The 43,367-nt window shown below is 72.6% G+C and carries 42 protein-coding genes; 12 read left to right on the top strand and 30 right to left on the bottom strand.

The window, feature by feature from the left end:
• Positions 1-112: 112 nt before the first annotated feature.
• The 11 genes from lgt to hisI form a co-directional block, all read right to left on the bottom strand.
• Positions 113-1,153: a prolipoprotein diacylglyceryl transferase gene (gene lgt, locus ACFWUQ_RS19750; protein ID WP_384539420.1), complete on the bottom strand. Its 1,041-nt coding sequence runs from the start codon at positions 1,151-1,153 to the stop codon at positions 113-115.
• 87 nt (positions 1,154-1,240) lie between these two features.
• Positions 1,241-2,251, bottom strand: coding sequence for a DsbA family protein (locus tag ACFWUQ_RS19745; RefSeq protein WP_384539418.1), 1,011 nt, complete (start codon positions 2,249-2,251; stop codon positions 1,241-1,243).
• 94 nt (positions 2,252-2,345) lie between these two features.
• Positions 2,346-3,179, bottom strand: a complete 834-nt coding sequence (gene trpA / locus ACFWUQ_RS19740; protein WP_384539415.1) for a tryptophan synthase subunit alpha — start codon at positions 3,177-3,179, stop codon at positions 2,346-2,348.
• On the bottom strand, positions 3,176-4,420 hold the full coding sequence (trpB, locus tag ACFWUQ_RS19735; protein ID WP_384539413.1) for a tryptophan synthase subunit beta: 1,245 nt from the start codon (positions 4,418-4,420) through the stop codon (positions 3,176-3,178). Before trpB ends, trpA begins: the two co-directional genes overlap by 4 nt.
• Before the next feature lie 189 nt (positions 4,421-4,609).
• Positions 4,610-4,771: a tryptophan biosynthesis modulator TrpM gene (gene trpM, locus ACFWUQ_RS19730; RefSeq protein WP_384539432.1), complete on the bottom strand. Its 162-nt coding sequence runs from the start codon at positions 4,769-4,771 to the stop codon at positions 4,610-4,612.
• A 58-nt stretch (positions 4,772-4,829) separates the two neighbouring features.
• The gene (trpC, locus tag ACFWUQ_RS19725; RefSeq protein ID WP_384539410.1) at positions 4,830-5,639 is read right to left on the bottom strand and encodes an indole-3-glycerol phosphate synthase TrpC; all 810 of its coding nucleotides are present in this window, start codon (positions 5,637-5,639) and stop codon (positions 4,830-4,832) included.
• 172 nt (positions 5,640-5,811) lie between these two features.
• Positions 5,812-6,351 carry a DUF2752 domain-containing protein gene (locus tag ACFWUQ_RS19720; RefSeq protein WP_384539408.1) on the bottom strand — a complete coding sequence of 180 codons (540 nt, stop codon included), beginning with the start codon at positions 6,349-6,351 and terminating at the stop codon, positions 5,812-5,814.
• A gap of 71 nt (positions 6,352-6,422) precedes the next feature.
• Positions 6,423-6,674 carry an HGxxPAAW family protein gene (locus ACFWUQ_RS19715; RefSeq protein WP_384539405.1) on the bottom strand — a complete coding sequence of 84 codons (252 nt, stop codon included), beginning with the start codon at positions 6,672-6,674 and terminating at the stop codon, positions 6,423-6,425.
• A gap of 157 nt (positions 6,675-6,831) precedes the next feature.
• Positions 6,832-7,503, bottom strand: a complete 672-nt coding sequence (locus ACFWUQ_RS19710; RefSeq protein WP_384539402.1) for a TIGR02234 family membrane protein — start codon at positions 7,501-7,503, stop codon at positions 6,832-6,834.
• A gap of 14 nt (positions 7,504-7,517) precedes the next feature.
• On the bottom strand, positions 7,518-9,008 hold the full coding sequence (locus ACFWUQ_RS19705) for an anthranilate synthase component I (RefSeq protein ID WP_384539400.1): 1,491 nt from the start codon (positions 9,006-9,008) through the stop codon (positions 7,518-7,520).
• 15 nt (positions 9,009-9,023) lie between these two features.
• Positions 9,024-9,404, bottom strand: a complete 381-nt coding sequence (hisI, locus tag ACFWUQ_RS19700; RefSeq protein WP_384539397.1) for a phosphoribosyl-AMP cyclohydrolase — start codon at positions 9,402-9,404, stop codon at positions 9,024-9,026.
• A 92-nt stretch (positions 9,405-9,496) separates the two neighbouring features.
• Here hisI and ACFWUQ_RS19695 point away from each other — a divergent pair, with 92 nt between their 5' ends.
• A complete protein-coding gene (locus ACFWUQ_RS19695; protein ID WP_384539394.1) occupies positions 9,497-10,129 on the top strand; it encodes a TIGR03085 family metal-binding protein in 633 nt (210 codons plus the stop codon).
• Positions 10,130-10,174: 45 nt separating this feature from the next.
• On the opposite strand, the gene hisF is transcribed toward ACFWUQ_RS19695, so the two are convergent.
• The 8 genes from hisF to hisD are packed head-to-tail and all read right to left on the bottom strand — an operon-like array spanning position 10,175 to position 15,900.
• Positions 10,175-10,930, bottom strand: a complete 756-nt coding sequence (hisF, locus tag ACFWUQ_RS19690; RefSeq protein WP_384539392.1) for an imidazole glycerol phosphate synthase subunit HisF — start codon at positions 10,928-10,930, stop codon at positions 10,175-10,177.
• Positions 10,927-11,322 carry a RidA family protein gene (locus tag ACFWUQ_RS19685; protein ID WP_384539390.1) on the bottom strand — a complete coding sequence of 132 codons (396 nt, stop codon included), beginning with the start codon at positions 11,320-11,322 and terminating at the stop codon, positions 10,927-10,929. The genes hisF and ACFWUQ_RS19685 overlap by 4 nt, the downstream gene beginning before the upstream one ends.
• On the bottom strand, positions 11,319-12,050 hold the full coding sequence (gene priA / locus ACFWUQ_RS19680; RefSeq protein WP_384539388.1) for a bifunctional 1-(5-phosphoribosyl)-5-((5-phosphoribosylamino)methylideneamino)imidazole-4-carboxamide isomerase/phosphoribosylanthranilate isomerase PriA: 732 nt from the start codon (positions 12,048-12,050) through the stop codon (positions 11,319-11,321). Before priA ends, ACFWUQ_RS19685 begins: the two co-directional genes overlap by 4 nt.
• On the bottom strand, positions 12,050-12,700 hold the full coding sequence (gene hisH, locus ACFWUQ_RS19675) for an imidazole glycerol phosphate synthase subunit HisH (protein ID WP_384539385.1): 651 nt from the start codon (positions 12,698-12,700) through the stop codon (positions 12,050-12,052). The genes priA and hisH overlap by 1 nt, the downstream gene beginning before the upstream one ends.
• Complete coding sequence (locus ACFWUQ_RS19670) at positions 12,697-12,864, bottom strand: hypothetical protein (RefSeq protein WP_384539382.1); 168 nt, start codon at positions 12,862-12,864, stop codon at positions 12,697-12,699. Before ACFWUQ_RS19670 ends, hisH begins: the two co-directional genes overlap by 4 nt.
• Positions 12,865-12,866: 2 nt before the next feature.
• The gene (hisB, locus tag ACFWUQ_RS19665; protein WP_384539379.1) at positions 12,867-13,460 is read right to left on the bottom strand and encodes an imidazoleglycerol-phosphate dehydratase HisB; all 594 of its coding nucleotides are present in this window, start codon (positions 13,458-13,460) and stop codon (positions 12,867-12,869) included.
• Entirely contained in the window at positions 13,457-14,572 is a 1,116-nt protein-coding gene (locus tag ACFWUQ_RS19660) for a histidinol-phosphate transaminase (RefSeq protein ID WP_384539376.1), read from the bottom strand. The genes hisB and ACFWUQ_RS19660 overlap by 4 nt, the downstream gene beginning before the upstream one ends.
• Complete coding sequence (gene hisD, locus ACFWUQ_RS19655; protein ID WP_384539374.1) at positions 14,569-15,900, bottom strand: histidinol dehydrogenase; 1,332 nt, start codon at positions 15,898-15,900, stop codon at positions 14,569-14,571. The genes ACFWUQ_RS19660 and hisD overlap by 4 nt, the downstream gene beginning before the upstream one ends.
• A 125-nt stretch (positions 15,901-16,025) precedes the next feature.
• Here hisD and ACFWUQ_RS19650 point away from each other — a divergent pair, with 125 nt between their 5' ends.
• From ACFWUQ_RS19650 to ybaK, 3 genes are read left to right on the top strand one after another with little or no spacing between them, the layout of a single operon-like run.
• Positions 16,026-17,621 carry an oxidoreductase gene (locus ACFWUQ_RS19650; RefSeq protein ID WP_384539373.1) on the top strand — a complete coding sequence of 532 codons (1,596 nt, stop codon included), beginning with the start codon at positions 16,026-16,028 and terminating at the stop codon, positions 17,619-17,621.
• A gap of 34 nt (positions 17,622-17,655) precedes the next feature.
• The gene (locus ACFWUQ_RS19645; RefSeq protein ID WP_384539370.1) at positions 17,656-18,393 is read left to right on the top strand and encodes an LON peptidase substrate-binding domain-containing protein; all 738 of its coding nucleotides are present in this window, start codon (positions 17,656-17,658) and stop codon (positions 18,391-18,393) included.
• 7 nt (positions 18,394-18,400) lie between these two features.
• Positions 18,401-18,895, top strand: a complete 495-nt coding sequence (gene ybaK, locus ACFWUQ_RS19640; RefSeq protein WP_384539368.1) for a Cys-tRNA(Pro) deacylase — start codon at positions 18,401-18,403, stop codon at positions 18,893-18,895.
• 18 nt (positions 18,896-18,913) lie between these two features.
• Here the strand turns inward: ybaK and ACFWUQ_RS19635 are convergent, their stop codons facing one another.
• The 4 genes from ACFWUQ_RS19635 to ACFWUQ_RS19620 all read right to left on the bottom strand — a co-directional run bounded on the left by ACFWUQ_RS19635 (position 18,914) and on the right by ACFWUQ_RS19620 (position 22,794).
• A complete protein-coding gene (locus tag ACFWUQ_RS19635; protein WP_384539366.1) occupies positions 18,914-19,561 on the bottom strand; it encodes a hypothetical protein in 648 nt (215 codons plus the stop codon).
• Between the two features lie 34 nt (positions 19,562-19,595).
• Complete coding sequence (locus ACFWUQ_RS19630) at positions 19,596-20,390, bottom strand: ABC transporter permease (RefSeq protein ID WP_384539429.1); 795 nt, start codon at positions 20,388-20,390, stop codon at positions 19,596-19,598.
• Positions 20,384-21,358 carry an ABC transporter ATP-binding protein gene (locus ACFWUQ_RS19625; RefSeq protein ID WP_384539428.1) on the bottom strand — a complete coding sequence of 325 codons (975 nt, stop codon included), beginning with the start codon at positions 21,356-21,358 and terminating at the stop codon, positions 20,384-20,386. The genes ACFWUQ_RS19630 and ACFWUQ_RS19625 overlap by 7 nt, the downstream gene beginning before the upstream one ends.
• Positions 21,359-21,462: 104 nt before the next feature.
• Positions 21,463-22,794: an NYN domain-containing protein gene (locus ACFWUQ_RS19620; RefSeq protein ID WP_384539363.1), complete on the bottom strand. Its 1,332-nt coding sequence runs from the start codon at positions 22,792-22,794 to the stop codon at positions 21,463-21,465.
• A gap of 210 nt (positions 22,795-23,004) precedes the next feature.
• On the opposite strand from ACFWUQ_RS19620, the gene ACFWUQ_RS19615 reads away from it, so the two are divergent.
• The gene (locus tag ACFWUQ_RS19615; RefSeq protein ID WP_384539361.1) at positions 23,005-23,169 is read left to right on the top strand and encodes a hypothetical protein; all 165 of its coding nucleotides are present in this window, start codon (positions 23,005-23,007) and stop codon (positions 23,167-23,169) included.
• An 80-nt stretch (positions 23,170-23,249) separates the two neighbouring features.
• Here ACFWUQ_RS19615 and dnaE read toward each other — a convergent pair whose 3' ends face one another.
• Positions 23,250-26,792 (bottom strand): DNA polymerase III subunit alpha, encoded by a 3,543-nt coding sequence (gene dnaE / locus ACFWUQ_RS19610; protein ID WP_384539359.1) that lies wholly within the window; start codon positions 26,790-26,792, stop codon positions 23,250-23,252.
• A 178-nt stretch (positions 26,793-26,970) separates the two neighbouring features.
• Between dnaE and ACFWUQ_RS19605 the strand changes: the two genes are divergently transcribed.
• The 5 genes from ACFWUQ_RS19605 to ACFWUQ_RS19585 all read left to right on the top strand — a co-directional run bounded on the left by ACFWUQ_RS19605 (position 26,971) and on the right by ACFWUQ_RS19585 (position 32,829).
• Entirely contained in the window at positions 26,971-28,296 is a 1,326-nt protein-coding gene (locus ACFWUQ_RS19605) for a DUF2252 domain-containing protein (RefSeq protein WP_384539356.1), read from the top strand.
• 36 nt (positions 28,297-28,332) lie between these two features.
• A complete protein-coding gene (locus tag ACFWUQ_RS19600) occupies positions 28,333-29,022 on the top strand; it encodes a hypothetical protein (RefSeq protein ID WP_384539354.1) in 690 nt (229 codons plus the stop codon).
• A gap of 45 nt (positions 29,023-29,067) precedes the next feature.
• On the top strand, positions 29,068-29,862 hold the full coding sequence (locus ACFWUQ_RS19595; RefSeq protein WP_384539351.1) for a DsbA family protein: 795 nt from the start codon (positions 29,068-29,070) through the stop codon (positions 29,860-29,862).
• A gap of 130 nt (positions 29,863-29,992) precedes the next feature.
• Positions 29,993-31,654, top strand: coding sequence for an alkaline phosphatase D family protein (locus ACFWUQ_RS19590; protein WP_384539350.1), 1,662 nt, complete (start codon positions 29,993-29,995; stop codon positions 31,652-31,654).
• A gap of 221 nt (positions 31,655-31,875) precedes the next feature.
• Positions 31,876-32,829 (top strand): zinc metalloprotease, encoded by a 954-nt coding sequence (locus ACFWUQ_RS19585; RefSeq protein WP_384539425.1) that lies wholly within the window; start codon positions 31,876-31,878, stop codon positions 32,827-32,829.
• A 140-nt stretch (positions 32,830-32,969) separates the two neighbouring features.
• Here ACFWUQ_RS19585 and ACFWUQ_RS19580 read toward each other — a convergent pair whose 3' ends face one another.
• Complete coding sequence (locus ACFWUQ_RS19580; protein WP_384539347.1) at positions 32,970-33,548, bottom strand: dienelactone hydrolase family protein; 579 nt, start codon at positions 33,546-33,548, stop codon at positions 32,970-32,972.
• A 48-nt stretch (positions 33,549-33,596) separates the two neighbouring features.
• Between ACFWUQ_RS19580 and ACFWUQ_RS19575 the strand changes: the two genes are divergently transcribed.
• Positions 33,597-34,757, top strand: coding sequence for a mechanosensitive ion channel family protein (locus tag ACFWUQ_RS19575; protein ID WP_384539422.1), 1,161 nt, complete (start codon positions 33,597-33,599; stop codon positions 34,755-34,757).
• A 68-nt stretch (positions 34,758-34,825) separates the two neighbouring features.
• Here ACFWUQ_RS19575 and ACFWUQ_RS19570 read toward each other — a convergent pair whose 3' ends face one another.
• The 5 genes from ACFWUQ_RS19570 to ACFWUQ_RS19550 form a co-directional block, all read right to left on the bottom strand.
• Positions 34,826-36,418: a Na+/H+ antiporter gene (locus tag ACFWUQ_RS19570; protein WP_384539344.1), complete on the bottom strand. Its 1,593-nt coding sequence runs from the start codon at positions 36,416-36,418 to the stop codon at positions 34,826-34,828.
• 87 nt (positions 36,419-36,505) lie between these two features.
• Positions 36,506-36,991 (bottom strand): GNAT family N-acetyltransferase, encoded by a 486-nt coding sequence (locus tag ACFWUQ_RS19565; RefSeq protein ID WP_384539341.1) that lies wholly within the window; start codon positions 36,989-36,991, stop codon positions 36,506-36,508.
• A complete protein-coding gene (locus ACFWUQ_RS19560) occupies positions 36,988-37,929 on the bottom strand; it encodes an RluA family pseudouridine synthase (protein ID WP_384539338.1) in 942 nt (313 codons plus the stop codon). Before ACFWUQ_RS19560 ends, ACFWUQ_RS19565 begins: the two co-directional genes overlap by 4 nt.
• An 88-nt stretch (positions 37,930-38,017) precedes the next feature.
• Positions 38,018-38,578, bottom strand: coding sequence for a signal peptidase II (gene lspA / locus ACFWUQ_RS19555; protein WP_384539336.1), 561 nt, complete (start codon positions 38,576-38,578; stop codon positions 38,018-38,020).
• Between the two features lie 204 nt (positions 38,579-38,782).
• Complete coding sequence (locus tag ACFWUQ_RS19550) at positions 38,783-39,559, bottom strand: TraR/DksA family transcriptional regulator (RefSeq protein WP_384539333.1); 777 nt, start codon at positions 39,557-39,559, stop codon at positions 38,783-38,785.
• 615 nt (positions 39,560-40,174) lie between these two features.
• On the opposite strand from ACFWUQ_RS19550, the gene ileS reads away from it, so the two are divergent.
• Complete coding sequence (ileS, locus tag ACFWUQ_RS19545; protein WP_384539330.1) at positions 40,175-43,330, top strand: isoleucine--tRNA ligase; 3,156 nt, start codon at positions 40,175-40,177, stop codon at positions 43,328-43,330.
• Positions 43,331-43,367: the final 37 nt, after the last annotated feature.

Below are 43,367 nucleotides of genomic sequence, written 5' to 3'. Positions count from 1 at the left end.
CCCGCGCACCCCCCCCGGGGCCTTCGCCCCGTCGTTGGGCGGGGGGGGGGGGGGCTTGGGGTGGGGGCCGCCGCCCTGGGGCGCGGCGCCCCCCTTCCGGACCGGTACGCGGTCAGGGCTTGTCGGCCTCCGGGGCCTCGGCCGGCTCCGCCTTGCGCAGGTCGGCCCTGGTGTCGGCCGCCGCCGTCCGCACGGCGCCGCCGGAGGACGCGGCCGCCGCGGGTGCGGCGTCCTTGCGCTCGGCCGCGCCGGCGGGCGGCTCGGTGTCGGAGTGCGCCGGGGCGTCGGCCTCGGCGTCGCCGGCCGCTGTGTCCGCGGCGGCTTCGCCCTTGGCGCCGGGGCGCTCCGGTTCGACGACGTCCTCGCGGCCCGGCCGCAGCTTCGCCGACAGCACGAAGTAGACGACGGCCAGGACGAAGACGACGATCGAGGTCCAGACGTTCAGGCGCAGGCCCAGGATGTGGTGCGCCTCGTCGACGCGCATGTACTCGATCCAGCCCCGGCCCGCGCAGTACCCGGCGACGTACAGGGCGAAGGCCCGCCCGTGGCCCAGGATGAAGCGGCGGTCGGCCCAGATGACCAGGAGGGCGACGCCCACGCACCACAGCGACTCGTACAGGAAGGTCGGGTGGTAGGTGCCCGCGTCCCGGTTCGGGCCCGCGGTGATCTCCACCGCCCACGGCAGATCGGTGGCGCGTCCGTAGAGCTCCTGGTTGAACCAGTTGCCCCAGCGGCCGCAGGCCTGGGCCAGCGCGATCCCGGGGGCCAGGGCGTCGGCCCAGGCCGGCAGCGGGATGCCGCGCAGGCGGCAGCCGATCCAGGCGCCCACCGCGCCGAACGCGATGGCGCCCCAGATGCCGAGGCCGCCCTCCCAGATCTTGAGGGCGTCGACCCAGTTGCGGCCCTCGCCGAAGTAGAGCTGGTAGTCGGTGATCACGTGGTACAGGCGACCACCGACCAGGCCGAAGGGCACCGCCCACACGGCGACGTCCGCGACCGTGCCCGGCTTGCCGCCGCGCGCGATCCAGCGCCGGTTGCCGAGCCAGACGGCGACGAAGACGCCGATGATGATGCAGAACGCGTAGCCGCGGAGCGGGATCGGTCCAAGATGGATCACGCCGGTCGACGGGCTTGGGATGTAAGCAATGTCCATGGCAGACCTGACGCTACCCTGCCGGGCGGTGCGGACCGCAACCCGCCCGGCAAGCGAAACCAAATCCACACATGGCGCGGGCGCCGCTCAGTCCCCGGCGGTCCCCCGGGCACCGGCCGAGGAGCCGCTCCCGGACGCGGCCGACGACGACCCGGCCGAGGACGACCCGGCCGAGGACCCTGCCGAGGACCCCGCCGAGGACCCCTTCGTGGACGACGCCTTCGCCGACGGCGTCGCAGACCCGGACACCGGGGCCGAGGCAGGCGCCGAGGCCGTCGGCGTGCCCTTCGCGCTCCCGCCGCCGGACCCCTTGGCCGCGGCCTCCACCCGCTCCTTGAGCTTCTGCGGGGTCAGCGGGTCGGCCTGGTCGGAGAAGATGTCCTTGCCGTCCAGCAGCACCGTCGGGGTGCCCCGGAACTTCCCGGCGCGGAACGCGTCCTGCGATTTGCCCACCCAGCTGTTGTGCGTGCCGCCCTCCACGCACGCGCGGAAGGCCGGGGTGTCCAGCCCGTCCACCGTGCCGGCCAGCTCCAGCAGCTTCTCGTTCTTGCCGTAGGCGTCGTCGATCTCCTCGGGCTGCTTGACGAAGAGGACGTCGTGGTACGGGGCGAACTTGCCGGCGTCCTGCGCGCAGGCGGCCGCGTTCGCCGCCTTCAGGGAGCCGCTGCCCCCCATGTTCCCGTCGATGAGGGTGACCAGGTGGTAGTCGACCTTGAGAAGCCCCTTGGCCTCCAGCTCGTGGACCACGGCCCGGTAGTTGTCCTCGAAGGCCTTGCAGGCGGGGCAGCGGAAGTCCTCCCACACCGTCAGGGTGGACTTCGCCTCCGCCCGGCCCGTCCGGATGGCGAGCGCGTCCTGCCCTGTCGCGCCGGAGGGGGCGACCACCGGGCCCGCCTTGTCGGCCCCGTCCTTGCCGGTGTTGGCCGCGATCAGGCCGACGACGGCGGCCAGGCCGAGCACCCCGACCACCGCCGCCGCCACGACGAGGGTCCGCCGGCGCTTGTCCCGGGTCTTCTGCCGCTCACGCTCCACGAGGAGTCGCTCGCGGGCCGATCGTTTCGTCGCATCGCGGTTCGCACCGTCGTTCTTCTCGCTCACGTTCCGCCAAACGAAGCAGGGAGGCACTCGCGTGCCTCCCTGCTCCCACTTCCACCCGATCGGGCTACAGAACCCGTCGTGGAACCGCTCCGCGTCAGCTCCTGCGTACGCCTTCCGCAAGCTCGCCCGCAAGCGCCCGCACGGCGGCCAGTCCGGCCGACAAGTCCGGGGCGTCCAGGAGCAGCTTCACGAAGGCCGATCCGACGATCACACCGTCGGCGAAGCCCGCCACCTCCTTGGCCTGGACGGCGTTGGAGACGCCCAGGCCCACGCAGACCGGGAGCCCCCCGGCGGCGCCGGGTGTGGCGCGGGTGCGCCGCACCAGGTCCTGCGCCTGGTTGCCGACCGATTCGCGGGTGCCGGTGACCCCCATGAGGGAGGCGGCGTAGACGAAGCCGGAGCCGGCTTCGGTGATGGTGGCCAGCCGTTCGTCCTTGCTGCTGGGAGCCACGACGAAGACGGTCGCCAGACCGTGCTTGTCCGCGTGCTCGCGCCACAGCGCGGACTCCTGCACCGGCAGGTCGGGCAGGATGCAGCCGGCGCCGCCGGCCGCCGCCAGCTCCGCGGTGAACCGCTCGACGCCGTAGCGGTCGATCGGGTTCCAGTACGTCATGACCAGGATCGGCACCCCGGTCGCCTCGTGCGCCTCGCGGACGGTGCGGATCACGTCCGCGATTTTGACGCCGCCGCGCAGGGCGATGTCGTCGGCGGTCTGGATGATCGCCCCGTCCAGGACCGGATCGCTGTGCGGGAGCCCGACCTCGACCACGTCCGCGCCGCCCGCGACCACGGCCTTGACCGCCTCGATGGCGCCGTCGACCGTGGGGAAGCCCGCCGGGAGGTAGGCCACGAGGGCCGCCCGGTTCTCCGCCTTCGCCTTGCCGAGGGTCTCGCTCAGCAGCTGGATGTTGCCGGTGCCCGTGCTCACTTCGTCTCCGCCTCGGTGCCGTCGTACAGCCCGAAGTAGCGGGCGGCCGTGTCCATGTCCTTGTCGCCGCGGCCGGACAGGTTGACCACGATCAGGCCGTCCTTGCCCAGCTCCTTGCCGAGGTCGAGCGCGCCCGCCAGGGCGTGCGCCGACTCGATCGCCGGGATGATGCCCTCCGTGCGGGAGAGCAGGCGCAGGGCGCGCATCGCGGCGTCGTCGGTGACCGCGCGGTACTCGCCGCGGCCGGAGTCCTTGAGGTAGGAGTGCTCCGGGCCGATGCCCGGGTAGTCCAGCCCGGCCGAGATCGAGTAGGGCTCGGTGATCTGGCCCTCGTCGTCCTGGAGGACGTACGAGCGGGAGCCGTGCAGGATGCCCGGCTCGCCGGCGGTCAGCGTGGCCGCGTGCTCGCCGCTCTCCACGCCGTGCCCGGCCGGCTCGAAGCCGACGAGGCGGACGCCGGCGTCCGGGATGAAGGCGTGGAAGAGGCCGATGGCGTTGGAGCCTCCGCCCACGCAGGCCGCCACGGCGTCCGGCAGGCGTCCGGCGCGCTCCAGGATCTGCCGGCGGGCCTCGACACCGATGACCCGGTGGAAGTCGCGGACCATGGCCGGGAAGGGGTGCGGTCCGGCGACGGTGCCGAAGAGGTAGTGGGTCCGGTCCACGTTGGCGACCCAGTCGCGGAACGCCTCGTTGATGGCGTCCTTGAGGGTCCGCGAGCCGGACTTCACCGCGATGACCTCGGCACCCAGCATGCGCATCCGGGCCACGTTCAGGGCCTGGCGCTGGGTGTCGACCTCGCCCATGTAGATGGTGCATTCGAGGCCGAAGAGGGCGCAGGCGGTGGCCGTGGCCACGCCGTGCTGGCCGGCGCCGGTCTCGGCGATGACGCGGGTCTTGCCCATGCGCTTGGTCAGCAGCGCCTGGCCCAGCACGTTGTTGATCTTGTGCGAGCCGGTGTGGTTGAGGTCCTCGCGCTTGAGGAAGATGCGCGCGTCGCCGGCGTGCTCGGCGAAGCGGGGCACCTCGGTCAGGGCGCTGGGGCGGCCGGTGTAGTTGACCATGAGCTCGTTGAGCTCGGCGGCGAAGGCCGGGTCGCTCTTGGCCTTCTCGTACTCGACGGCGACCTCGTCCACGGCGGCGACGAGCGCCTCCGGGATGAACTTGCCGCCGAAGTCGCCGAAGTAACCCTCGGCGTTGGGGAGGTGACCCTCCGGGTCCGGGACGAAGAACTCGCTGGACATGTCCAGTGCTCCTACGGGATGCGATGCGGCGGAATGGTTTTCACCGTATTGCGCCGCCCGCCCGTGACGCGCGCACCCCGCTGGGGGATGCCGTGCACACGGTGGCGGGACGGCCCGCGCCCGGAGCCGGCGGCTCGGGGTGCGGGCGTACGGGGAGCGGGCGCGGCCCTCGCCGCGCGGCGCTCCTCGTTACAGCGCGTCCGCGCGGCGCCATCGCATGCCGTTGACCTGGCCCGGCTCGGAGCCGATCACGTAGCGGACCCGCCGCCCGTGCACGCGCCGGGCCGGAGCGCGGCAGCCGCGGGGGCGGCAGCCGCGCGCCAGGGGCGCGTGCGTCGCCGGCACGCCGATCGGGCCGCGGCGGCCGGATCGGGTGCGGGCGACAGGACAGTCGTGGGTCACGGCGGGGTCAGCTCCGCCCGTGGCGCAGGGCGGGGTGGGCGCCGGCGGCGACGAGGTCGGCCACGGCCGACCTCGGGTCGCGGCCGGTCACCAGGGACTCCCCGACGAGGACCGCGTCGGCGCCCTCGTTCGCGTAGGCGATCAGGTCGTGCGGTCCGCGGATACCGGACTCGGCGATCTTCACGATGTGGGCCGGGATCTCCGGGACGACGCGCTCGAAGGTGGAGCGGTCGACCTTGAGGTCCTTGAGGTTGCGGGCGTTCACACCGATGATCTTGGCACCGGCGGCGACGGCGCGCTCCACCTCCTCCTCGTCGTGGACTTCCACGAGCGGGGTCAGGCCGATGGACTCGGCCCGCTCGATGAGGGAGACGAGAGCCTCCTGCTCCAGGGCCGCGACGATCAGCAGCACGAGGTCGGCGCCGTAGGCGCGGGCCTCCCACAGCTGGTACGCCGTGACGATGAAGTCCTTGCGCAGGATCGGGATGTCCACGCGTGCGCGGACGGCCTCCAGGTCGGCCAGCGAGCCGCCGAAACGACGCTGCTCGGTGAGGACGGAGATGACCGCCGCACCGCCCGCCTCGTAGTCGGCGGCGAGCCCTGCCGGATCGGCGATCGCGGCCAGCGCGCCCTTCGACGGGCTGGAGCGCTTGACCTCGCAGATCACCTTGACGCTGTCGCCGCGCAGTGCGGCGACGCCGTCCTTGGCCTGGGGCGCCTTGGCGGCACGCTCCTTGAGCTCGTCGAGGCTCACGCGGGCCTGCCGTTCGGCAAGGTCTTCGCGGACCCCTTCGATGATCTCGTCGAGCACACTCACGCGAGCGGCCCCCTTCCGGGTCGATGACGGTCGGCCGCCTTGCAGACACGTACAACTGCAAGGTCAGCACTCAAATGGTATCCGCAGGTCGCCACGGCCTCCGCACGCGGCGGACGGCGTCCCAGTCCCTGGACATTCGGAATACGGGCTTCATCCGGGCACCGCACGGGCCTCAGGGGGCCAGCGCGGACCCGAAAGAAAGATTCCGGACAACGGCGAACATCACGGCCGCGGCCGCGACGGCCCACCAGTACGGAGGCCGCAGGACGAGCCGGGGAACGGCCCCGCCCCGGTAGGCCCGAACCAGCCACAGGGCCGTGAAACCGGCGAAGACGAAGTAGCCGGCGACGGCGAGGGCGTTCGCCCCGAGAGCCGCGAGCAGATCGCCGTGGGCGAACGCGTGCGCGCTGCGCAGGCCGCCGCAGCCCGGGCAGAGGATCCCGGTCAGCCTCAGCAGCGGGCAGACCGGGTAGTGGCCGGGCTCGTTGGGGTCCACGGCGCCGACGTACGCGAAGGCCGCGACGGCGCCCGCCAGCGTGAGCGCCGGGGCGGCCATCCGCCGCGCCCGGGAGGCCGGGACGGCCGGCGCGTACGGTGCCTCCGGCGCGGGGGGCCGCGCGGGCGCGTACGGGGCGGGGGGCGGCGCGTACGGAGCGGGGGGCTGCGCGGGCGCCGTCGGCGGCGCGGGATCAGGGGTACGAGAGGCGTCCACCCGGTGATTGTCTCCGCTCATGACAAAAGGCGCAGCCCGGCGGGGCCACGCCTTTCGGCTGCTCGGACCGCTCAGACGTTGGCCGGGACCTTGTTGGCGGCGATGACCTCGGCGAGGTCCTTGTGGGGGGCCTTCGGCGCACCCATGCCCGCGGCCCGCATCGCCATGCCGACGACACCGCCGAGGACGACGACGACGAGACCGGCGTAGAAGCCGAGCGGGTTCGCCAGCACCATGAAGGCGCCGGAGATGCAGAAACCGATGAAGGCGATGATGACACCGGTCCAGGCGGCCGGGGTGTGTCCGTGGCTAGTGCCCGCCATGAGTTGCTCCTCGTTTGCTCTGTCGCACGTGCTGTGTCGAACGCTCGGTGTCATTGTCCCGCACCCGGCGGGGTCGCCGCCCAGGGGGGTCGGTCGGCGGGGCGCGGCGGCGGCGGCCCGTTCGGGCCGTCCCGGCGGCCGTCGCCGGCGGGCCCTCTCAGCGGGTCGGGTCCTCGCCCCGGTCCAGAGCCTTCCACAGGTCCTCGGGCCGGTCCGGGTCCACCGGCGCCGCCCTGCGCGGACGGGGGCTGCCGTCCCGCTCGTAGCGGCCGCCCATCGAGGGCCAGCCGCGGCCGAAGCGCAACGCCAGTAGTCCGGCGACCAGGATCAGGGCCGCGCCGGCCGCGGTGACGTGGGGCCACGCCGTCTGGGTCAGACCCGCCACCCGGGCGGCGGTGTCCGCGGTGGTCCGGGCGGCCTCCGCGTCCAGGGCGCCGCGGCCGTCGGCGCCGAGCACGGCGGCGAGTCCCGCGCCCAGGCCGCTGAGCGCGAGCAGCCCGGAGACCAGCAGCCGGCCCCGGCCGCGGACCGCGAAGACGGCGACCAGGGCGGCGAGCCCCACGATGGCCAGCGCGGCGGGGAGGCCGGTGACGGCCCGCCCGTCCGCCGTCAGCGGCAGCGATGCGCCCCCGACGGCGGCGGTGCCCCGGGCCCAGGTACGGCCGGAGGCGAGCAGGACGACGGTGGCGCCCAGCGTGCCGAGCAGCAGGGCGACGGCCACGCTGCGGCGGCCGCCGGACTCGGGGCTCCCGGTATCGGGCGCCCCGTCCTCGGGGGCCTGCGCGGCGGAATCGTTTCGGGGCGGGGGTACGGCGCTCACGCACCCCACTATCCCCTACGCCCTCAGGAGCTGCGGAGGCGGTTCGCCGCACCCACCGCGCGCAGCACCGCGGCCGCCTTGTTGCGGCACTCCTCGTCCTCCAGCTCCGGCACCGAGTCGGCGACGACCCCCGCGCCCGCCTGGACGTACGCCGTGCCGTCGCGCAGCAGCGCGGTGCGGATCGCGATGGCGGTGTCGGAGTCCCCGGCGAAGTCCAGGTAGCCCACGCAGCCGCCGTACAGGCCCCGCCGGGAGGGCTCCAGCTCCTCGATGATCTGCATCGCGCGGGGCTTCGGAGCGCCCGAGAGGGTTCCGGCCGGGAAGCAGGCGGTGAGCACGTCGAAGGCCGTCCTGCCCTCGGCGACCCGGCCGGTGACGGTGGACACGATGTGCATGACGTGCGAGTAGCGCTCGATGCCCATGAAGTCGACGACCTCGACCGAGCCCGGCTCGCAGACCCGGCCCAGGTCGTTGCGGCCCAGGTCGACGAGCATCAGGTGCTCGGCGCGCTCCTTCGGGTCGGCCAGCAGCTCCTCGGCGAGGTCGTTGTCCTCCTGCGGGGTCGCCCCCCGGTGGCGGGTACCGGCGATGGGGTGCACCATCGCCCGCCCGTCCTCGACCTTCACCAGCGCCTCGGGGCTGGAGCCGACCACGTCGAAGCCGTCCTCGAAGCGGAAGAGGTACATGTACGGGGAGGGGTTGGTGGCCCGCAGCACGCGGTAGACGTCCAGTGCCGAGGCGTGGCAGGGGGTCTCGAACCGCTGCGAGGGCACCACCTGGAAGGCCTCGCCGGCGCGGATCCGCTCCTTGATGTCCTCGACGGCGCTGCGGTACCTCTCACCGCCCCACAGCGCGGAGAACTCCGGCAGCTCGGAGGCCGGCAGCGGGGCCGGCACGTAGGGGGCGGGCCGGGCCAGGTCCGCCTCCATCGCGTCGAGTCGGGCGACGGCGTCCGCGTACGCCTCGTCCACGCCCGAGTCGAGGTCGTTGTGGTTGATGGCGTTGGCGATGAGCTGGACGGTGCCGTCCCAGTGGTCCATGACCGCCAGGTCGGAGGTGAGCAGCATGGTCAGCTCGGGCAGCCGCAGATCGTCCGCGCCGTGCTCGCCGATGCGCTCCAGGCGGCGCACGATGTCGTAGCCGAGGTAGCCGACCATGCCCCCGGTGAAGGGCGGCATACCGGCCGCCAGGTCCCGGGGGGTGTGCAGGGCCTCGACGGTGGCGCGCAGGGCTTCGAGCGGGTCGCCGTCGACGGGCACGCCGACGGGCGGGGTGCCGATCCAGTGCGCCTGGCCGTCCCGGACGGTCAGGGTGGAGTCGCTGCGGACGCCGACGAAGGAGTAGCGGGACCAGGAGCGCCCGTTCTCGGCGGACTCCAGCAGGAAGGTGCCGGGGCGTTCGGCGGCCAGCTTGCGGTAGAGACCGACGGGCGTGTCCCCGTCGGCCAGCAGCTTGCGGCTCACGGGGATGACGCGGCGGTCGGCCGCGAGCTTGCGGAACGTCTCAAGATCCATGGCGTGGGACCCTACCTATTTCGCGTCACGGTGAAGGACATCGAGCAGCACGTCCGCGTCGAAGCAGGTGCGTGCGCCGGTGTGGCAGGCGGCCCCGACCTGGTCGACCTTGACGAGCACGGTGTCGGCGTCGCAGTCGAGCGCGACGGACTTCACGTGCTGGAAGTGGCCGGAAGTATCGCCCTTGACCCAGTACTCCTGGCGGCTGCGGGACCAGTAGGTGCACCGGCCGGTGGTCAGGGTGCGGTGCAGCGCCTCGTCGTCCATCCAGCCGAGCATCAGCACCTCACCGGTGTCGTACTGCTGGGCGATGGCCGGTACCAGGCCGTCGGGTGAGCGCTTGAGGCGCGCGGCGACGGCGGGGTCGAGGCCGCCGGGGCGGGGGGTCGTACTCATGGGGCCATTGTGCCGGGCGGGAATGCCCGGAAAGGATCCCTGTCCGCCTGGTGAGCAGCCGTGCGGTGGGTTCCGGCCGTAGGCTGGCAGACATGTCTACCCATGCGAAGCGCGAACGCCTGCTGCTGGCGGACCTGTTGGAAGCGGCGGGCCCGGATGCCCCCACGCTGTGCGACGGCTGGACCTGCCGCGAACTGGCCGCGCACGTCGTGGTCCGGGAGCGGCGGCCGGACGCGGCCGGCGGGCTGCTGCTGAACGTACTGAAGGACCGCCTGGACCGGGCCATGACGGAGTACACGGCGAAACCGTACGAGGAGCTCGTACGACTGATCCGTACCGGGCCGCCGAGGCTGTCGGTGTACGCGGTGAAGCAGATCGACGAGGCGGCGAACGCGGTGGAGTTCTACGTCCACGCGGAGGACGTCCGGCGGGCGCAGCCGGACTGGGCGCCGAGGGAGCTGGACCCGGTGTTCTCGGACGCGCTCTGGTCGCGTCTGGAGAAGCTGTCCCGTCTGACGGGGCGGCGCTCGCCGGTGGGCCTCGTACTGCGGCGGCCGAACGGGCAGACGGCGGTGGCGCACAAGGGCCGGCCGGTGGTGACGGTGACGGGCGAGCCGGGGGAGCTGACGCTGTTCTGCTTCGGCCGCCAGGACGCCGCCGCTGTGGCTCTGGACGGCGAGAAGGAGGCCGTCGCCCAGGTGTCGGCGGCCCGCCTGGGCATCTGAGCGTCCCGCGGCCCGCCCGCGACGGCGCGGGCGGGCCGGCGGGCGTCAGCGGACGGGGTGGCCCGCTTCCCGCAGCGCGGACTTGACCTCGGCGATCCGCAGGTCCCCAAAGTGGAACACCGACGCCGCGAGGACCGCGTCGGCGCCCGCGTCGATCGCCGGTGCGAAGTGCGCCAGCGTGCCGGCGCCGCCGGAGGCGATCACCGGTACGGTGACGTGCTTGCGCACGGCCGCGATCATCTCGGTGTCGTAGCCGTCCTTCGTGCCGTCGGCGTCCATCGAGTTCAGCAGGATCTCCCCGGCGCCCAGCTCGGCCGCCCGGTGCGCCCACTCGACGGCGTCGATGCCGGTGCCCCGGCGGCCGCCGTGCGTGGTGACCTCGAAGGAGCCCTCCTCGGTACGGCGCGCGTCCACGGACAGGACGAGGACCTGGCGGCCGAAGCGCTCCGCGATCTCCTGGATGAGCTCGGGGCGGGCGATGGCGGCGGTGTTCACGCCCACCTTGTCCGCCCCCGCGCGCAGCAGCTTGTCCACGTCGTCCGCGGTACGGACGCCGCCGCCCACGGTGAGCGGGATGAAGACCTGCTCGGCGGTCCGCCGCACGACGTCGTAGGTGGTCTCGCGGTTCCCGGAGGACGCGGTGATGTCGAGGAAGGTCAGCTCGTCGGCGCCCTCGGCGTCGTACAGCTTGGCCATCTCCACGGGGTCGCCGGCGTCGCGCAGGTTCTGGAAGTTGACGCCCTTCACGACCCGGCCGTTGTCCACGTCCAGGCAGGGGATCACCCGTACGGCGAGGGTCATGCGGAGGCCTCCTGGACCGGGCCGTACGCCTCGACCTCGACCTCGACGACCATGCCGGGGTCGACGAAGCCGGAGACGATGAGCATCGTCGCGGCGGGGCGGACGGCGTCGAACAGCTCCTTGTGGGCGCGGCCCACGTCGTCCACGTCGCGGGCGTGGGTGAGGTACATGCGGGTGCGGACCACGTGCTCGGGGCCGAGACCGGCCTGGGCGAGGGCCTTGAGAGCGACGCCGAAGGCGGCGGTCGCCTGGTCGTAGGGGCCGCCGGCGTCGGCGGCGGTGCAGCCGGAGACCAGGACGAGGCCGTTGGGGAGCTGGACGGCGCGGGAGTACGCGATGACGTCCTCGTAGGCGCCGCCGGAGGAGATGCGGCGAATCGCGTCGGAGCTCATGCGGAGACCACCTTCAGGGCTTCTTCCAGGGTGAAGGCCTTCGCGTACAGGGCCTTGCCGACGATGGCGCCCTCGACGCCCAGCGGGACGAGCTCGGACAGCGCCCGCAGGTCGTCCAGGGAGGAGACGCCCCCGGAGGCCACGACGGGCCGGTCGGTGGCGGCGCAGACGTTGCGCAGCAGCTCCAGGTTGGGGCCGGTGAGGGTGCCGTCCTTGCCGATGTCGGTGACGACGTACCGGGCGCAGCCCTCGGAGTCCAGGCGCGCGAGGGTCTCGTACAGGTCGCCGCCCTCGCTGGTCCAGCCGCGGCCCTTGAGGGTGGTGCCGCGTACGTCCAGGCCCACCGCGATCCGGTCGCCGTGCTCGGCGATGGCGCGGGCGGCCCACTCGGGGGTCTCCAGGGCGGCGGTGCCCAGGTTGACGCGGGTGCAGCCGGTGGCGAGGGCCGCGGCGAGCGAGGCGTCGTCGCGGATGCCGCCGGACAGCTCGACCTTGATGTCCATGGCGCCGGTGATCCCGGCGACCAGGGCGCGGTTGTCGCCGGTGCCGAAGGCGGCGTCGAGGTCGACCAGGTGCAGCCATTCGGCGCCGGCGCGCTGCCAGGCGAGGGCCGCTTCCAGCGGGGAGCCGTAGGAGGTCTCGCTGCCGGACACCCCGTGGACGAGGCGGACGGCCTGCCCGTCGCGGACGTCGACCGCGGGGAGGAGCTCAAGCGTGGGTGCGGTCATCACAGGGTCTCGATCCAGTTGGTGAGGAGCTGGGCGCCGGCGTCGCCGGACTTCTCGGGGTGGAACTGGGTGGCCCACAGGGCCCCGTTCTCCACCGCCGCGACGAAGCGCTCGCCGTGCGTGGCCCAGGTGACCTTGGGGGCGCGGATCAGCGGGTTGGTGACTTCCAGGCTCCATTCGCGCGCCGCGTAGGAGTGCACGAAGTAGAACCGGGCGTCGTCGTCGAGTCCGGCGAAGGCCTGGCTGTCGGCCGGGGCGTCGACGGTGTTCCAGCCCATGTGGGGGACGACGGGGGCCTTGAGCGGGCCGACCGTGCCGGGCCACTCGTCGAGGCCCTCGGTCTCGACGCCGTGCTCGATGCCGCGCTCGAAGAGGATCTGCATGCCGACGCAGATGCCCATGACCGGGCGGCCGCCGGAGAGCCGGCGGCCGATGATCCAGTCGCCGCGGGCCTCCTTGAGGCCCTGCATGCAGGCGGAGAAGGCGCCGACGCCGGGGACGAGGAGTCCGTCGGCGTCCATGGCCCTGTCGTAGTCGCGGGTGATCTCGACGTCGGCGCCGACGTGCGCGAGGGCGCGCTCGGCGGAGCGGACGTTGCCGAAGCCGTAGTCGAAGACGACGACCTTCTTGGTGGGGGCGGCAGTGCTCATTCCCAGATTCCTTGGATGCGCAGGACTCCGGCGACGAGGCACATCACGGAGCCGATGGCGAGCAGGACGACGACCGATTTCGGCATCTGCTGCTTCTGGAAGGAGTAGACGCCTCCGGCCAGGAACAGGCCGAGGACGATCAGGATCGTGTTGAGCCCGTTCACGGTTAGAGGGCGCCCTTCGTGGACGGAAGGATGCCGGCCGCGCGCGGGTCGAACTCGGCGGCGTAGCGCAGGGCCCGCGCGAGGGCCTTGAACTGGCACTCGACGATGTGGTGGGCGTTGCGGCCGTACGGGACGTGGATGTGCAGGGCGATCTGGGCCTGCGCGACGAAGGACTCGAAGATGTGCCGGGTCATCGTCGTGTCGTAGGTGCCGATCATCGGCGCCATGTTCTCGGGCTCGGTGTGCACGAGGTACGGGCGGCCCGACAGGTCGACGGTCACCTGGGCGAGGGACTCGTCGAGCGGCACGGTGCAGTTGCCGAAGCGGTAGATGCCCACCTTGTCGCCGAGGGCCTGCCGGAAGGCGGCGCCGAGCGCGAGGGCGGTGTCCTCGATGGTGTGGTGGGTGTCGATGTGCAGGTCGCCGTCGGTCTTGACCGTGAGGTCGAAGAGGCCGTGGCGGCCGAGCTGGTCGAGCATGTGGTCGTAGAAGCCCACGCCCGTCGCGACGTCGACCTTTCCGGTGCCGTCGAGGTTTATCTCGACGACGACGGAGGTCTCCTTCGTGGTCCGTTCGACCCGTCCGATGCGGCTCATGCGTGCTGCTCCTTCTTCAGTGCGCGAACCGCTTCCAGGAACGCGTCGTTCTCGGCCGGGGTGCCCGCGGTGACCCGCAGCCGGCCCGGTACGCCGTTGTCCCGGACCAGGACGCCCTGGTCGAGGATCTTCTGCCAGGCGGTGTGCGAGTCCGCGAACGTCCCGAATTGGATGAAGTTCGCGTCGGACTCGGTGACCTCGTAGCCGAGGGCCCGCAGCTCGGTGACGAGGCGGTCCCGCTCGGCCTTGAGCTGCTCGACGTAGCCGAGCAGGGTGTCGGTGTGCTCCAGGGCGGCCAGGGCGGTCGCCTGGGTGACGGCCGACAGGTGGTACGGCAGGCGTACCAGCTGGACGGCGTCGACGACGGCGGGGTGCGCGGCCAGGTAGCCCAGGCGCAGGCCGGCGGCGCCGAAGGCCTTGGACATGGTCCGGGAGACCACCAGGTTCGGCCGGCCCTCGATGAGGGGCAGCAGCGAGTCCCGGTGGCTGAACTCCACGTAGGCCTCGTCGACGATCACCAGCGAGGGCTTGGCGGCTTGCGCGGCCTCGTACAGCGCGAGGACGGTCTCGGCCTCGACGGCGGTGCCGGTGGGGTTGTTGGGGGAGGTGATGAAGACGACGTCGGGGGCGTGCTCGGCGAGGGCGCGCTCGGCGGCCGGGACGTCGATGGTGAAGTCCTCGCCGCGCGGGCCGGAGATCCAGCCCGTCCCGGTGCCGCGTGCGATCAGGGCGTGCATGGAGTACGAGGGCTCGAAGCCGATCGCGGTGCGGCCGGGTCCGCCGAAGGTCTGCAGCAGCTGCTGGAGGACCTCGTTGGAGCCGTTGGCGGCCCAGACGTTCTCGCGCGCGACCGGGTGCTTGCCGGTGCGGGTGAGGTAGGCCGCGAGCTGGGTCCGCAGCTCGACCGCGTCCCGGTCCGGGTAGCGGTTGAGGGTGCGGGCGGCGTCGGCGACGCGCTCGGCGATGCGCCGCACCAGCTCCTCGGGCAGCTCGTACGGGTTCTCGTTGGTGTTCAGCTGGACGGGTACGTCGAGCTGCGGGGCGCCGTACGGGGTCTTGCCGCGGAGCTCGTCGCGGATGGGGAGGTCGTCGATTCCGATGTCCGCGCTCACTGCTGGGGCACCTTCCAGCCGAAGCGCGCCTTGAGCGCGGCGCCGTGCGCGGGCAGGTCCTCGGCCTCGGCCAGCGTCACCACGTGGTGGGTGACCTCGGCGAGGGCGTCGCGCGTGTAGTCGACGATGTGGATGCCGCGCAGGAAGGACTGCACGGACAGGCCGGAGGAGTGGCAGGCGCAGCCGCCGGTGGGCAGGACGTGGTTCGAGCCGGCGCAGTAGTCGCCGAGTGAGACCGGGGCCCAGGGGCCGACGAAGATCGCGCCGGCGTTGCGGACCCGGGCGGCCCAGGCGGCCGCGTCGGCGGTCTGGATCTCCAGGTGCTCGGCGCCGTACGCGTCGACGACCTTGAGGCCGTCCTCCAGGCTGTCGACGAGCACGATCGCGGACTGCCTGCCCGCGAGGGCCGGCTTGATCCGGTCCTCGACGTGCTTGGAGGCGGCGACCTGCGGTTCCAGCTCCCTCTCCACGGCGTCCGCGAGCTCCGCGGAGTCGGTGACGAGGACGGCCGCGGCCAGCGGGTCGTGCTCGGCCTGGCTGATCAGGTCGGCGGCGACGTGCACCGGGTCGGCCGTGGAGTCCGCGAGGACCGCGATCTCGGTGGGTCCGGCCTCGGTGTCGATGCCGATCCTCCCGGTGAAGTAGCGCTTGGCGGCGGCGACCCAGATGTTGCCGGGGCCGGTGACCATGTTCACCGGGGGGCAGCCGTCGGGACCGGAGGTGCCGTACGCGAACATCGCCACCGCCACGGCGCCGCCGGCCGCGTACACCTCGTCCACGCCGAGCAGCGCGCAGGCGGCCAGGATCGTGGGGTGCGGCAGGCCGCCGAACTCCTTCTGCGGCGGCGAGGCCAGCGCGATGGAGGCGACACCCGCCTCCTGCGCGGGGACGACGTTCATGACGACGGAGGACGGGTACACCGAGCGGCCGCCCGGGGCGTACAGCCCCACGCGCTCCACCGGGACCCACTTCTCGGTCACGGTGCCGCCGGGGACCACCTGGGTGGTGTGCTCGGTGCGGCGCTGGTTGCGGTGCACGATCCGGGCGCGCCGGATCGACTCCTCCAGGGCGGCGCGGACGGCGGGGTCCAGCTGCTCCAGGGCGGCCGCGAGGGCCTCCGCGGGGACCCGGACCTGCGCGAGCTCGACGCCGTCGAACCTCCGCGCGTACTCGATCAGCGCCGCCGTGCCGCGATGATGCACGTCCTCGCAGATGGGCCGCACTTTCTCCAGGGCGGCTTCTACGTCGAACTCGGCACGGGGCAGCAGGTCGCGCAGGGCGCCGCCCTCGGGGAGGGCGTCACCGCGCAGGTCGATACGAGAGATCACCTCACAATTCTCTCAGACCGCATCACGCCACCGTTCGCCCGTATCACTGGCTGATACACGCCGTGGATGTCGGAGGCCGCCGTTAGCGTTCCCCTACACGTATGTGCGAGCGGAGGGGGACCGCCATGGCCGAGGCGCGCGCGGGCGAGGAACCGGCGGATCTCAGCGCCGCCGAGCGCCGCATGTGGGAGGCGTTCCGCACCGGCGGCGTCTGCGATCTGAGCGTCCGCGCCGCCGGGCAGGACGATCCGCATTCCGAGCGGTCCTGGGGCCCCGGGCGCGCGGTCCGCGCCTCGGTGGTGGCGCTACTGCTCCTCCACGGGCCGCCGCCGGTGCCGGGCCGGGTGGCCTCGCTCAAGCTGCGGGGGGCGCGGATCACGGGGCGGCTGGACCTGTCCGGCGGCTCGGTCGAGCCGTACGTGGAGCTCCAGTCCTGCCGCTTCGACAGCGAGGTCCAGATCTCCGAGGCGCGCTTCGGCACGCTGCGCCTCGTCAACTGCGTGATCCCGAGGCTGGAGGCCTCCCGCCTGCACACGGAGGGGGACCTGCACCTGCCGCGCTGCCGGGTCGCCCGGGGCATCCGGCTGACCGACGCCCAGATCGGCACCGACCTGCTGGTCAGCCAGGTGGTGGCGCAGCGCGACAGCAAGGGCCGGGCGATCGCCGCCGACGGGTTGTCGGTCGCGCAGGACTTCCAGGGCGAGATGCTGGAGACGTACGGGGAGGTGAGCCTGCGGGGCGCGAAGGTGGGAGTGTCGATGAACCTGCGCGGGGCGCGGCTGAGCAACCCGTACGGGCGGTACGCGCTGAACGCCCCGCAGCTGACGGTCGAGCGGACCCTGTACCTGACCTCGATCGCCCTGGAGCCCGCCCCCGGCTCGAACAGCACCACTCCCCCGTACGGGCTGGGGGCGACGCCGGCACGCGGCGAACGGTCGCGGCGCTTCGAGTGCCGGGGCGGGCTGCGGCTGGACGACGGCCGCTTCGGCGACGCCGTCGACTTCTACGGGGCGCGGTTCCTGTTCACCGACGAGCAGGAGATGTCCCTGCGGCGGATCCAGACTCCCGAGTTCCGTTTCGTCGGCGAGCGGCCGGAGCGCGGCAGGGTGGTGGTCTCGGGCGCCAAGGTGGTGAAGCTCGTCGACACCTCCACCAGTTGGCCGGGGCCGGGCGGCGTGTCCATGGAGGGCTTCGTCTACGAGAACCTCGCGCCCCGGGGCCACTTCCCCCTCTCCCGGCGGCTGGACTGGGTGGAGGCGGCCACTCCCGAGTACTCGCCGGAGCCGTACGAGCGGTTGGCGGCGGTCCTGCGGGCCGGGGGTGAGGACGCGGAGGCGCGCGAGGTCCTGCTGGCCAAGCAGCGCCGCCGGCGGGCGACCCTCCCGCCCGCGGCGCGGGCCTGGGGCCACCTCCAGGACTGGACGGTGGTCTACGGGTACCGCCCGGGGCGGGCCGCGCTGTGGATGGCGGTGCTCTGGGCGGCGGGGGCGCTGCTGTTCTCGCAGCACGACCCGCCGCCGATCAAGGCCGAGGAGTCCCCGCAGTGGAGCGCCCCGCTCTACGCGCTGGATCTGCTGCTGCCGGTGATCGATCTGGGACAGGAGGGACGGTGGAGGCTGGCGGGCGGCTGGCAGTGGGGGGCGGCGTCCCTGGTCATCCTCGGCTGGATCCTGGCGACGACGGTGGCGGCGGGTGCGTCACGGCTGCTGAGGCGGGGGTGACGGGGCCGGCGCCGGGGCTATTACCCTGTGCCTCGTGACCACCGTTCGCCTGCCCCTCTTCCCCCTGAACTCGGTGCTGTTCCCGGGGCTCGTCCTCCCGCTGAACATCTTCGAGGAGCGTTATCGCGCCATGATGCGCGAGCTGCTGAAGACGGGCGAGGACGAGCCGCGGCGTTTCGCGGTCGTCGCGATCCGCGACGGGCGGGAGGCCGCGCCGACGGCGCCCGGCCTGCCGGACCAGACGGCCCTGCCGGAGCGCGGCCCCGCCGCGGGCTTCGGCGCCGATCCGATCCAGGCGTTCCACCGGATGGGGTGCGTCGCGGACGCGGCCACCGTCCGGGAGCGGGAGGACGGCAGCTTCGAGGTGCTCGCGACCGGGACGACCCGGGTCCGGCTGCTGTCGGTCGACTCCTCGGGCCCCTTCCTGACCGCCGAGCTGGAGGAGATCCCCGAGGACGCGGGGGAGGGCGCGGGCGCGCTGGCGGAGGGCGTCCTGCGGGCCTTCCGCAGCTACCAGAAGCGGCTGGCGGGGGCGCGTGAGCGGTCCCTGACGGGTGTGGAGCTCCCCGACGAGCCGTCGGTGGTCTCGTACCTGGTGGCCGCGGCGGCGGTGCTGGACATCCCGGCGAAGCAGCGGCTGCTGCAGGCGCCGGACACGGCCACCCGGTTGGCGGAGGAGTTGAAGCTGCTGCGTGCGGAGACGGCCGTGATCCGCCACCTGCCCTCCCTGCCGGCGGTGGACCTGACCCGCGCCCCGACGAGCCCCAACTGAGGGCGCGGTGGCGAAGAGGTCCAAGCAGGCGGCCGGCACCCCGGCGATCGTCGCCCTGACGGCGGCGGGAGTGGCGTTCACCACGCACGCGTACGCGCACGACCCGGCGCATCCCTCCTACGGGGAGGAGGCGGCGCAGGCGCTCGGCGTCCCGCCCGAGCGGGTCTTCAAGACGCTCGTCGCGGACGTGGACGGTGTCCTGACGGTGGCGGTGGTGCCGGTCTCCGGCTCGCTGGACCTGAAGGCGCTGGCGACGGCGGTCGGCGGCAAGCGGGCCGCGATGGCCGACCCGGCGCTCGCGGAACGCGCCACGGGCTACGTCCGCGGCGGCATCTCGCCGCTGGGGCAGCGCAAGCGGCTGCGCACCGTGCTCGACGCGTCGGCCTCGGAGCACGCCACGATCTGCTGTTCGGCGGGGCGCCGGGGCCTGGAGGTCGAGCTGGCGCCGGCGGACCTGGCGGCCCTGACGGGCGCCGTCCTCGCGCCCGTCGCCCGCCCCTAGGCCGGGGCCCCGTACGACTCAGGAGGAGGGCTGCGGCCCGACCTCGTCGGCGTGGAGGGGCGGCGGCGGGCCGGCGGCGACCCACTCGGGCACGGGCTCCGGCTCTCGCGGCGACCACAGGGCCGTCAGCCCCAGGTGCAGGGCCACGGCCACCATCGGCCAGGCGAGCAGCACCCCGTGCGCCAGCAGTTGGAGCGGCGCCTCGAACGGCACGCCCTTGCCGGCCTTGAGCGCGGAGGCCGCGAGGTCGGAGGAGGGCCCCAGCCACAGGCCGAGCCGCCATCCCACCAGGGCGGCGAACACCGACCCGACGCCGAGTCCGACCACCAGCGGCACACCGCCCGTGCGGCGCCACAGGAACACCGCGATGGCGCTCAGCACCCCCAGCCCCGTCGCGAGCAGGAAGAACGTCCCGTCGGCGCCGATCCGCGCCTCGCTCTCCGTGCTCCGCAGGAACACGGCCTGCCCGTTGGAGACGTACTGCGCCCGGGGCGCCAGCCAGGCCCAGAGCAGCCCGAGGAGCACTCCGGCCACGCCGACCACCAGGGCCACGGCGGCCCCGTCCCGGATGTCCTGCGCGGTGACGACCGGGGCGGCGTCACCGGGCTTCCCGGGCGGGAGCGACGGCGGGTCGAACGGGGACGGCGGGGTCACGGCTTCGGTCACCCCCACATCGTGCCAGGTGTGCCCGCGGCCGGCGTCAGCGGACCGCCGCCCGCCGGTACGCCCAGGTCGCGAGTGCCAGCGAGAGCACGCCGACGCCGGCGCACACGCCGAGGTCGACCGCGACGGCCGCCCAGTCCGGATCGGCGGCGAAGGTGCGCGCGAACGCCTCCACCCCGTACGTCGAGGGCAGCAGGTCCCGCGTCCACACGATCACCTCCGGCATCCGCTCCGGCGGCAGCACCCCGAGCAGCAGGGCCGCCGACATGCCGAGCTGCCCGGCCAGCGTGGCCAGTTCCTGCCGGGGCGCCAGCAGGCCCAGCGCCGCGCCGAGCCCGGCCAGCGCGGCCCCGGCCAGCGGCACCACGGCGGCGAGGATCCACAGCCCGCCCAGCGGGAGCCCGAAGAGCACGCACCCGAAGACGGCGGTGACCAGGGTTCCGGGCAGGGTGAAGGAGGCGTACGCGGCGGCCGCGCCCAGCACCACCGAGGCGGGCGGCACCGGCAGGGTCGCGTAGTGGTCGAGTCCGCCTCCCGCCCGCAGCTGTCCGAAGTACTGCGCGAGCAGGTTGAGCGCCACGAAGGCCACGACGAGCACCGAGGACCCGGCGACCACGGCCCGGGCCTCCGAGCCGCCGTCCACCACTCCCCGCATCAGGACCATGATCCCGACGGACTGGAAGGTGGCCACGAAGAGCAGCGGGATCCGCGCCACCCGGGCCCGCGAGAGCTGCGCCCGGTAGACGGCGGCGAGCGCGGGGAAGAACCGCGCCCTCGGCGCCAGTTCCGCGGGGGTGCGGGCTGCGCCCGCGACGGCGGCGGTCGTCACGATTTGACCAGGCCCTTCATCCGCCCGCCGAGCGCCAGGTATACGTCCTCCAGGCTCGGCGTGGCCAGCGTGAAATCGTCGAGGGCGGCGAAGGCCGGCCCCCCGGTGACCGCGGCGACCGCGGCGCGGGCGTCCTGCGGCGCGAGCCGCAGCACCCAGCGGCGCCCCGACTCGGCGGCCAGCGGGGCGAGCGCCGCGACCTCGGGCACCTCCATCGGTGCGGCGGAGCGCCAGACCAGTTCCAGCCGGACCTCGCCCGACACCTTGGCCTTCAGTCCGGCCGGGGTGTCGCAGGCGATGACCTTGCCCTGGTCGATGACGGCGACCCGGTCGAGGACCGTCTCGGCCTCGATGACGTTGTGGGTGACGAGCAGGACCGTGGCCCCGTGCCGGGCGCGCCGCCGGTCCACGGCCGACCACACGGCGCGGCGGGCCACCGGGTCCATGCCGGTGGTGGGCTCGTCGAGGACCAGGACGGGCCGTTCGCCCACCAGGGCGGCGGCGAAGCAGGCCAGCCGGCGCTGCCCGCCGGAGAGTTTCTTCAGGGGCCGCCCGGCGATCGCGGTCAGCCCGAGTTCCTCCAGTACGGCGTCGCGTTCCGCCCGTGCCCGGCGGGCGCCCAGTCCGCGCAGCCGCCCGGTGGTCTCGGCGGCCAGGGCCACCGTGAGCTCGTCCAGGGCGGTGGACTCCTGGCCCAGGTAGGCGAGGAGCCGCGCCGCGCGCTCGGGGTGGCGTACGAGGTCGTGGCCGAGGAGGGTCACGGCGCCGGCGTCGGGGCGCAGCAGTCCGGTGAGCTGGCGGACCAGGGTGGACTTGCCGGCGCCGTTGGGGCCGAGCAGGCCGAAGATCTCGCCGCGCCGGACGTCCAGGCAGATCCCGTCGGTGGCGCGGGTCTCGGGCAGGGCGGGGGCCCCGCGCCGTCCGCGTACCGCCGGATAGGTCTTGACCAGGTCACGCACCGCGCAGACCACGTCGCCGGAGGCCGCGTCGGAGGCCGCGTCCGCGGTCGTCGCCGCGGTGTGCTGCCCTCGCGGCGGTCCCGCCTGTGCTGTGCCCGTACTCACGAGGGAGCAGCCTACGGGGTTCCGGCCCCCACCCGGCCCCCGGGGTCGCCGGGGTCGGCCGGGTGCCCGGCCGGGGCTCCTGGGGCCGGGGCGGGTACGGCGCCCACGTGCTCGGCGGCCGCGCGGACGTCGATCTCGCGCCAGAAACCGGCCCGGATGGCGTACCGGTCGTGCTCGTCGATCTGGTCGTCCTTGTGCGCGAGCAGCCCGAACCGGGCGGCATAGCGCAGCAGCTCCCCGTCGATCCGGTGCGGGATGCGGGGGTACATCGTGGCGAGCTTCTGCAGGTGGGTGGTCTCGGGGAGCCGCTCCATCCAGCGCCGGGCGAACACCTGTCCCACCTCGAACGGGTCCCCGCCGACGGTGGTGATGTCCTCCTCCCGGTCCGCCCAGCGCTGCTCCGCGCTGGTGAGCTGGGCGAGGGTGGGCAGCGAGGCGGTCTCGGCGGGTTCGCCCAGGGGTCCGGCGCGGTCGATCCAGCCCTTGTCGGAGGACCAGCGCAGGGCGCTGCCGGCGGGGGGCTGGCCGGCGCCGTGCGTGCCCGGGGGCGGGGTCTGCTGCCCGGGGGCGCGCAGGGATCCGGCGAGGTCCTTGGGCGTGGGTACGGTGCGGCCCCCGCCGGCGGGGGCCGGGCCGGCCGCGGGGGGACCCTCCCTCTCGTCCTCCCCGGCGGCGGCGGAGCCGTTGCGGGCGGCTTCCGCGAGCGCCGCCTCGGGCAGCGGGGCGGAGAGGATGGCGGCGATGTCGGGGCGCGGGGCGGGCGGTGGGGAGCAGAGGCCGGTGAGGTCCTTCGCGCGGACGGCGCGGGTGATCCAGGTCCGGTCCAGGACCCGGCGCTCGTCGGCCTCCGCGACGAGGTCCTCGGACTGGTTGTAGTCCCCGTCGGCGGCCTGCACGGCCCACAGGTGGACGGCGACGCCGTGCTCCTTGGCGGACATCAGGCCGGGCAGCAGGTCGCCGTCGCCCGTCACCAGGACCACGTCGGAGCAGGCGCGGTTGCGGGCCAGCTCGGTGAGTTCGGCGTGCATGGCGGCGTCGACGCCCTTCTGCGCCCAGCGGCCGTCGCTGCGGGTCAGAGCGCCCAGCCGGACGGTGACGCGGGGCATGACGCGAAGCCGCCGGTGCTCGGGCTGCGGCACCCGGTCGGGTGCGCCGTCGAACCAGTAGATGCGCAGCAGGGGCTGCTCGGTGTCCGCCTCCGCCCGTTCGCGCAGACCCTGGATGAGGGCGGCGTGGTCGACGGTGATGCGGGAGCGCGAGGGCTCCCCTGCGAGAAGGCTCGCGGCGGCGCCCAGCAGGTAGCCGGCGTCCACCAGGACGACGCAGCGGTCCACGCGTTCCACCCTCTTCCGTGGGGGTCCTCTGGATGTTCCCCGAGTCTGCCCGACCGCACGGGCGTTGAGGTCAGGAACTCGATCATCGGCGTGGCGGATCTCACGGAGGGCGGGAAGCCGCCGTCCGCTACGCGCGGTAATGATCCAAAATGCGCGGTTTCTGGCGTTGTGTGAGTGTGAAGGCGGTCCTGGCCCCTAGACCCTCACGGAGGCTCCACCATGGCCAAGAACAAGAACCAGAAGCAGCCCTCGAAGCAGCAGGGCACGTCCGCGCAGGACGCCTCGCGCGGCTCCTCGGAGTCGTCGTTCGAGCAGGCCTCGCAGGCGCCGAGTCCGATGGACATGGCCCACAAGCGCAAGGAAAAGAAGTTCGGCCACAACTGACGCCCGCGTCCGCGGTGAGTGACGGAAGGGCCCGCCCGGGGATACCGGGCGGGCCCTTCCGTCATACGGCGGGGATGGTGTCAGCCGGCCAGGCAGGACGGCCCGAGCAGCACCTTGAGGTCGCCGAAGAGCGCCGGATCGGGCTGCACGCGGTGCTTGTCGAGGCGCAGCACGGTGGTGGTGCGGGGTCCCTGGAGCTTGATGCGCACCTCCGTGTTGCCCCGGTGGTGGCGCAGGATCTCGCCCAGCCGGGTCACCATCGGCGGGGTGACCTTGACGGTGGGGATGGTGAGGACCACGGGCGCGTTGGTGCCGGCTGAGGAGAGGTCGGGGACCATCATCTCCATCGCGACCAGGCGGGGGACGTCCTCGCGCTTGTCGAGGCGGCCCTTGACGAAGACGACGGTGTCCTCGACCAGCTGGGTGGAGACGAGCTGGTAGGTCGCGGGGAAGAACATGCACTCGATGGATCCGGCGAGGTCCTCGACGGTGGCGATGGCCCAGGCGTTGCCCTGCTTGGTCATCTTGCGCTGGAGGCCGGAGATGATGCCGCCGATGGTGACGACGGCGCCGTCGGCGTGCTCGCCGCCGGTGAGCTGGGAGATCCCGGCGTCGGTCTTGTCGGACAGGACGTGCTCCAGGCCGAAGAGCGGGTGGTCGGAGACGTAGAGCCCGAGCATCTCGCGCTCCTGCGCCAGCAGGTACGACTTCTCCCACTCGACGTCGGAGAACTCCACGTCGAGCCCGAAGCCGGGCTCGTCGCCCGCGCTCTCGTCGCCCATGCCGCCGAAGAGGTCGAACTGCCCCTCGGCCTCCTTGCGCTTGACCGCGACCACGTTGTCGATCATCGGCTCGTGGTGGGCGACCAGGCCCTTGCGGGTGTGGCCCATCTCGTCGAAGGCGCCGGCCTTGATCAGCGATTCGACGGTCCGCTTGTTGCAGACGACGGCCTCGACCTTGTCCAGGAAGTCGGGGAAGGAGGAGTACTTGCCCTTGGCCTTGCGGGTCTTGATGATCGATTCCACGACGTTCTGCCCGACGTTGCGCACGGCGGTGAGGCCGAAGAGGATCACGTCGTCGCCCTGGGCGGCGAAGTTCGGCTCCGACTCGTTCACGTTCGGCGGGAGGACCTTGATCCCCATCCGGCGGCACTCGTTCAGGTAGATCGCGGACTTGTCCTTGTCGTCCTTGACCGAGGTGAGCAGGCCGGCCATGTACTCGGCCGGGAAATTCGCCTTGAGGTAGGCGGTCCAGTACGAGACCAGGCCGTAGGCGGCCGAGTGCGCCTTGTTGAAGGCGTAGCCGGCGAAGGGGACCAGGACGTCCCACAGGGCCTTGATCGCCTGGTCGCTGAAGCCCTTCCTCTTGGCGCCCTCCTCGAAGATGACGAAGTTCTTCGCCAGCTCCTCCGGCTTCTTCTTGCCCATCACGCGGCGCAGGATGTCGGCCTCGCCGAGCGAGTACCCGGCGATGATCTGGGCGGCCTTCTGCACCTGCTCCTGGTAGACGATCAGCCCGTAGGTGACCGCGAGCACCTCTTCGAGGGGCCCTTCCAGCTCCGGGTGGATCGGGGTGATCTCCTGCTGCTTGTTCTTGCGCAGGGCGTAGTTCGTGTGCGAGTTCATGCCCATCGGGCCCGGCCGGTAGAGGGCCGAGACGGCGGAGATGTCCTCGAAGTTGTCCGGCTTCATCAGCCGCAGCAGGGACCGCATGGGCCCGCCGTCGAACTGGAAGACGCCGAGGGTGTCGCCCCGGCCGAGCAGTTCGAAGGTCTTGGGGTCGTCGAGCGGCAGGGCCAGGAGATCGATGTCGATCCCCTTGTTGGCCTTCACCATCTTGACGGCGTCGTCCATGATCGTCAGGTTGCGCAGGCCGAGGAAGTCCATCTTCAGCAGGCCGAGCGACTCGCAGCTCGGGTAGTCCCACTGGGTGATGGTGACGCCGTCGGTGTGGCGTACCCAGACGGGCACGTGGTCGGTGATCGTCTCGCTGGACATGATCACGCCGGCCGCGTGCACGCCCATCTGGCGGACCAGGCCCTCCACGCCGCGGGCGGTGTCGATGACCTTCTTGACGTCCGGCTCGTTCTCGTACATCGAGCGGATCTCGCCGGCCTCGCTGTAGCGGGGGTGCGAGGGGTCGAGGATGCCGGAGAGCGGGATGCCCTTGCCGAGGACGTCGGCGGGCATGGCCTTGGTCAGGCGGTCGCCCATGGCGTACGGGTAGCCCAGCACGCGCGCGGAGTCCTTGATCGCGTTCTTGGCCTTGATGGTGCCGTAGGTGCCGATCATGGCGACCTTGTCGGCGCCGTACTTCTCGGTCACGTACCGGATCACCTCGACGCGCCTGCGCTCGTCGAAGTCGATGTCGACATCGGGCATGGAGACGCGCTCGGGGTTCAGGAAGCGCTCGAAGATCAGGCCGTGGGTGATGGGGTCGAGGTCGGTGATGCCCATGGCGTACGCCACGATCGAGCCGGCCGCGGAGCCTCGGCCCGGGCCCACCGCGATGCCCTGGTTCTTGGCCCACATGATGAAGTCGGCGACCACGAGGAAGTAGCCCGGGAAGCCCATCGAGATGATGGTGTCCATCTCGTACTCGGCCTGCTTCATCCGGTCCTCCGGGATGCCCCCGGGGTAGCGGCGGTGCATGCCGCGCATGGTCTCCTCGCGGAACCAGGTGACCTCGGTGTAGCCGTCCGGGATGTCGAACTTGGGCATCAGGTTCCGGAACTGGAACATGCCCTCCGTCTCGATCTGGTCGGCGACCAGCTTCGTGTTGGCGCAGCCCTGCTGCCAGGCGTCCGAGGAGTCGATGGCGTACATCTCGTCCGTGGACTTCAGGTAGTAGCCGGTGCCGTCGAAGCGGAAGCGGTCCGGGTCCGAGAGGTTCTTGCCCGTCTGGATGCAGAGCAGGGCGTCGTGGGCGCCGGCCTCGCTGGCGTACGTGTAGTGCGAGTCGTTCGTCACCAGCGGCGGGATGCCGAGCTTCCTGCCGATCTCCAGCAGCCCGTCGCGGACCCGGCGCTCGATCTCGATGCCGTGGTCCATCAGCTCCAGGAAGTAGCGCTCCTTGCCGAAGATGTCCTGGTAGTCGGAGGCGGCCTTGAGCGCCTCGTCGAACTGGCCGAGGCGCAGCCGGGTCTGGAGCTCGCCGGAGGGGCAGCCGGTGGAGGCGATCAGGCCCTCCGACCACTTGCTGATGGTCTCCCTGTCCATACGCGGCCACTTCGTGAGCCAGCCCTCGGCGTAGGCGTCGGAGGACAGCCGGAAGAGGTTGTGCAGGCCGGTGGCGTTCGCCGCCCAGATCGTCTTGTGCGTGTAGCCGCCGGAGCCGGAGACGTCGTCGCGCTTCTGGTGGGGCTGTCCCCACTGGATGCGCCGCTTGTTGCGCCGGGACTCGGGGGCGACGTACGCCTCGATGCCGATGATCGGCGTGATGCCGGCCTTCTGCGCCGTGTGGAAGAAGTCGTAGGCCCCGTGCAGGTTGCCGTGGTCGGACATGGCGATGTGCGTCATGCCCATCTCGTTGCACGCGTTGAACATGTCCTTCAGCCGCGCGGCACCGTCCAGCAGCGAGTACTGGGTGTGGACGTGCAGGTGCGTGAACGGCGGCTTGGTCACGGTGGCAGACCTCCGGCGGGGAGAGAGGGGGGCGGCCTCGAAGTCTACGACGCGCGGGTGACAGATCACGGGCACGCAGGGGTACGGTCATGCGTTGCACGACCAAGGACACCGTCCGGCCCCGCACGATCGAAAACCGGCCCACCCCGCACCCCCGCACCACCAGGAGGCATCCGCCATGGCGGTTCCCGAGACGACCGACGAGCAGCGCGCGGAGCAGATCCTCGACGTGTTCGACACCGCGTTCGGCGCGCTCCTCGCCGCCGACCCCGCGGCCTTCCAGGTCAAATTCCGGAAGATGGCGGCCTCCGCCTTCGCCTTCTACCGGGGCACCGCCTGCCTCTTCTACGCGGACCTGGAGCGGGAGCGCCACGGCGGCCCCTACCTGGACGAGCGGACGGGCCGGGTCTGGATCCACGGCGATCTCCACGCCGAGAACTTCGGCACCTACATGGACTCCCACGGCCGGCTGGTCTTCAATGTGAACGATTTCGACGAGGCCTACGTCGGCCCCTTCACCTGGGACCTCAAGCGGTTCGCGGCCTCCGTCGCCCTGATCGGCTACACGAAGGCGCTCAGCGACGACCAGATAAGCGAGCTGGTGCGGATCTACGCGGCCGCCTACCGCGAGCGGATCCACCGCCTGGCGGCCGGGGTCAAGTACGAGGAGGTGCCCTCCTTCACCCTGGACACCGCCGAGGGCCCGCTGCTGGGCGCGCTGCGCTCGGCCCGCGCGCGCACCCGCTTCGCGCTGCTGGACTCGATGACGGAGATACGCGACTACGAGCGCCGCTTCGCGCCCGGCGCGGGCACCATCGAGCTCGACGCCGCCACCCGCTACAAGGTGCTGGCCGCCTTCGACGGGTACCTGGAGACCCTGCCCGACGAGTCCCTGGTGCGGCCGGACTCCTACCGGGTCAAGGACGTGGTGGGCCGCCGGGGCGTCGGGATCGGCTCGGCGGGCCTGCCCTCGTACAACATCCTGCTGGAGGGCCACAGCGACGCCCTGGAGAACGACGTCGTGATCTACCTCAAGCAGGCGCAGACCCCGGCGGTCTCCCGGCACGTGACGGACCGGGCGGTGCGGGACTACTTCCACCACGAGGGGCACCGCACGGTGATCTCCCAGCGCGCGCTCCAGGCCCACGCCGACCCCTGGCTGGGCTGGACCGAGCTGGACGGGGCGGGCCAGCTGGTGGCGGAGGTCTCCCCCTACGCCGTGGACCTGGACTGGTCGGACCTGGACGAGCCGGAGGAGATCGCGGCGGTCGTCGCGGACCTGGGCCGGGCGACGGCGACGATGCACGGGGCCGCCGACGAGGACGAGAGCGGCCAGACGCTGGTCCCCTTCTCCACCGAGCGGGCCATCGACGCGGCCATCGCCGCCGACGAGGAGGGCTTCGCCGAGCTCCTCGTGGACTTCGCCCACGCCTACGGGGCCCGGGCCCGGGCGGACCACCAGATCTTCGTGGACCTGTTCCGCAACGGCCGCCTGACCCGGTAGCCCGCTTCCACAGGAAGGCATGGCAGACTCGCCGCGATGGACATATCAGGGGTGGGCCTCCGGGGGCTGCGGGCGGCGCTGTTCAGCGCGCTCGTCGTGCTGCTCTCGGCCGGCTCGCACGTCCTGATGTCCCGGGTGCCGCTGCCGCCCGCGATGATCGCCGGGGCCTTCGCCGGCGTGTTCGCGATCGCCTACGCGCTGGCGGGCCGCGAGCGGGGCTTCGGCCCCATCGCGGGACTGCTGGTGCCGCTGGAACTGGCGGCCGACACGCTGTTCACCGCCGGCCAGCACCTCTGCTACGGCCCCGCGGGCGGTCCCGTCTCGGGCCCGTTGCGCGCGATGGGCCTGGACGCGCTGTGCGGCGGCAATCCGGTGGGCGGGCCGCTCACCGAAGTGGCCGGACCGGCCTCCGACCCGGCCGCGCTGCTGGCCGCGCCCGGCGTGTGGACGCCCTGGCTGCTGCTCGGCGCGCACGTCTCGGTCGGGCTGCTGGCCGCCGGGTGGCTGCGCCGCGGCGAGCGGGCCCTGGGCCGGCTGCTGCGGGCGGTGGCCGGCTTCGCGTTCCGGCCGCTGCGCCTGGCCGCGGCCTCGGCCTCGCCCGCTCCCGGTCCCGCGCGGCGGCCCCTGCGGCCGCGCGTTCCGGGCCCGGGGGCCCGTACGCGATTCCCCGCACACTCCGTGGGACGGCGGGGACCGCCCGTGCGCGGCGCGCTCGCGAGCGCCTGAACCGCGCACGGTCCCTTCCTTCCGCACACTTCCACGGAGATCATCATGAGTTCACGCAACAGCCAGGCGAACAAGGCCGCGGCCCGCGAGCGGCTGCGCGCCGAGCGCGAGGCGCAGGCGAAGAAGGCCCGCGCACGCCGACAGGTACTGGTGGCCGCCGCGGTCGTCGGCGTCCTGGCCCTGGCCGGCGGCGTCGGCTACTTGGTCGTGCAGGCCAACCAGCCCGACCAGTGGGACAAGGCGGCCACGGCCGAGCTGGTCCAGCCGAAGAACACCACGGGCGAGAACGGCACCACGGTCGTCGTCGGCAAGGCCGAGGCGCCCAAGACCCTGGAGCTCTACGAGGACTCGCGCTGCCCGGCCTGCGCCTCCTTCGAGCAGGAGGTCGGCGAGCAGATCAAGAAGGACGTCGACGCCGGCAAGTTCAAGCTCCAGTACTTCGGCGCCACCTTCATCGACAACGCCGTCAAGGGCGAGGGCTCGAAGAACGCGCTGAGCGCGCTGGGCGCGGCGCTGAACGTCGGTCCGGACGCCTTCCTCGACTTCAAGGCCGCCCTGTACTCCAAGGAGCTGCACCCCGAGGAGAGCGTCGACAGCTTCGCGAAGGACGACTACCTGCTGAAGGTCGCGGACACGGTCCCGGCGCTGAAGGGCAACGCCGAGTTCAAGAAGGCGGTCGAGAACGGCACCTACGACCGGTGGGCGCTGGAGATGTCGAAGGCCTTCAACAAGTCCGGGGTGACGGGCACTCCGACCTTGAGGATGGACGGCAAGAAGATCGAGACCCCGGCGACGGCGCAGGCGTTCACCGAGGCTGTGGACAAGGCCCTCAAGGGCTGATCCCAGGCCAATCCCGGAACTGGTTTCCGGACACGGCGCGCCAACGGGCGGGCGAACTCCCGAAGTTCGCCCGCCCGTTGCTTTCCGATGACTGTTCCAGTGACCATACCCGCCAGTAATATGATCATCCGTGACCAGTCATCTCTCCTCCCTTTCGACCCAGGCGGCGCCCCGTCGCCGTACGGTCGTCCTCGCCGCGGCGGCCACGGCCGCGCTGGCCCCGCTCACCGCGCTGGGCGCCCCGGCGGCCCACGCGGCAACCGCCGCGCCCGCCTTCCTGCACGGCGTCGCCTCCGGCGACCCGCTGCCCGACGGGGTCCTGCTGTGGACCCGCGTCACCCCGACCGCCGAGGCCCTGCCGGGCTCCGGCGCCGGCCCCGCCGTCCAGGTGACCTGGGAGGTGGCCGGGGACAAGGCCTTCTCCCGGATCATCGCCACCGGCGCCGTCACGGCGAGCGCCGCCACCGACCACACCGTCAAGGTGGACGTCCGCGGCCTGAGCCCGCAGACGCCGTACTGGTACCGGTTCACCGCCGGCGCCACCGTCTCCCCCGTCGGCCGCACCCGGACCACCCCGGCGCACGAGGCCGCCACCCCCGGGGTCCGGTTCGGCGTGGTCTCCTGCGCCAACTGGGAGTCCGGCTACTTCTCCGCCTACCGCCACCTGGCCGCCCGCGCCGACCTGGACGCCGTCCTGCACCTGGGCGACTACATCTACGAGTACCAGACCGGGGGCTACCCGGAGGCCAAGTACGTCGTACGCCGGCACGAGCCCGAGCACGAGATCGTCTCGCTGGCGGACTACCGCACCCGGCACGGGAAGTACAAGACCGACGCCGACCTCCAAGCGCTGCACGCCGCGCACCCGGTCATCGCCATCTGGGACGACCACGAGTTCGCCGACGACACCTGGTCCGGCGGCGCCGACAACCACACCCCCGCCTCCGAGGGCGACTGGGCGGCCCGCGCGGCCGCCGCCAAGCAGGCGTACTTCGAGTGGATGCCCGTCCGCGCCTCCATCGCGGGCACCGTCTACCGGCGCCTGCGCTTCGGCACCCTCGCCGACCTGCACCTCCTCGACCTGCGCTCCTTCCGCTCGCAGCAGGTCAAGGCCGGCAGCGGCTCGGTCGACGACCCCGAGCGCACCCTCACCGGGCGGGCCCAGCTGGACTGGCTCAAGTCCGGGCTGGCGAACTCCACCGCGACGTGGAAGCTGGTCGGCACCTCGGTGATGATCTCGCCGGTGGCCTTCGCCTCCCTGCCCGCCCACCTGATGAAGCCGCTGGCGAAGCTGCTCGGCCTGCCGGAGGGCGGCATCGCGGTCAACGTGGACCAGTGGGACGGCTACACGGACGACCGCAAGGAGCTGCTGGGCCACCTGAAGGACCGGGGCGTCAAGAACACCGTGTTCCTCACCGGGGACATCCACATGGCGTGGGCGAACGAGGTCCCGGTGAACATGGCGACGTACCCGGGATCGGGCACGGCGGCCACCGAGTTCGTGGTGACCTCGGTGAGCTCGGACAACCTCGACGACATCCTGCGCGTGCCGGCCGACACGGCCTCGCTGGTCGCCGAGACGGCCGTCAAGAGCGCCAACTGGCATGTGAAGTGGCTGGACATGGACGCGCACGGGTACGGCGTCCTGGACGTGACGGCCGAGCGCTCCCAGATGGACTACTACGTCGTATCGGACAAGGCCCGGCAGGACGCCACAGCCGCGTGGGCGCGCTCCTACCGGACCCTGAACGGGACCCAGAAGGTGGAGCGGGCCAACCAACCGGTTCGCTGACAAACCGTCAAATCTGCGGTCCCGAGGGGCGTCTGGTTCAGACCAGGCGCCCCTTCGGCATCAGAAGCAACAAATCTTTTACGTAGGGATCTTGACCTGAATATGTCATGCACACATAAGCTTCGCGCCAGTCGGAGAGATCCTTCGGCCACAACCCCCCACCGCGAGGAGCACACGTGCGCGCCTTTGCCCGCATATCCCCCCTTCTCCGCCGCCGCCTCATGGGTACGGCGGTCCTGGCCGGAACGCTTGCCTTCACCCCGCTCGCCGCGCCCACCACGCTCGCCGCCGCCAAGACCCCCGCCGAGGTGTGCGTCGAGGAAGGCACGGCCGGAGCCGCCGCCAACGCCCGCGTCGCCCGCCCCCACGACGAGCACGCGCACGAGCCCAACGAGGTCACCGACACCCAGGCGAAGGCCATGGACGCCGATCTCAGGGCGAAGCTCGACAAGGCCCTCAAGAACCAGCCGCAGCGCAGCCTGCGCGCCGCCGAGGCCGTCACGAACATCCCCGTGTACTTCCACGTCGTCCACTCCGGCACCGCCGGAAAGCTGACGGCCACCGACATCAGCAAGCAGCTGGCGGTCCTGAACGCCGCTTACGGCGGCCAGGGCACGGGCAACGTGAACTCCAACTTCCAGTTCACCCTGGCCTCGACGGACTACACGGACAACGCCGCCTGGTACAACCTGGCCTCCGGCTCCCAGGCCGAGACGGCCATGAAGAACACCCTGCGCAAGGGCGGCCCGGGCGCGCTGAACTTCTACACCGCCAAGCTCTCCGGCGGCCTGCTCGGCTGGGCGACCTTCCCGACCTCCTACGCCTCCAGCCCCAAGATGGACGGCGTGGTCGTACTCGACAGCTCGCTGCCGGGCGGCGCCTCGGCCAACTACAACGAGGGCGACACCGCCACCCACGAGGTCGGCCACTGGCTCGGCCTCTACCACACCTTCCAGGGCGGCTGCAATGGAAACGGCGACTACGTCGCCGACACCCCGGCCGAGAAGAGCGCCGCGTACGAGTGCCCGACCGGCCGCGACAGCTGCGCGAGCAAGCCGGGCACCGACCCGATCCGCAACTTCATGGACTACACGTACGACTCCTGCATGTACCAGTTCTCCGCGGGCCAGGTGGCCCGGATGACGAGCAACTGGACGGCCTACCGGGCGGGCTGAACCACAGCTCCCCCGCCGTGAACAGGCGCGGGGCACGGGCCGGAGAGCGCCGGACCGTGCCCCGCGCCGACGCGTCGGGGCGGGGAGGCGCGCCGCGGGACGCGAACCGGCAGCCGCCGGCCGCGATCGGCGGCGCCGCCCTACAGGCTGTCGAGGAAGCCGATCGCGACCTTCCAGGCCTGCTCGGCGGCCTCGGCGTCGTAGTCCTCCAGCCCCGGATCGGTGAACAGGTGCCCCGCCCCCGGATAGCTGTGGACCTCCACGTCCGCACCGGCCCGCCGCATCCGCAGGTACCAGGCAGTCAGCCAGTCGTGCGGCTCGAAGGGGTCCGGGTCCGCGACGTGCAGCTGCACCGGCAGCTCGTCCACCGCCGCGGTCTCCTCCAGGTCGGCGGTGCCGTGCAGGAGCAGCAGTCCGCGCGCCTTGGCGTCGGCCAGCGCCAGGTGCTGGGCCAGGGAGCCGCCCAAGGAGAAGCCCGCGTAGACCAGGCCCTGGTCGGAGTGGGGGGCGGCGGCCAGCACCGCGCGCTTGAGCAGCTCGTCCCGGCCGATGGCGTCCTGGTGCGCCATGCCCTCCTCGACGGTGGTGAAGGTGCGCCCCTCGAAGAGGTCGGGCACCTGGACCTGGTGCCCAGCCGCGCGCAGCCGGTCGGCCGCCGAGTGCACCGCGGGCCGCAGCCCGTACGTCGAATGGAAGAGCATGATGTTCATGCCTCCCATCGTGCCAGTTTCCCGCGACGGCATCCGGTTACGTTCTTACCCATGGAGATGGAGAACGTCCTGCGTCCTGCCGTCGTCGTCGGCGCATGCCTGGCCGTCACCCTGCTCATCGGGTGGCTGCTCGACCTGCTGCTGCGCCGAATAGACGCCCGGCACCCCGAGACCCCCCTGTGGGGGCTGGTGCGCCGCTGCCGCCTGCCCTTCCAGCTCGTGCTCTGCGCGGGTCTGCTCAGAGGGTCGTACCGGCAGGCCCGCGTCCTGCCCGACCACTCGGTGGGTGTGGGCCGGGCCCTGACCATCGTCCTGATCGCCGGCGCGGCCTGGCTGCTCGTGGGATTCGCCACGGCGATCGTCGACTCCACCTACGCGCGCTATGCCGCCGGCGCCCAGGACGCCGCCCGGGTCCGCCGGGTCCGCACCCAGGTCACCCTCATCCAGCGGGTGGTGACCGCGGTGGTGGTGATCGTCGCGCTGGCGGCGATGCTGCTGATCTTCCCGCCGATGCGCACGGTCGGCGCCTCGATGCTCGCCTCCGCCGGTGTGCTGGGCATCGTCGCCGGTATCGCGGCCCAGTCCTCCCTGTCCAACCTCTTCGCCGGGCTCCAGATCGCCTTCGGCGACACCGTCCGCATAGGCGACACGGTCGTCGTCGACAAGGAGTGGGGCACGGTCGAGGAGATCACCCTGACCTTCCTCACGGTCCGCACCTGGGACGAGCGCCGGATCACGATGCCGGTCTCGTACTTCACGAGCAAGCCGTACGAGAACTGGTCGCGCGGCGGTGCGCAGATGACCGGCACGGTCTTCTGGCACCTGGACCACAGCGCGCCGGTGGAGCTCATGCGCGAGCAGCTCCAGCGGATCCTCAAGGACATCCCGGAGTGGGACGGCCGCGGCGCGGGCCTGGTGGTGACGGACACCACCCCGCACACGGTCCAGGTCCGCGCGATGGTCACGGCGAGGGACGCCGACGACGTGTGGACCGTCCGCTGCGAAGTCCGCGAGCGCCTGATCGCCTGGCTCGTCGCCCACCACCCCTACGCCCTCCCCCGCATCGCCACCGCCCCGGCCCACGGCACCCCGCCCGCCTCCCCGCTCTCCGACCCGGCCGCCGACCCGGCCGCCGACCTGGCCGCCGACCCGGCCGCCGCGGCCGGCCCCGGCCCCGGCCCCGGCCAGGGCAGGGCCCGCACCGCCCCGACCCGGTAGCCCCGGCCCGGTAGCCCCGACCTGGGGGCCCCGGCCCGAAGCCGTGGGACGGGCGGCCGGGACCCGACTCACGGGCTGCGCAGGCTGCGTACGTCCAGGTGCCGCAGCACCCGGTCCACGATCTCCGGATCCGAGCCGGGCTCGCTGCGCGCCGCCAGCACCTCGTGGCGGGCCGCCGACATCATCTCCCGCTGGATCCGCTGGATGTCGCGGATGCGCTCGACCCGCTTCGCGTACGCCTCGCGCCGCTCCTCGTCCACCATGTCGGGGCTGATCCGCGCTCCCACGTCGTACGCGCGCCGGTGGAGCGTCTCGACCAGGTCCTCCGGCAGGTCCTCGACCTCCTGGATCTCCTTGAGCCGGCGCTTCGCCGCCTTGGCCGCGCGGATCGCGAGGACGCGCTCGATCTCCTTGTCGGCGTCGGAGTCGGCCTCCACCCCCAGCCGCCGCACCAGCCACGGCAGGGTGAGGCCCTGGAGCACCAGCGTCGCCATGATCACGGAGAAGGCGATGAAGACGATCTCGTCGCGCGCGGGGAAGGCCTCGCCGCCGTCGGTCCGGAACGGCAGGGCGAGGGCCAGGGCGACCGAGGCCACGCCCCGCATCCCGGCCCACCACATCACCACACTCTCCCGCCAGCTCAGCGGGATCTCCTCGTCGTAGTCGCGCCGCCGGTGCAGCTTCTTCGCCAGCCAGCCGGCCGGCAGCAGCCACACCAGCCGCACGCCGACGACCACCGCGACCACGGCCGCCGCCGCGCCGGCCATCTCCCACTCGCGGCCCTTCGCCGTGCCGAAGACGTTGTGCAGCTCCAGCCCGATGAGCCCGAACGCCACGCCCGTCACCAGCATGTCGACGACCTCCCAGAAGGTGTGCCCGGCGAGCCTGCCCAGCACGTCGTCGGCGTCGGAGGCGTACTCGGCGAGGAACAGGGCCGTCGTCAGCACCGCCAGCACCCCCGACCCCTGGAGTTCCTCGGCCATCACGTACGACACGAACGGGACCAGCAGCGTCAGCCCGATCTGCAGGCTGGCGTCACCGAGCCGCCCCATGAGCCGGTGGGCCGCCCAGCCCAGGGCCAGGCCGACCGCCACGGCGACGACGGCGGACAGCACGAACTCGCCGAGCGCCGCCGGCCAGGAGAAGCTGCCGCTGACGGCCGCGGCGACGGCGACGTGGTAGAGCACGATGGCCGTGACGTCGTTGAAGAGCCCCTCGCCCTCCAGGATCGACACCATGCGCCGGGGCAGCCCGAGCGATCCGGCGACCGCCGTGGCGGCGACCGGGTCGGGCGGGGCGACGAGCGCGCCGAGCGCGACGGCGACGGCGATCGGCAGCCCGGGCACCACGGCGTGCGCGACGGCCGCGACGGCGGCGGTGGTGACGAACACCAGGGCCACGGCCAGCAGCAGGATGGGCCGCACGTTGGCGGCGAACTGGCGCCAGGAGGTGCGCTGCACCGAGGCGTACAGCAGCGGCGGCAGCACCAGCGGCAGGATGTACTCGGGCGGGACGTCGACGTTGGGCACGGCGGGCACCAGCGCGAGGGCGACGCCGCCGACGGTCATCAGGACGGGCGCGGGCAGTCCGAGCCGGTCTCCGAGCGGGACGCTGACCACGGCCCCGAGCAGCAGCACGAACAGGAGAGCAAGCTGATCCACTCCCCCACCCTGCCAGTCCGCCGCACGCGGCGGCGCCGGGTGGCGCCCCGCCGCCCCGTGTCGGACGTCCGGGGCCGGGAGCGGGGCTCAGTTCGGCGGGCTGTCCGCGAGGGGGCGGCGCATGGCGCGGTGGGGGATCCCCGCGTCCTCGAACTCCGGGCCGTACGCCACGTAGCCGAGCCGCTCGTAGAAGCCGAGCGCGTGCGTCTGCGCGCCCAGGTCGACGGCCGCCAGGCCCAGCCGGGCCGCCTCCGCCTCGATCGCACGGACCAGCGCCACACCCACGCCCAGCCCGCGGGCGGACCGGGCGACGGCGAGGCGGCCCAGCGAGCCGACTCCCTCGGACCCGGTCTTGCCGAGCGCGGCGGCCCCGTGCAGCAGCCGCCCCGTGCCCAGCGGCTCCCCGTCCGGCGCCACGGCCAGCACGTGGACCGCGTCCGCGTCGTACGCGTCGTACTCGACGGACTCCGGCACGGACTGCTCGACGACGAAGACCGCGGTGCGCACCGCGAAGCAGGCCCGCAGGTCCTCCTCGGAGGTGGCGACCCGGATCGCGACCTGCGGCGGGGTCACTCGCTCTCCGCCCGGATCACGTCCAGCGCGTGCTGCAGGTCGGCCGGGTAGGTGCTCTCGAACTCGACCCACTGCCCGTCCGACGGGTGCTCGAAGCCCAGCCGCACGGCGTGCAGCCACTGGCGGGTCAGCCCCAGCCGCTTCGCGACGGTCGGGTCGGCGCCGTAGGTCAGGTCGCCGACGCAGGGGTGGCGGTGCGCGGCCATGTGCACGCGGATCTGGTGCGTGCGCCCCGTCTCCAGCTTGATGTCCAGCAGCGAGGCCGAGCGGAAGGCCTCGATCAGGTCGTAGTGGGTGACCGAGGGCTTGCCCTCCTGGGTCACGGCCCACTTGTAGTCGGCGCTCGGGTGGCGGCCGATCGGCGCGTCGATGGTGCCGCTCATCGGGTCCGGGTGGCCCTGGACCAGCGCGTGGTAGCGCTTGTCGACGACGCGCTCGCGGAACTGGTTCTTGAGGGAGGTGTACGCGCGCTCGGACTTGGCGACGGCCATCAGGCCGGAGGTGCCGACGTCGAGGCGGTGCACGATGCCCTGGCGCTCGGCGGCGCCGGAGGTGGAGATGCGGTAGCCGGCCGCGGCGAGGCCGCCGATGACGGTGGTGCCGGTCCAGCCGGGGCTCGGGTGGGCGGCGACGCCCACCGGCTTCATGATGACGACGATGTCGTCGTCGTCGTGGACGATCTCCATGCCGGGGACGGGCTCGGCCACGACCTCGACCGGCCGCGGGGGGGCGGGCATCTCGACTTCGAGCCAGGCGCCGCCGTGCACCCGCTCGGACTTCCCGACGATGCTGCCGTCGACCGACACCTTCCCCGCGGCCGCGAGTTCGGCCGCCTTCGTCCGGGAAAATCCGAACATACGGGCGATGGCGGCGTCGACGCGCTCGCCCTCAAGGCCATCGGGAACGGGCAGGGTGCGGATCTCGGGAATCGTACTCACCCGTCGAGTATGCAGGACTCGGCAGATGACCGGCCCCGCGCTCGGTCCCCCGCACGGCTCCGCGGCGGCTCGGCGCCCGGTCCCGCGGTCAGTCCTTGTGGACGGTGCCGTCCGGGTCCAGGCCCTTGAAGGACAGCAGCACGATCAGGATGCCGCCGCACACGATCGCCGAGTCGGCGAGGTTGAAGACGGCGAAGTGGGCCGGCGCGATGAAGTCGACCACGGCCCCCCGGAACACGCCCGGCGAACGGAAGATCCGGTCGGTCAGGTTGCCCAGCGCACCGCCCAGCAGCAGGCCCAGGGCGATTGCCCAGGGCAGGCTGTAGAGCTTGCGGGCCAGTCGGACGATCACCACGATCACGGTGGCCGCGATGCAGGTGAAGATGATCGTGAACGCCTCGCCGAAGCCGAACGCGGCGCCCGGGTTGCGGACCGCCTCGAACCGCAGCAGGTCGCCGATGATCTCGATCGGCGGCTGGTGCTCCAGCTTCGCCACGACCAGCATCTTGGTACCGAGGTCGAGGACGTAGGCGAGCGTCGCCACGACGAGCAGCGCGACGATCCGCCGGTGCCCCCTGGGCTCGGCGGACTCCGGCTGGGAGTCGTCCCCGACCTCCGGCGTACCGATGATGCGCTCCGCCTCTGCCACGTGAGTCCCTCGAACTAGCTCGTACCCGGTTGCCGACCACAGACGCGCCAGGCTGCTGGACCCTGACGAGACACGAGAGTACGTCAGGGCACGCGTGCACGCCTGTGCGGTACCTCACCGCCCGCCGGGGCCCCGGCGCACTCCCGCCCCGTACGGCTCCCGACCCAGGGCGTCCCTTTCGAATCCTGCCGGGCTCGCGACGCCCTAGTGCCGCCGCTCCTGCTTCTGCTTGCAGTCCACGCACAGCGTCGCCCGCGGGAACGCCTGCATCCTGGCCTTGCCGATGGGCTGCCCGCAGTTCTCGCAGAGCCCGTAGGTGCCCGCCTCCAGCCGCTCCAGAGCCCGCTCGGTCTGCTCCAGCATCGAGGTGGCGTTCGCCGCGAGGGCCAGCTCGGACTCCCGGGTGATGTTCTTGGTGCCCGTATCGGCCTGGTCGTCGCCCGCGCCGTCCCCGGAGTCGCGCATCAGGCCCGAGATCGCGGCCTCGGAGGCCTCCAGCTCGTCGCGCAGCCGCACCACCTCGGCGGACAGCGCGGTACGGGCCTCCCCGACCTCCTCCGGGGTCCACGGGTCCTCCCCGGGCCGGACGGCGAGCTCGCCGGGCGCGGAGGGCGCCGCGGGGCGCGTCTTGGGCAGCCCGCTGGTGGCGGCCACCGTCTTCCTCGTCGCACCCGTGCTCTTCTTGGCAACCACTTTGCGGACTCCCGTCTTCTTCGCGGCCTGCGCCGCCCCCTCGGCGCCGGCCGGTTCGGCCGTCGCCTTCCTCGCGGCCGTCGTCCTCGCGACGGTGGTCGCCTTCTTCCCGGCGGCCGTCCCGCGGACGGCAGCCGTCTTCCTCGCGGCGGTCGCCCCGGCGGCGGTCACCTTCCCGGCCGGAGCCGCGTCGTCGGCCGGAGCCGCGCCGCCGGCCGCCGTCGCCTTCCCGGCGGCCCGTCCGACGGCCTTCTTCGCAGTACTCCCGGCGGTCTTCTTCGCCACCATGGTCGCGGCCCCTTCACATACTGTGATCTTTGCTCGCGAATCGTGCCGGAACGATAAATCGACTCCGGCCCCGCGGCAACGGGGCGCGCATCCGAAGACGCCGACCTGCATCCGTTGTGCCCAGCCGGAAGCCCCGTAATCCGCCCCACGCGCCCCACCCGAACCCGTACCGCCGCGCGGGACCGTACGGGTCGCCCCGACGGCCCCCGCCGGGCGGCTCCCGCGCCCCCGCCGCGCCGGGGCGGGGGCCCGGCCGCGGGCCCCCGTAAACCGGTCTGCCGGGCGGCCCCCGGGCCCGTACACTGGCCCCAGCGAGAGGCATGGATGGGGACGAGTAGCGTCGGACGCAGCCAGGAGCGACCCGGGGACGGTGAGAGCCCGGGGGCGAGCGCGACGTGAAGGATCACCCCGGAGCCGCCGGAAGAAAGCGCGCACGGACCCGCGAGGGCCCCGGGCACGCGAGTAGAACCGGCTTCGCACCCCAATGAGGGGGCCGCCGGACCTGTCCGGAGGCCAAGGAGGGTGGTACCGCGGGAGCAGCACGTCCCTGATCCACAGGACGGCTCTCGTCCCTCCGACGGAAGTGACATCCCGCCGGAGGAAGAGTTCAGCCTCATGACCACACCGCCGCAGTACCGCCCGGTACCCGCCCAGGTCGACCTGCCCGCCCTTGAGCACGCAGTCCTCGACTTCTGGCGCGAGAGCAAGACCTTCGCCAAGACCCTGGAGCAGTCCGAGGGCCGCCCCGAGTGGGTCTTCTACGAGGGCCCGCCCACCGCCAACGGCATGCCCGGCGCGCACCACATCGAGGCCCGCGTCTTCAAGGACGTCTTCCCCCGCTTCCGCACCATGCGCGGCTACCACGTGGCCCGCAAGGCCGGCTGGGACTGCCACGGCCTGCCCGTCGAGCTCGCCGTCGAGAAGGAGCTCGGCTTCAACGGCAAGCAGGACATCGAGGCGTACGGCATCGCCGAGTTCAACGCCAAGTGCCGCGAGTCCGTGACCCGCCACACCGACGCGTTCGCCGACCTCACGACCCGGATGGGCTACTGGGTCGACCTGGACGACGCCTACCGGACGATGGACCCCGAGTACGTCGAGTCCGTGTGGTGGTCCCTGAAGGAGATCTTCAACAAGGGGCTGCTCACCCAGGACCACCGCGTGGCCCCCTGGTGCCCGCGCTGCGGCACCGGCCTCTCCGACCACGAGCTGGCGCAGGGCTACGAGACGGTCGTGGACCCGTCGGTGTACGTCCGCTTCCCGCTCACCTCCGGCCCGCTGGCCGGCCGGGCGGCCCTGCTGGTCTGGACGACCACCCCGTGGACCCTGGTCTCCAACACCGCCGTCGCCGCGCACCCGGACGTCACGTACGTCGTGGCGACCAACGGCGAGGAGCGGCTCGTCGTCGCCCAGCCGCTGCTGGAGAAGTCCCTGGGCGAGGGCTGGGAGGCCACCGGCGAGTCCTTCACGGGCAAGGAGATGGAGCGCTGGACCTACCAGCGCCCCTTCGAGCTGGTCGAGTTCCCCGAGCCCGCCCACTACGTCGTGAACGCCGAGTACGTGACGACCGAGGACGGCACCGGTCTCGTCCACCAGTCGCCCGCCTTCGGCGCCGACGACCTCGCGGTCTGCCGCGCGTACGGCCTGCCCGTCGTGAACCCGGTCCGCCCCGACGGCACCTTCGAGGAGGAGGTCCCGCTGGTCGGCGGCGTCTTCTTCAAGAAGGCCGACGAGAAGCTGACCGCCGACCTCGACGCGCGCGGCCTGCTGTTCAAGCACATCGCCTACGAGCACAGCTACCCGCACTGCTGGCGCTGCCACACCGCGCTGCTCTACTACGCGCAGCCGTCCTGGTACATCCGCACCACCGCCGTCAAGGACGCGATGCTGCGCGAGAACGGGAAGACCAACTGGTTCCCGGACTCGGTCAAGCAGGGCCGCTTCGGCGACTGGCTGAACAACAACATCGACTGGGCGCTGTCCCGCAACCGCTACTGGGGCACTCCGCTGCCGATCTGGCGCTGCGAGGAGGGCCACCTCACCTGCGTCGGCTCCCGCGCCGAACTGAGCGAGCTGTCGGGCCGGGACCACAGTGCCCTGGACCCGCACCGCCCGTACATCGACGAGGTCACCTTCCCGTGCCGGCACGAGGGCTGCGCGCTGACCGCCGTCCGCGTGCCCGAGGTCATCGACGCCTGGTACGACTCGGGCTCGATGCCGTTCGCGCAGTGGGGCTACCCGTACAAGAACAAGGAGATCTTCGAGAAGCGCTACCCCGCGCAGTTCATCTCGGAGGCGATCGACCAGACCCGCGGCTGGTTCTACACGCTCATGGCGGTCGGCACGCTGGTCTTCGACAAGTCCTCGTACGAGAACGTCGTCTGCCTGGGCCACATCCTCGCCGAGGACGGCCGGAAGATGTCCAAGCACCTGGGCAACATCCTCCAGCCGATCCCGCTGATGGACCAGCACGGCGCGGACGCGGTCCGCTGGTTCATGGCGGCCGGCGGCTCCCCGTGGGCGGCCCGCCGCGTCGGCCACGGCACGATCCAGGAGGTCGTGCGCAAGACGCTGCTGACCTACTGGAACACGGTCGCCTTCCAGGCCCTGTACGCCCGTACCTCGAACTGGGCGCCCTCCGCCTCGGATCCGGCTCCGGCCGACCGGACCGTCCTGGACAGGTGGCTGCTCTCCGAGCTGCACGCCCTCGTCACCGAGGTCACCGAGGCGATGGAGGCGTACGACACCCAGCGCGCCGGCAAGCTGCTGTCCGCGTTCGTCGACGACCTGTCCAACTGGTACGTCCGCCGCTCGCGCCGGCGGTTCTGGCAGGGCGACGCCGCCGCGCTGCGCACCCTGCACGACGTCGTGGAGACGGTCACCCGGCTGATGGCCCCGCTGACCCCGTTCATCACGGAGCGGGTCTGGCAGGACATGGTCGTCCCGGTCACCGCGGACGCCCCCGAGTCGGTCCACCTGTCCGCCTGGCCGGTCGCGGACCCCTCCGCGATCGACCCCGCCCTCTCGCAGCAGATGCAGCTGGTCCGCCGCCTGGTGGAGCTGGGCCGGGCCACCCGCGCCGAGTCGGGCGTCAAGACCCGCCAGCCGCTGTCGCGCGCGCTGGTCGGCGCGGTGGGCTTCGAGGCCCTCTCCCCGGAGCTCCGGTCCCAGATCACCGAGGAGTTGAACGTCTCCTCCCTGGCCTCCCTCTCCGAGGTCGGCGGGTCCCTGGTGGACACGACGGCGAAGGCGAACTTCCGGGCCCTGGGCAAGCGCTTCGGCAAGGGCGTGCAGGACGTGGCCAAGGCGGTGGCCGCGGCCGACGCGGCGGCCCTGTCCCTGGCCCTGCGCGCCGGCGCCGCCGAGGTCGAGGTGAACGGCGAGTCCGTGGCCCTCTCCCCGGAGGAGGTCATCATCACGGAGACCCCGCGCGAGGGCTGGTCGGTGGCCTCGGACTCCGGGGCGACGGTCGCCCTGGACCTGGAGATCACCCCGGAGCTGCGGCTGGCGGGGCTGGCCCGTGACGCGATCCGCCTGATCCAGGAGGCCCGCAAGAACTCGGGCCTGGACGTCGCGGACCGGATCGCCCTGCGGTGGTCCTCCGCGGAGCCGGAGGTCGTCACGGCCCTGACGGACCACGCGGCGCTGATCGCCGACGAGGTGCTCGCCACCGACTTCGCCGCCTCCGCCGCCGGCGAGGCGGACGGGGCGTACGGCGAACCGTTCACGGACGAGTCCCTGGCCCTGACGTTCCGCCTGCGCAAGGCGTAACCGCCCCGGCCCCCGAGCGGCCCGCGCCCCCTTGTCC

This window comes from Streptomyces sp. NPDC058662, from assembly GCF_042716255.1.
Classification (GTDB): domain Bacteria; phylum Actinomycetota; class Actinomycetes; order Streptomycetales; family Streptomycetaceae; genus Streptomyces.
This window is presented reverse-complemented; position numbering and strand designations above follow the sequence as displayed.

Excerpts from the sequence above, each read along its gene's own strand:
- hisB (WP_384539379.1), bottom strand. The coding sequence starts at position 13,460 with ATGAGCCGCATCGGACGGGTCGAACGGACCACGAAGGAGACCTCCGTC.
- ACFWUQ_RS19605 (WP_384539356.1), top strand. The coding sequence starts at position 26,971 with ATGGCGGTTCCCGAGACGACCGACGAGCAGCGCGCGGAGCAGATCCTC.
- hisH (WP_384539385.1), bottom strand. The coding sequence starts at position 12,700 with ATGAGCACTGCCGCCCCCACCAAGAAGGTCGTCGTCTTCGACTACGGC.
- hisI (WP_384539397.1), bottom strand. The coding sequence starts at position 9,404 with ATGAGTACGACCCCCCGCCCCGGCGGCCTCGACCCCGCCGTCGCCGCG.
- ACFWUQ_RS19650 (WP_384539373.1), top strand. The coding sequence starts at position 16,026 with ATGGCCGAGGCGCGCGCGGGCGAGGAACCGGCGGATCTCAGCGCCGCC.
- ACFWUQ_RS19580 (WP_384539347.1), bottom strand. The coding sequence starts at position 33,548 with ATGGGAGGCATGAACATCATGCTCTTCCATTCGACGTACGGGCTGCGG.
- ACFWUQ_RS19550 (WP_384539333.1), bottom strand. The coding sequence starts at position 39,559 with ATGGTGGCGAAGAAGACCGCCGGGAGTACTGCGAAGAAGGCCGTCGGA.
- ACFWUQ_RS19600 (WP_384539354.1), top strand. The coding sequence starts at position 28,333 with ATGGACATATCAGGGGTGGGCCTCCGGGGGCTGCGGGCGGCGCTGTTC.
- ACFWUQ_RS19615 (WP_384539361.1), top strand. The coding sequence starts at position 23,005 with ATGGCCAAGAACAAGAACCAGAAGCAGCCCTCGAAGCAGCAGGGCACG.
- ACFWUQ_RS19695 (WP_384539394.1), top strand. The coding sequence starts at position 9,497 with ATGTCTACCCATGCGAAGCGCGAACGCCTGCTGCTGGCGGACCTGTTG.
- hisF (WP_384539392.1), bottom strand. The coding sequence starts at position 10,930 with ATGACCCTCGCCGTACGGGTGATCCCCTGCCTGGACGTGGACAACGGC.
- lgt (WP_384539420.1), bottom strand. The coding sequence starts at position 1,153 with ATGGACATTGCTTACATCCCAAGCCCGTCGACCGGCGTGATCCATCTT.
- ACFWUQ_RS19595 (WP_384539351.1), top strand. The coding sequence starts at position 29,068 with ATGAGTTCACGCAACAGCCAGGCGAACAAGGCCGCGGCCCGCGAGCGG.
- ACFWUQ_RS19575 (WP_384539422.1), top strand. The coding sequence starts at position 33,597 with ATGGAGAACGTCCTGCGTCCTGCCGTCGTCGTCGGCGCATGCCTGGCC.
- trpB (WP_384539413.1), bottom strand. The coding sequence starts at position 4,420 with ATGTCCAGCGAGTTCTTCGTCCCGGACCCGGAGGGTCACCTCCCCAAC.
- ACFWUQ_RS19715 (WP_384539405.1), bottom strand. The coding sequence starts at position 6,674 with ATGGCGGGCACTAGCCACGGACACACCCCGGCCGCCTGGACCGGTGTC.
- ACFWUQ_RS19705 (WP_384539400.1), bottom strand. The coding sequence starts at position 9,008 with ATGGATCTTGAGACGTTCCGCAAGCTCGCGGCCGACCGCCGCGTCATC.
- ileS (WP_384539330.1), top strand. The coding sequence starts at position 40,175 with ATGACCACACCGCCGCAGTACCGCCCGGTACCCGCCCAGGTCGACCTG.
- priA (WP_384539388.1), bottom strand. The coding sequence starts at position 12,050 with ATGACCGCACCCACGCTTGAGCTCCTCCCCGCGGTCGACGTCCGCGAC.
- ACFWUQ_RS19585 (WP_384539425.1), top strand. The coding sequence starts at position 31,876 with ATGGGTACGGCGGTCCTGGCCGGAACGCTTGCCTTCACCCCGCTCGCC.
- ACFWUQ_RS19685 (WP_384539390.1), bottom strand. The coding sequence starts at position 11,322 with ATGAGCTCCGACGCGATTCGCCGCATCTCCTCCGGCGGCGCCTACGAG.